This window comes from Cupriavidus basilensis OR16 (assembly GCF_000243095.1).
In the GTDB taxonomy this organism is placed as follows: Bacteria; Pseudomonadota; Gammaproteobacteria; order Burkholderiales; family Burkholderiaceae; genus Cupriavidus; species Cupriavidus basilensis_D.
This window is the reverse complement of the sequence record NZ_AHJE01000065.1, coordinates 1-57671: the sequence shown is the minus strand read 5'-3', so window position 1 is coordinate 57671 and position 57671 is coordinate 1. Positions and strand designations below refer to the sequence as shown.

The window sequence follows — 57671 nt, the reverse complement described above, 5'->3', positions numbered from 1 at the left end:
TGGGCGGGCAGCTTGGCGTGCGCAGCGCCCCGCTGACGCCGCTGCGCGCCACCGGTACCATCCGCGTGACCGACGGCACCTACGAGGCGTTCGGGCGCAAGCTCAACATCGAGCGCGGCATCGTGAATTTCAACGGGCCGGTGGACAATCCCAACCTCAATATCCGCGCCATGCGCCGCAACCAGGAAGTGGAGGCGGGCGTGGAGGTGACCGGCACGGTACGCCTGCCGCGCGTCAAGCTGGTGTCCGAGCCGAATGTGCCAGAGGAGGATAAGCTGTCATGGCTGATGTTCGGCTACGGCGCGGAAGGCGCCGCGGCCGGACAGCAGCAGCAACTGAGCGCCGGAGCCCTGGGTGGTGCCGCGCTGGGCATGCTGGGCGGGCGCGCCGGCAAGGGGATCGTGCAGCATCTGGGCATCGACGAGTTTTCGATCGGGCCCAGCACGGCCGGCCTCAACGACCAGCAGGTGGTCAGCGTGGGCAAGGCCGTGACCGATAAGATCTCGGTGGGCTACGAGCAGAGCCTGACCAGCGCCAGCAACGTGGTCAAGCTGACCTGGGCATTCTCGCGGCGCTGGTCGCTGATTGCCAAGGGCGGCTCGATCAACGGGCTTTCGGTGCTGTTTAACCGCCGCTTCGACAGTTGGGGTAATTTGTTCACGGGCGCGTCCAACCGCGCCGGAACCGCGAGGAGCCAGACCGATGCCAGCCAGGATGCCGACAGTCAAGCAACGGGCGGAGCGCCGGCCAGCAAGCCGGCTAGCGCCGCCTCGGCCGCGCCCGCGAAGCCCTGAGGCGCGTGCCATGATCTGCGTGCCACCCACCTCTGCCACTGCCGCGTCTTACCGACGCCTTGCCGCCATGGGACTGATTTCCTCCGTGCTTGCCCTGTTCGGGTGCGACCAGCAAAAGGTCGACGAAGCGATGAAGAAGGCGGGCGATGCCGCGCACGCTACCTGGAACTCGGTCAAGCCCGACAGCCAGTTGTTCAAGGGCATCGTGGTAGGCGAGTCCAGCGAGGACGACGTGCGCAAACAGGCTGGGCGCCCTGAGATCACCTGGGAGGAAGAGGATGGCGGGCGCCGCCTGGAATACCCGCGCGGCCCGGAAGGCGCCACCACCTGGATGGTGACGATCGGCGCCGATGGCAAGGTGCGCGCGATCGAGCAGGTGCTGACCGCGGAGAACTTCGCGCGCGTGCGCGCCGGCATGAGCCGCGACGATATCCGCCGCCTGATCGGCAAGCCGACCAAGGTCGAAGCTTTCGCGCTCAAGAAGGAAGAGGTGTGGGGCTACCGCTGGTGGGAAAGCTCGCAGGAGAAGGCGTTCTTCAACGTGCATTTCGACGCTGACGGCAAGGTGACGCACACCTCGCGCAGCGACGAGAGGCTGCAGGGCGGTTAGTCCGCCGCGGGCCGGCCGGCTCGCTCGGCAAGCAACGCGCCGGCCCTGGCACAGGCCGCGGCCAGCGTGTCGCAATAGTTTGCCGTGCCCATCTGTTCCAGGAAGCCCGCGCGCCGCATCAGCGACATCACCTGCGCTGGCGCGGCGCACAGCACCAGCGTGCCGCCACGCCGCGCCAGCGTCTTGCGCAAGGCGTCCAGCGTGTCCAGGCCAGTGGTGTCCAGCGCCACCAGCTTGCCCACGTCGAGGATCAGCACTGTCGGTACCGGCTGCGTGCGGTCGCGGGGGTCGATCAGCGCTTCCACCTTGTTGACGGCCCCGAAAAAAGCGCGCCGGTCATGTGATAGGCCGCCACCTCGCCGGCCGGCAGCAGCGTGCCGTCGGCCGCCGGGGGCAGCGCGGCTGGCGCGATCGCCTCGATCTGTGTGAGCGAGGCCATGCGGTAGATGAAGAACAGGCAGGCGAGCACCAGTCCCACCTGCACCGCCACGGTCAGGTCGAACACCACGGTCAGCACGAAGGTGCCAAGCAGGATGATGCGGTAGTTGTTGCTGTAGCGCTTCAGGTGCGCCAGCCCGAACACATGCCACTCGCCCATGTTCCACGCCACGTAGAGCAGGATCGCGGCCAGCGTGGCGAGCGGGATGGCGCTGGCCAGCGGCGCCGCCGCCAGCACGATCAGCAGCAGCGTGGCGGCGTGGATCATGCCCGCCACCGGCGTACGAGCGCCGCTGCGCAGGTTGGTCACGGTGCGGGCGATGGTGCCCGTGGCCGGCAGGCCGCCGAAGAACGGCGTGACGATATTGGCGATGCCCTGCGCCATCAGCTCCTGGTTGGGATCATGGCGGTCGTCGATCAGGCTGTCGGCCACGCGCGCGCACAGCAGCGATTCGATGGCGCCGAGCAGGGCGATGGTCAGGGTCGGCGCCACCAGTTGCTGGACCAGTTGCCAGCTCAGTTGCGGCAGCGCAAACGGCGGCAGGCCCTGCGGGATGCCGCCGAAGCGCGTGCCGATGGTCTCCACCGGCAAGTGCAGCAGCGCATTGACCGCGGTGGCGAGCACCAGCGCAATCACCGTGCCGGGCACCATTGCCAGCGCACGGCCAAGGCGGCCGTGCGCATCCGGCGGGTTTGCAGCGATTGCCGCGATCGTCGATGTCGTCGATGTCGTCGATGCGGGGCGCCAGCGCTTGCCGGCCAGCAGGGCCAGGCGCGACCAGCCCACCACCACCACCAGCGAGCCGACCGCCAGCGCTACCGTGGGCCAGGACACCGTGGGCAGGGAGCTTCCCAGCACACGCATCTGCGAAAGGAAGTTGCCAGGCATCTTGCCGGTTTGCAGGCCAAGGAAATCGCCGATCTGCGAGACCATGATCAGCACCGCGATGCCGTTGGTGAAGCCGATCACGATGGCCACCGGGATGAAGCGGATCAGGGTGCCTAGCCGGAACAGCCCCATGGCGAACAGCAGGCCGCCCGCCAGGATGGTAGCGATCAGCAGGTTGGCCACGCCGTAGCGCGCCACGATGCCGTAGACGATGACGATGAAGGCGCCGGCGGGGCCGCCGATCTGCACTGGCGAGCCGCCCAGCGCGGCGATCAGGAAGCCCGCGATGATGGCAGTGAACAAGCCAGCCTGCGGTGGCACCCCGGAGGCGATGGCAAAGGCCATCGCCAGCGGCAGCGCCACCACGCCCACGGTCAGGCCGGCGGCGAGGTCCTTGAAGAAGATGGCGCGGTTGTAGTCGCGCAGGCTGTCGAGCAGGCGCGGGTGGAAGGCAGCGAGGGGGAAGGGCTGGCGTAGGCGCGGGCCGCCACGCGGGGGGGCGCCGGTAGGCGGCGCTGGCGCGCCGGAGGGGGCGGGGCCGGGAACGCTGTCGGGCATGCCAGGAAATCCCATCAGCACCCTGTCGGGTATGGGTGCAGTATGAGCTTCCAGGCGGCGCGGCGTCAATCAGCGCCGGCGCCATGGCGGCTCAGCGCTGGTGCGCCTCGCCGCCGCGGCGCATCAGCGGATGCGCATGCCCGGCACCGCGCCTTCGTGCGGCTCCAGGATCCAGAGGCCCGGCGTGGCCTTCTCGTCCGCTGCCGATGCGGCCAGTACCATGCCCTCGGAAAGTCCGAACTTCATCTTGCGCGGTGCCAGGTTGGCCACCATCACGGTGAGCTTGCCTACCAGCTGCTCGGGCGTGTAGGCCGACTGGATGCCGGAGAAGACGTTGCGCGTCTTGCCTTCGCCCAGGTCCAGCGTGAGCTGCAGCAGCTTGCTCGATCCTTCCACCTTCTGGCAGTCCACGATCTTGGCCACGCGCAGGTCGATCTTGGCGAAGTCGTCGATGGTGATGGTCTCGGCGATCGGCTCGATCGCGGCGGCGGCAGCCTCCGCGGTGGCGGGGCCAGCGGCTTGCAGCGAATCGCGGTTGGCGGCCAGCAGGGCATCGACCTGCTTGGCATCCACGCGGGTCATCAGGTGCGAGTACGGCTGCACCGGACGCGAGGCCGAGAGTTGCTTGTCGATGCCGCGCCAGTCCAGCGGCTCGATATTGAGGAAGCGCTCAACGCCCGCGGCCATCTGCGGCACCACCGGCTTGAGATAGACGGTGAGCAGGCGGAAGGCTTCCAGCGAGACCGAGCAGGCGGCGTGCAGGGCGGCGCGCTTGGCTTCGTCCTTGGCCAGTTCCCACGGCTTCTCGGTATCGACGAAGGCGTTCACCGCGTCGGTGAGTTCCATCACCAGGCGCAGCGCCTTGCTGTACTCGCGGCCTTCATAGAAGTGCGCCACCTGCGGCGCGGCCGCGCGTAGTTGCTTGAGCAGCGGGTGGGCCAGCGCGGCCTCGTCCACCACGCCATCGAAACGCTTGACCAGGAAGCCGGCGGCGCGGCTGGCAATGTTGACGTACTTGCCGATCAGGTCGCTGTTCACGCGCGCGATGAAGTCATCGAGGTTCAGGTCGAGGTCTTCCATGCTGGCGTTGAGCTTGGCGGCGAAGTAGTAGCGCAGCCATTCCGGGTTCATGCCGGTGTCGATATAGCTCTGGGCGGTGATGAAGGTGCCGCGCGACTTGCTCATCTTGGCGCCGTCCACCGTCAGGAAGCCGTGGGCAAACACATTGGTGGGCGTGCGGTAGCCCGAGAAGCGCAGCATGGCCGGCCAGAACAGCGTGTGGAAATACAGGATGTCCTTGCCGATGAAGTGGTACTGCTCGGCGGTGGAGTGCGGGCCTACCCAGGCGTCGAAGTCGATGCCCTTCTTTTCGGCCAGGTTCTTGAAGCTGGCGTAGTAGCCGATCGGCGCATCCAGCCACACGTAGAAGTACTTGCCGGGCGCACCGGGAATCTCGAAGCCGAAGTAGGGCGCATCGCGCGAGATGTCCCAGTCCGACAGGGTCGAGGTCTCGCCTTCGGCGCCCAGCCATTCCTGCATCTTGTTGGCGGCTTCCGGCTGCGCCAGGTCGGCCACCCATTCGCGCAGGAAGGTCTCGCAGCGCGGGTCGGACAGCTTGAAGAAGTAGTGCGCGGAGGACTTGCGCACCGGCGTGGCGCCGGACACCACCGAGTACGGGTTCTTCAGGTCGGTCGGCACGTAGGTGGTGCCGCAGACCTCGCACGAGTCGCCGTACTGGTCCTTGGCGCCGCACTTCGGGCACTCGCCCTTGATGAAGCGGTCCGGCAGGAACATGTTCTTGATCGGGTCGTAGAACTGCTCGACCTCGCGCTCGGCGATCAGGTCCCCGGCCTTCAACGCCAGGTAGATCTTCTCGGAGAGCTGCTTGTTCTCGTCGGAATCGGTGCTGTAGTAATTGTCGAACGACACCATGAAGCTGTCGAAGTCGCGCTTGTGCTCGGTCCACACGCGATCGATCAGTTGCTTGGGCGTAATGCCCTCTTTCTCGGCCCGCAGCATCACCGGGGTGCCGTGCGTGTCGTCCGCGCCGACGTAGTAGACCTCGTTCGCCATCATGCGCTGGAAGCGCACCCAGATGTCGGTCTGGATGTACTCCACCAGGTGGCCGATATGGATCTGGCCGTTGGCATATGGCAGGGCAGAAGTGACGAGGATGCGACGTGCGGTCATGGAAAAATTGCCGGTCAGGAGGGGGTTGGACGGTAAGGCGGGGGCGTCGCCGCCAAAGTCGGGCGGGCACCGTGAGAGGGCTATTCTAACAAGCGGGGCGCGCAGCGCGTGCACTGCGGCGGGGCGCAGGCGCAAGAGAGGGCTTGGAGTGGCATTTAGTGGCGCAAAATGCACTCAAAAAGCTGGGGATAAAAAAAGCGCCGGTCAGAGCCGGCGCAGCTTTCCACAACGGAAAAGGAGGAGAAATCAGGTACCGCCCGGGAGGTCAGCCACCCATCGCGAGCCAGCAACGGTGACAAGCGGTACCTATTTCTATGACCGCATCATCTCTGAATTGGTTTCAAATAAATTTCGACCCGGCGATTTTGTGCACGTCCGGCCTCGCTGGCGTTGTCCGCGACGGGCTGGGTCTGGCCCCGTCCTTCGGCTGCCAGGCGGGTTCGGGCGACGCCCCTGTCACCCAGGTAGGTCGCGACGCTCTGGGCGCGGCGCTGCGACAGTTGCATGTTGTAGTTCGGGTTGCCGGTGCTATCGGTATGGCCCACCACAGTGGCGGAGACATCCTGTTGCTGGGCAAGGGTTTGCGAGACCTGGTCGAGCACCGAGCGGAACGACGGCTTGATGGTGGCACTATCCGTATCGAAGGTCACCTGGCTCGGGATATTGACCTTGAGCGAGCCGTCCGGCTGCTCGGTGATCTGCGTGCCCGTGCCCGCGGTGTCCTTGTTCAGCTTGCCGCGGATCGCATTCCAGTTGTAACCCGTGGCCCCGCCCAGGGCTCCGCCCACTGCCGCGCCGACCAGCGTGCCGGTGGTATTGCCGCCGATCAGGTTGCCCAGGCCGGCGCCAACGGCGGCGCCTACGCCAGTGCCGACCGCGGTCTGGGTGCCTTGTTCCGTGGCGCAGCCAGCGGCAAGGGTGGCGACAATGGCAAGGCTGACGAGCTTGAGTTTCATGCTTTCTCCTTCGGGACGAAGCTTTTTTGGCTGATTTTGAAGTGGTGCGCGCAACATTGCTAGAAATAGCGCGGAAGACACCCGAATACAAGAGCCCGGACCGTAATCACCGGGCTTGCGTTCCTCGCGCACTACAATAAGTAGATGATGCCGGGTGCACAAGCCTGTTGCTGTGACAGTTGTAAGTGCGTGTAATTCCACGTGTGGATCATGGGCTTGTCGCCCGTTCGCCACCCTTGCGCTGCACTTCGCTCATACTTTGATACAGTACGCGCCTTCCCCATATTCCGTAGCGGAGATTGTCTTGAGCCTCACCGTCGACCAGGTTACCGAAGTCCTGCGCACCGTGATCGACCCCAATACGGGCCGGGATCTGGTGTCCACCCGTTCGGCTCGCAATGTGCGGGTCCAAGGCGGCGATGTGTCGCTGGAAGTGGAGCTGGGCTATCCCGGCAAGAGCCAGCTGGAACCGATCCGCAAGCAGGTGGTGGATGCGCTGCGCCAGTTGCCCGGCGTGACCAATGCCAGCGTGGCCGTCAGCATGAAGATCGTGGCGCACGCGGTGCAGCGTGGCGTCAAGCTGCTGCCGGGCGTCAAGAACGTGATCGCCGTGGCGTCGGGCAAGGGCGGCGTGGGCAAGTCGACCACCGCCGTCAACCTGGCGCTGGCGCTGTCTGCCGAGGGTGCCCGCGTGGGCATGCTCGACGCCGACATTTACGGCCCCAGCCTGCCCATGATGCTGGGCATCGATGGCCGCCCGGAGTCGTCCGATGGCCAGACCATGGAGCCGCTCGAAGGCCACGGCCTGCAAGCCAACTCGATCGGCTTCCTGATCGAGCAGGACAACCCGATGGTGTGGCGCGGCCCGATGGTGACCTCGGCGCTGGAGCAGTTGCTGCGCCAGACCAACTGGCACGATCTCGATTACCTGATCGTCGATATGCCGCCGGGCACCGGCGATATCCAGCTGACGCTGTCGCAGAAAGTGCCGGTAACGGGTGCTGTTATCGTCACAACGCCGCAGGATATCGCCCTGCTGGACGCCAAGAAGGGCCTGAAGATGTTCGAGAAGGTGGGCATCCCCATCCTCGGCCTCGTCGAGAACATGGCCGTCTACTGCTGCCCGAACTGCGGCCACGTCGAGCATATCTTCGGCGAAGGCGGTGGCGAGAAGATGTGCGAGGACTACGGCGTGGACCTGCTGGGCAGCATGCCGCTGAACCGCTCGATCCGCGAGCAAGCCGATACCGGCCGCCCCACCGTGGTGTCCGACCCGGACAGCCCGATCGCCGAGCTGTACCGCGCCATGGCGCGCAAGGTGGCCATCAAGGTGGCCGACCGCGCCCGCGACATGACCAGCAAGTTCCCCAGCATCGTGGTGCAAAACACCTGAGCGCCATGGGCACGCCAGCCGACCCCGCCGCAGCTATCCTGGCCACCGAGGCCGTGCCCGCCGGCCGGCCCGGCGTGACCATGGCCGTGATGATGCGCCGCGTGCCGCTGGCGAGCCGCTGGCAGCGCTGGAAAAGGACGAACATGGCGCGCGCTGGCTGTACCCGGGCTACGCCGTCACGCTGTTCCGCGACGAGGCCGAGGGCTATTACCTCAACCTCACTGCTACCGCGCCCTGCTGGTTCGTGCTGTGGCGCATGGCGGAGGAGGGCGGCCAGGCTGCTGTTCCTGCCTCGGACGACGGCGAGCCGCTTCCCGTGCCGGTCACCGTGACGCTGTCCTACAACGAGGCCGGCCGCTGGCTCGATGCCGGCGAAACCGTCGAGAACGTGCCGCTGGCGCCCGAGCAGCTCGACTGGCTGCAAGCCTACGTGGCTCAGCATTACCGCCCCGAACCCAAGAAACGCCGGCGCCCGGAATCGTTCAAGGCGCCGGAGGACCGGGCGCGCTACTGATGCAGGCTGGTTCCGCATGAGCGATGCTTCCTTCCTGTCGCGCTGGTCCCGCCGCAAGGCCGCGGCGCGCCAAGGGCAGCCGCTGGCGCCCGAGCCGGCACCATCTGTGCCGGCAGTGCCGGCTGAACCGCCAGTGCCCGTTGCCCAGCGGCAGGCGGAAGCAGCCCCGCCGGCTGAGCCACTCCCCACGCTCGCCGACGCCGCCTTGCTGCAGCCGGGCGACAGCATTGCGCGTTTCGTGGCTCGCGGCGTAGACGAAACCGTCAAGCGCGCCGCGCTCAAGACCTTGTTCGCCGACCCGCATTTCAATGTGATGGACGGGCTCGACACCTATATCGACGACTACAGCAAGCCCGACCCGATCCCGCTCGACGTACTGCGGCGCATGCGCCAGTCGGAGACCCTGGGCCTGTTCGCGCCGACCGACGACGAACTGGCTGCGACGCGCGCGGCGCAGCACGCGGTGGATGCGCCCGCAGCGGCGGCGCCGCAGGCTGCGCGGGCCACCGCGGGCCAGCCCGAGGCGCCGGAGTCCCCGCAAGCGGTGCCGCCCGACATGCCGCCTCACGCGCCCGTGGCAGCCGCTCCCAGGTTGCCCGGCACAGCGCACCAGCCCGACGATGCCGCCCCAGGCAAACACGCGTAGCCGCTGCCGAAACGGCAGCCTACAATGGGCTTCCCCCACAATTCGCAGGCCGCAAGACTCCCTAAAAACGGGGGCAACCAGGCCGGCAAGCCGCATTCACCATGCCGACGCTGATCTGCAATTGCAACGACACCATGCCGCTTGACGGGGCGGCCCTGTCGGGTAACGGCCCCACTCCCGCAGGCGGTACCAGCCCACCGCTCAAGGTCCACCATCTGCTGTGCCGCCGCGAGATCGGTGATTTCACCGCCGCGCTCGACGGCGCGGACGATGTGATCGTGGCCTGCACGCAGGAGCGCCAGCTGTTCACCGAGATGGCCGAGGCGCGCCAGGCTGGCGGCACCATGACAGCGCCGGTGCGCTTCGTCAATATTCGCGAAACCGGCGGCTGGTCGCAGGGGGCGCGGCGCGATCCCAAGACCGCCAATGCCAAGATCGCCGCGCTGCTGGCTGCCGCCGCGCTGCCCGAGCCGGAACCGGTGCCGCTGGTGGACTATCGCGCGAACGGTGCCGTGCTGGTGCTCGGGCCCGCCGCGCGCGCCATCCCCTGGGCCGGCAAGCTGGCCGAAGCCGGCATGGAGGTGTCGGTGCTGCTGAGCGGCGCTGGCGCCGCCATGGCAGCGGCGGCCCTGCCTGCCTCGCGGGCCTTCCCGGTGCACAGCGGCAAGCTGGTCAAGCTCGGCGGCTGGCTGGGCGCCTTCGAGGCAAGCTGGGAGACCGGCGCGGGGCGCAGCAACCCGATCGACCTGGACCTGTGCACGCGCTGCAATGCCTGCATCGACGCCTGCCCCGAGGACGCGATCGATTTCAGCTACCAGATCGACCTGGACCGCTGCCGCGCCCACCGCGCCTGCGTGAAGGCTGGCGGCGCGGCCGCCGCGATCGACTTCGATCGCCCGATCGCGACGGCCACCGGGCGCTTCGACCTGGTGTTCGACCTGGCCGATGCGCCGTTCTTCACCATGCACTCGCCGCCGCAAGGCTACCTGTATGCCGGCGCGGATGCGCTGCGCCAGCACACGCAGGCGCTGGCCCTGGTCCAGATGAAGGGCGAGTTCGAGAAGCCGAAGTTCTTCCAGTACAAGGAAAAAATCTGCGCGCACGGCCGCAACCAGACCACCGGCTGCACGGCCTGCATCGACATTTGCTCCACCGAGGCGATCCGCTCCCAATGGCATGACGGGCGCGGCCGCATCGAGGTCACGCCCAACCTGTGCATGGGCTGCGGCGCCTGCACCACGGTGTGCCCGACTGGCGCCATCAGCTATGCCTATCCCAAGCCGGACTATCTCGGCGAGCGCCTGCGCACCCTGGTGTCGGCCTACCGCGCGGCCGGCGGGCGCGATGCGGTGCTGCTATTGCACGGCGAGGAATACGGCAATGCCCCCATCCTGGCGCTGGGCCGCGCCGCGCGGGCCGGACAGGCACGCGGCATCCCGCCCAATGTCATCCCGGTGGGACTGTTCCACCCGGCCGCGTGCGGGCTCGAGCTTTGGCTGTCGGCCATTTGCTGGGGCGCCGGCCACGTTGCCGTGATGCTGACTGGCGATGAGGCCCCGCAATACCGCACGGCCCTGGCCGGGCAGATAGCGGTGGGGCAGGCCATCCTGGCGGGCCTCGGCTATGACGGTGAATTCCTGTCGCTGGTCGATGCCCCGGACGGCGCCACGCTGGATGCGCAACTGGCGCAGCGTGCGCCATCGGATGCGGCCGGCGCCAAGGCCCCGGCGGTTTTCCACGCCGCCGCCGCCAAGCGCGAAACGCTGGACTTTGCGCTGGACTACCTGGTGCGCAACGCACCACGGCCGCAGGCCAGCGTACCGCTGCCAGCCGGCGCGCCACTGGGCGCCGTGGCGGTCGACACCGGGCGTTGCACGCTGTGCATGGCCTGCGTCGGCGTTTGTCCCTCGCAGGCCCTGCGCGACAACCCCGAACGCCCGGTGCTAGGCTTTCTGGAACGCAATTGCGTGCAGTGCGGCCTGTGTGAAAAAACCTGCCCGGAAGACGCCATCACCCTGGTGCCGCGTCTGCTGACCGGTGAAGACGCACGGCGCACCGTGACGCTTGCCGAGACCCAGCCCTTCCATTGCATCCGCTGCGGCAAGCCATTTGGCACGGCCCAGATGGTGCATGTCATGCTGGCCCGGCTGGCTAGCCACCCGGCGTTTGCCGGCGAGGCCGCCGAGCGCCTGAAGATGTGCGGCGATTGCCGCGTCGTCGATATGATGGAAAAGGACGCCGGCTCCGCCAGCGGCACCGCCGTACAGTAGGCCTGGCTCGCCGGACGAAAGCCGTCTTGCCGCGTGCGCGCGGCGGGACGCCCGACCCCGGCCCGCGCTATCCGGAAACCCCTAGAACAATCACGATATGACAGATTTCCAGCCTATCCAGCTGATCCCCCCTGCAAGCAAAGCCACCGCCGATGCCGAGGACACCGCCCGCGCGGACCTGTATGGCCTGCTGGCCACCCTGTTATATCGCGCGCCGGATGCCGCGCTGCTGCACCATATCGCCGCCAACCGCGCCCACGGCGAAGACGCCATGACGCCGCTGGGCGAAGCCTGGAATGGTTTGTGCGATGCAGCATCGGTCACTACGGCCGCGCAGGCCGCCGACGAGTACCAGCAATTGTTTATTGGCGTGGGCAAGCCGGAGGTCTTTCTGTACGGCTCCTACTACCAGACGGGCTTTCTCAATGAGCGGCCGGTGGTGGCGCTGCGCGATGATCTTGCGCGCTACGGCCTGGTGCGCCAGGACAACGTGACCGAGACCGAGGACCATATCGCCACGCTGTGCGAGGTGATGCGCTTCCTGGTGGCGGGCGAGGACGCCGGCATCGCCAATCTCGCCGAGCAGCAGCAGTTTTTCTCGCGGCATCTGCAGTCATGGGTGGAAACCATGTGCGATGCCGCGGCGGCGCATCCGCAAGCGCGCCTCTACGTGCATGTGGCCGGTCTGCTGAAGGCTTTCATGGCGGTCGAGGCGATTGCGCTCGACATGCACTGAGGCGGCAAGGCCGAAGGTCGCGAGAGGGTCGGAGGCGGGCGCGCAATGTGTCCCCGGCCTGGTTCCAGAACGGTCGAGACAAGGCCGTTTTCAAGCGCCGGCATCGGTAAAAACCCGTGCATTGCATGGTCTTTCGCCATATTCAATCTAAAATAAGCAAAAGAATACATAACTGGATTGGTAATCGGTGTTTGTCTGCCGAGGAGCCCCCCATGAGAGAGAAGCAGCCCAGGGTTGCACGACGTACTTTTCTTGCCGGCGCAGGTGTCGTTGCCGCTGCCGGCGCCGCCGCCGCGCTGACCGCGCGCGGTCCGGCCTTGCCCACGCCGGCAGCGGCCACACCGGATGTCACGCCCAGCGACAGCGAGGGCTACCGGGTTACCGAACACATTCTCAAGTACTACCGGACAACGCTGGTGTGAGTGGCATCGCGCCTGGTGCGCGTGCTCGGCCTCGTTTCCATCCAGGGGTGATACATGATCTTGACCCGCAAACGCGCGGCGCAGGGCGGCGCACCTTCGCACACGGCCGACGGCCTGGCCGAGCGCGCAACGGGCCGGCTCTCCGGGCGCCTGGCCGCCGGGCTGGCGGGCGCAATGCCCACCATGGACCGGCGCAGTTTTCTCAAGCGCTCCGGCATTGGCGTAGGCGTGGGGCTGGCGGCCTCGCAGCTGACGCTGTTGCGCCGGGCCGATGCTGCGGACGCGGCCGGTGGCGGCGAGGGCAAAAGCGATATCGTTGTGCGGCGCACCGTCTGCGGCCATTGCTCGGTGGGCTGCGCGGTCGATGCCGTGGTGCAGAACGGCGTGTGGATCCGCCAGGAGCCCGTCTTCGATTCGCCGATCAATATGGGCGCGCACTGCGCCAAGGGTGCCGCGCTGCGCGAACACGGCCACGGCGAGTACCGTCTGAAGTACCCGATGAAGCTGGTGGCCGGCAAATACCAACGCATCAGCTGGGACCAGGCGCTCGACGAGGTCACCGCCAAAATGAAGGAGATCCGCCAGCAGACCGGGCCGGATTCGATGTTCTTCGTCGGCTCTTCCAAGCACAGCAACGAGGGGGCCTACCTGCTGCGCAAGTGGGTATCGTTCTTCGGCACCAACAACACCGACCACCAGGCGCGTATCTGCCACTCCACCACGGTGGCGGGCGTGGCCAATACGTGGGGCTACGGTGCGATGACCAACTCGTACAACGATATGCAGAACGCCCGTGCGGCGCTGTATATCGGCTCCAACGCGGCCGAGGCGCACCCGGTTTCGATGCTGCACCTGCTGCATGCCAAGGAAAACGGCTGCAAGGTGATCGTGGTCGATCCGCGCTACACCCGCACGGCAGCCAAGTCCGACCATTACGTGCGGGTACGCTCGGGCACCGACATCGCCTTCCTGTTCGGCATGCTGTACCACATCTTCAAGAACGGCTGGGAAGACCAGAAGTTCCTGAGCGACCGTGTCTACGGCATGGACCGCGTCAAGGAGGAAGTCTTCGCCAAGTGGACGCCCGACAAGGTCGAGGAAGTCTGCGGCGTGCCCGAGGCCGAGGTCTACATGGTCGCCGAGATCATGGCCAAGAACCGCCCCAGCACGCTGGTGTGGTGCATGGGCCAGACCCAGCACACCATCGGCAACGCGATCGTGCGCGCCTCCTGCATCGTGCAGCTGGCGCTGGGCAATATCGGCGTGTCGGGCGGCGGCGCCAACATCTTCCGCGGCCACGACAACGTGCAGGGCGCCACCGACGTGGGCCCCAACCCCGACTCGCTGCCGGGCTACTACGGCCTGGCTACCGGTGCGTGGAAGCACTTCGCCGCGGTGTGGGGCGTGGACTACGAATGGATCAAGAAACAGTACGCCTCGCAGGCGATGATGGAGAAGTCCGGCACCACGGTGTCGCGCTGGATCGACATCGTCACCGAGAACCCTGAGCTGATCGACCAGGACAACAACGTCCGGGGCGTGTTCTTTTGGGGGCACGCGCCCAACTCGCAGACGCGCGGCCTGGAGATGAAGAAGGCCCTCGACAAGCTCGACCTGCTGGTGGTGATCGACCCCTATCCGTCGGCCACCGCGGCGATGGCCAACATGCCGCCGGCGGAGGGTGACAAGGTCAACCCGAACCGCGCGGTCTACCTGCTTCCGGCCTGCACGCAATTCGAGACCACGGGGACCTGCACGGCCTCCAACCGCTCGCTGCAATGGCGCGAGAAGGTGATCGAGCCGCTGTTCGAATCGATGCCCGACCACACCATCATGCAAGCCTTCGCGGAGCGCCTTGGCTTCGGCAAGGAGCTGTCCAAGAACTACAAGATGCTCGAGGTCAAGCGTGCGGGGCGCACCTGGATGGAGCCCGAGGTCGAGTCCATCCTGCGCGAGATCAACGCCAGCAACTGGACCATCGGCTATACCGGGCAATCGCCCGAGCGGCTCAAGTCGCATATGCGCAATATGCACCTGTTCGACGTCCGCACGCTGCGCTGCAAGGGCGGCAAGGATCCGCTGACCGGCTACGACCTGACCGGCGACTACTTTGGCCTGCCGTGGCCATGCTATGGCACGCCGGAGCTCAAGCACCCGGGCTCGCCCAACCTGTACGAAACCAGTAAGCATGTCATGGATGGCGGCGGCAACTTCCGCGCCAATTTCGGCGTGGAGCGCGATGGTGTCAACCTGCTGGCCGAGGACGGTTCGTATTCAAAGGGCGCGGATATCACCACGGGCTATCCCGAGTTCGACCACGTGCTGCTGAAGAAGCTGGGCTGGTGGGACGAGCTGACCGACGCCGAGAAGCAGAAGGCCGAGGGCAAGAACTGGAAGACCGATCTGTCCGGCGGCATCCAGCGCGTGGTGCTGAAGAACCATGGCTGCCATCCCTTTGGCAATGCCAAGGCGCGGGCGGTCGTTTGGAACTTCCCCGACCCGATTCCGCAGCACCGCGAGCCGCTGTACTCGACGCGGCCCGATATGGTCGCCAAGTACCCGACGCACGACGACAAGATGGCGTTCTGGCGGCTGCCCACGCTGTACAAATCGGTGCAGCAGCGCAATATCGAGAACAAGGTCTACGAGAAATTCCCGATCATCCTCACCTCGGGCCGCCTGGTCGAATTCGAGGGTGGGGGCGAGGAGACCCGTTCCAACCCGTGGCTGGCGGAACTGCAGCAGGAGAATTTCGTCGAGATCAATCCGCGCGCAGCCTCCGAGCGCGGCATCCGCAACGGCGACTTCTGCTGGGTGAAGACACCGACCGGCGCGCGCATCAAGGTGCGCGCCCTGGTGACCGAGCGCGTCGGGGTGGATACCGCCTTCATCCCGTTCCACTTCTCGGGCTGGTGGCAGGGCAAGGACCTCAAGGACTACTACCCCGATGGCGCGATGCCGATCGTGCGCGGCGAGGCGGTCAACACGGCCACCACCTACGGCTATGACGCGGTGACGATGATGCAGGAAACCAAGACCACGATCTGCCAGATCGAACGGTTCGCCTGATTGCGACAGAGACTGAGACTGAGATCAAGGGCAAGGAACGACCATGGCACGCATGAAATTCATCTGTGACGCCGAACGGTGCATCGAGTGCAATAGCTGCGTCACCGCCTGCAAGAACGAGCACGAGGTGCCGTGGGGCGTCAACCGCCGCCGCGTGGTGACGGTCAACGATGGCATCGTCGGCGCCGAGAAGTCAATCTCGGTCGCCTGCATGCACTGCTCGGATGCGCCCTGCATGGCGGTTTGCCCGGTCGACTGCTTCTACCGCACCGAAGACGGCGTGGTGCTGCACGACAAGGACGTCTGCATCGGCTGCGGCTACTGTTCCTATGCCTGCCCGTTCGGCGCACCCCAGTTCCCCAGCGCGGGGACCTTCGGCGTGCGCGGCAAGATGGACAAGTGCACCTTCTGCGCGGGCGGACCGGAGAAAAACGGCAGCGACGCAGAGTTCGAGAAGTACGGGCGCAACCGGCTGGCCGAAGGCAAGCTGCCGCTGTGCGCGGAAATGTGCTCGACCAAGGCGCTGCTGGGCGGCGACGGCGACGTGATCGCCGACATCCTGCGCAACCGGGTCATCAAGCGCGGCAAGGGCGGCGATGTCTTTGGCTGGGGCACGGCCTATGGCAACAAGGGGGCCGCGCAGGGCGCGCCTGCGGCCCCGGCTGCCGCACCGCCCGTATCGGGAGCGCAGCCATCATGACCCGCCTGCTCCTGATCCTGCTGGCTGCTGGCAGCGCCGCGCTGGCCGCATGCGGCGAACGCCCGCAGACTGCCACCGCGGCGCACAAGAAATCCGACGCGCCGGCCTACGAGGGCGCGCCGGGCGATCCGTTCGTGGTCAAGGGCTGGACGCCGGGCGACAAGACCAGCTGGCAAAACCAGATCCGCGAGCGCAACCAGAACCAGAACGAATACAAGCGCACGCCATGACCCGGGCGACGCGAACCCCGGCCGCGCCAATGGAGGGCATATGAAGCCGACGCTCAATCCTGGCTGGTTCCGCTATCTGGCGGGAGTGGCCTGCGCGCTGGCCCTGCTGGCGCCACCCGGTGCCGCGCGGGCCCAGGCATCGGCGCCACAGGCCGCGCCTGCCACGCCTGCCGCCGCCGTGCCTGCCGACGCCATTCCTGCCGACGCGAACAATCCGGCCACGCACCCGGTTCAGCCCTTCGCGGGCATCGCGTCCGAGAACATCTTCAATGTGCCCAAGCGCGATATCGCCGCCGAGGCGCAGGCCCAGCAGGCGCGCACGCAGTCGCAGCCCGGCAACAACGCGCCGGTGTGGCGCGAGGTGAATTCCGACCAGGCGCACTACAGCAGCCTGCCCGCCAAGGAGGCCGGCGTGCTGATCCAGCGCACCGGCCAGAAGTGGCGGCTGTTCCGCAATGGCGTGATCACGGTCTGGGGCGGCTGGCTGATCGTCACCGTGCCCGCCGCGATTCTGGCCTTCTTTTTCTGGCGCGGCGCCATCCCGCTCAAGACGCCGCGTACCGGCCGCATGATCCAGCGCTTCACGCCGCTGGAGCGCCTGGTGCACTGGACCATGGCGATCTCATTCGTCACGCTGGCGGTCTCGGGCATCGCGATGCTGTTCGGCAAGTATTTCCTGTTGCCGCTGATGGGCCACACTTTGTTCGGCTGGCTCACCTACCTGCTGAAGAACGTTCACAACGTCGTCGGCCCGGTCTTCACCTTGTCGATCATCGTCGGCTTCGTGATCTTCGTGCGCGACAACTTCCCCGCCCGGGAGGACTGGCAGTGGTTCATCAAGCTCGGCGGGCTCGTGTCCGGCCAGCACGTGCCAAGCGGGCGTTTCAACGCTGGCGAGAAGGCCTGGTTCTGGGGCGGGTTGGTGGTCTTCGGCCTGATCCTGTCGGCCTCCGGCTGGGTGCTCGACATGATCGTGCCCGGCATGGACTTCTACCGCGCCACCATGCAGATCGCCAACGTCATCCATGGCATCGCGGCGGTGCTGATGATGGCCATGGCCTGCGGCCATATCTACATGGGCACCATCGGCATGGAAGGTGCCTACCGCGCCATGCGCGACGGCTGGGTCGATGAAGCCTGGGCCAAGGAGCACCACGAGCTCTGGTACGACGATATCAAGGCCGGCAAGATCCCCGTGCAGCGCGCGGCCGAGCCGGAGCCGGGCGCGCGCGCCGGCGGCCGGGCCAGCCCGGGCAAAGTCTGAGCGCATCGCCGATCCCCAACGAGGAGCCCCATCCATGAACCGCATTCTGCTGGCGCTCGCCCTGGCCCTTGGCGGCACGGGCGCCCTGGCCAGGCTGCCGCCGCCCACGGAGGCGCAAAAAGCTCAAGGCCGACGAGGCCAAGGCGCGCGCCGGCTGGGCCGACAAGGTGGCCGCCTATCAGCTTTGCCTGGCACAGGACAAGGCGGCGGCGCGCTACTACAGCGACATGAAAGCCAAAGGCAAGGAAACACCGCCGGCCGCCACGACCGCGCCGTGCGCCGATCCGGGCCCGTTCGTGGCGTCAGCGCCGGCCGCGGACGGTGCCGCAAAAATCGCGGCAGGGCCTTCCACGGCACCCATCGCAGCGCCTTCCGATCACAAACCGGCCGCAGCGCCGGGCACGGGAGCGGTACAATCGCCCCGGACATCACCGTGAGAGGAGATTCGGCATGAAGTGTGCACGTGTACTTTTCGGTCTGGCGGTAGCGGGAACCCTGGCAGGCGGCCTGGCCGGCTGCGCCGACATGGGGATGGGAAGTTCCGAGACCGCTGTCGCCGCGCTGGCGTCCAAGAGCGGCACCGCGACGCAGGGCAGCATCACCTTCACCCAACGCGGCGCCACGGTGCTGGTCAAGGCCGACGTAACGGGCCTGCCGCCCAATAGCGAGCATGGCTTCCACGTGCACGAGAAGGGCGATTGCTCAGCCCCCGACGCCATGAGCGCGGGCGGCCACTTCAATCCGACTGGCAAGCCGCACGGCTCGATGTCGATGCCAGACCATCACGCCGGCGACATCAACAACCTCAAGGCCGATGCCACCGGCCGCGCCCAGGCCAGCTTCGAGCTGAGCGGCGTGACCGTGGCCCCCGGCCCCACCAGCGTGGTGGGCCGCGCGGTGGTCGTCCACAAGGACCCGGACGACTACAAGACCCAGCCCACCGGCAATTCCGGCGGCCGCATCGCTTGCGGCGTGATCGCCAAGTCCTGACAGATGGGGCGGGGCAGCGCGGGCCGGCCGCTCCCGGCGCGCGCCGCTCCTCCCGCATCCCCCACGCCCATGCCACTGCGCCCTGAAATGACCCACGCGTGCGTCCCCTTGATCGAGGAGGTCGAGGTGGTCGACGAGCAGGGGCGCGTGCGGCAGGCCTTCCTGCCCGGCGAGCGCCCGCTGACGGTCTACCTGGACAAACGCGAGCTGGTGACGCTGATGACGCTGGGCGGGGCGCCCGAGGCCCTGGTGCTGGGCTATCTGCGCAACCAGCGCCTGGTCGAATCGGTCGAGGATATCGCCGCGATCCAGGTCGACTGGGAAACCGAATCCGCCGCCGTCACGACCCGCACGGGCGTGGACCGCATCGAAGAGCGTACCTCCCACCGCGTGGTGACCACCGGCTGCGGCCAGGGCACGGTGTTCGGCTCGCTGCTGGACGAGGTCGACAACATCCGCCTGCCGGACGACGCCACCCTCGACCAGGAAACGCTTTACAGCATCGTCGATACCATCCGGCTGCAGCAGTCGGTCTACAAACAGGCTGGCTCCGTGCATGGCTGCGCGCTGTTCCGCGGGCGCGAGCTGCTGATGTTCATCGAGGATGTGGGCCGGCACAACGCCGTGGATGCCATCGCGGGACTGATGTGGCTCGAAGGCATGAGCGGCGCCGACAAGGTCTTCTACACCACCGGGCGGCTGACCTCGGAGATGGTGATCAAGGGTGCCCAGATGGGCATCCCCTTCCTGCTGTCGCGCTCGGGCGTCACGCAGATGGGCTACCAGATGGCCCGGCGCGTCAACCTGGCTCTCTTTGCCAGATGCACGGGGCGCCACTTCCTGCTCTATACCGGCCGCGAACGCTTCCGGCACCAGTTGCCGGAGCAAGCCACGGCCTGACGTCCGGGGCCGGGGCGGCATTTAAGGCGGTGATGCCGGATTTTGGTTGTACAATGCGGCCCATCGCAAGGCCCCGGCAGGTCCGGCGCGCCTGTGAGCAAATGCGAGCAGTGTTCCCGGTCAACATGGACCGCGCCTGAGCCTGCCCTCATTTGTTCATCCCGATACCCCTATGAGCATCAAATCCGATAAGTGGATCCGCCGCATGGCGGAACAGCACGGCATGATCGAGCCCTTCGAGCCCGGCCAGGTACGGGAAGAAGACGGCCGCAAGATCGTTTCGTACGGCACCTCGAGCTACGGCTACGATATCCGCTGTGCCAACGAATTCAAGATCTTCACCAATATCAACAGCACCATCGTCGATCCGAAGAACTTCGACGAGAAGTCCTTTGTCGACTTCCAGGGCGACGTCTGCATCATCCCGCCGAACTCCTTCGCGCTGGCCCGCACGATGGAGTACTTCCGCATTCCGCGCAGCGTGCTGACCATCTGCCTGGGCAAGAGCACCTATGCGCGCTGCGGCATCATCGTCAACGTGACGCCGTTCGAGCCGGAATGGGAAGGCTACGTGACGCTGGAGTTTTCCAACACGACGCCGCTGCCTGCCAAGATCTACGCCGGAGAAGGCTGCGCCCAGGTGCTGTTCTTCGAGAGCGACGAGATCTGCGAGACTTCCTACCGCGACCGCGGTGGCAAGTACCAGGGTCAGCAAGGTGTCACACTGCCGAAAACCTGATCGCATACAATGCGCGCGTTGCGCCATGACCGCTGGCCCCCTCGGGGCGCGTCGTGCCGCGCGCGAAGCCTGAACGTCGAGCCACATGCCGACCCAGGGGGACGAATCCCCGGGCCATGTGGCTCAAGTCCTTCTTGCCGTCCAAGGATGCCAAATGAAATTCCGCTTCCCCGTCATCATCATCGATGAAGACTTCCGCTCCGAGAACATTTCCGGCTCGGGCATCCGCGCGCTGGCGCAGGCCATCGAGCAAGAAGGCATGGAGGTGATGGGCCTGACCAGCTATGGCGACCTGACCTCGTTCGCACAGCAGTCCAGCCGTGCCTCCTCGTTCATCGTGTCGATCGACGACGATGAGTTCGTCAGCGAGGACGACCGGCCCGAAGCCGCGGCCATCGAGAAGCTGCGCGCCTTCGTCAATGAAGTGCGCCGCCGCAATACCGACCTGCCCATCTTCCTGTACGGCGAGACGCGTACCTCGCGGCATATCCCCAACGATATCCTGCGCGAGCTGCACGGCTTCATCCACATGTTCGAGGACACGCCCGAATTCGTCGCGCGCCACATCATCCGCGAAGCCAGGGTCTACCTGGATTCGCTGGCGCCGCCGTTCTTCAAGGCGCTGATCGCCTACGCGCAGGACAGCTCCTACTCGTGGCACTGCCCGGGGCACTCCGGCGGCGTGGCGTTCCTGAAGAGCCCGGTCGGCCAGGTGTTCCACCAGTTCTTCGGCGAGAACATGCTGCGCGCCGACGTCTGCAACGCCGTCGATGAACTCGGCCAGCTGCTTGACCACACCGGCCCGGTGGCGGCCTCGGAGCGCAATGCCGCGCGCATCTTCAACTCCGACCACATGTACTTCGTCACCAACGGCACATCCACCTCGAACAAGATGGTGTGGCATGCCAACGTGGCGCCGGGTGACATCGTGGTGGTGGACCGCAACTGCCACAAGTCGATCCTGCACGCGATCATGATGACGGGCGCGATTCCGGTGTTCCTGATGCCCACGCGCAATCACTACGGCATCATTGGCCCGATCCCGAAGAGCGAGTTCGATCCCGAGACCATCCGCCGCAAGATTGCCGCGCACCCGTTCGCCAGCCAGGCCAAGAACCAGAAGCCGCGCATCCTGACCATCACCCAGGGCACCTACGACGGCGTGCTGTACAACGCCGAGCAGATCAAGGAAATGCTGGCCACCGAGATCGACACGCTGCACTTTGATGAAGCCTGGCTGCCGCACGCGGCATTCCACGACTTCTAACGCGCAAGCTGGACCGCTACCGGTTCAACGAGGCGTACCTGATGCACACGTCCACCAGCCCGCAGTACTCGATCATTGCCTCGTGCGACGTGGCGGCGGCGATGATGGAAGCCCCGGGCGGCACCGCGCTGGTGGAAGAGAGCATCCAGGAAGCCATGGACTTCCGCCGCGCCATGCGCAAGGTGGAGGGCGACTACGATGCCGGCAACAACGGTGACTGGTGGTTCAAGGTATGGGGCCCCGAGGCGCTGGCCGAGGACGACATCGGCGACCGCGAAGAGTGGATGCTCAAGGCCAACGAACGCTGGCACGGCTTCGGCGACCTGGCCGACGGCTTCAACCTGCTCGACCCGATCAAGGCCACCATCATCACCCCGGGCCTGGACGTGGACGGCGAGTTCAGCGAGCGCGGCATCCCCGCGGCCATCGTCACCAAGTACCTCGCCGAGCACGGCATCATCATCGAGAAGACCGGGCTGTACTCGTTCTTCATCATGTTCACCATCGGCATCACCAAGGGCCGCTGGAACTCGCTGGTGACCGAGCTGCAGCAGTTCAAGGACGACTACGACCAGAACCAGCCGCTGTGGCGCGTGCTGCCGGAATTCGTCGGCAAGCATCCGCAGTACGAGAAGCTCGGCCTGCGCGACCTGTGCGACGCCATCCACAGCGTCTACAAGGCCAACGACGTGGCCCGCGTGACTACCGAGATGTACCTGTCGGACATGGAACCGGCGATGAAGCCGTCGGACGCGTGGGCCATGATGGCCCACCGCGAGATCGAGCGCGTGTCCGTCGACGAGCTGGAAGGGCGCGTCACCGCCATCTTGCTCACGCCGTACCCGCCGGGCATTCCGCTGCTGATCCCGGGTGAGCGCTTCAACCGCATCATCGTGCAGTACCTGAAGTTCGCGCGCGAGTTCAACAAGCTGTTCCCCGGCTTCGAGACCGATATCCACGGCCTGGTCGAGGAAGAGGTCGAGGGTGGTGGCAAGGCGTATTTCGTTGACTGCGTGAAGTAAGGCAGCTGGCGGCAGCAGGAGGCCTCGCTAACGCGAGGCTTTTTTTTCGCGCTCGCGCGGAGCCGAGGGCAAGGCCGACGCGCGGCGCGAGATTGCGATAGAGTTGCGTTCACAAATCTATGCGACCTCGACGGAGTGGAAATGGCTTCAGCACGTGCAGTGGAATTGACTGAGTTCGGCGGCCCCGAAGTGATGCGCCTGGTGGATGCCGAGCTGCCGGCGCCGGCGGCCGGCCAGGTGCAGTTGCGCCAGACCGCGATCGGCTTCAACTATATCGACGTCTACCAGCGCTCGGGCAAGTACCCGCTACCGTCGCCGACCGGGCTGGGCCATGAAGCCGCCGGCGTGATCGAGGTTGTGGGCCAGGGCGTGACCAGCCTGCGCGCAGGCGATCGCGTGGTCTACATGCATGCCGGCATCGGTGCCTATGCCAGCCGGCGCAACGTGCCGGCCGACAAGCTGGTCAAGCTGCCCGACAGCATTGACGACGCCACCGCCGCGGCTATCTTCTTCAAGGCCATGACCGCGCAGTACCTGGTCCGCAAGACACATCGCGTGCAAGCCGGCGACATCGTGCTGGTGCATGCCGCCGCGGGTGGCGTGGGCCAGATTCTCAGCAGCTGGGCCAAGGCGCTCGGCGCCACCGTGATCGGCACCGCCGGCTCGGCCGAGAAATGCGAAGTGGCCCGCGCGGCCGGGTGCGATGTCGCCATCAACTATTCACAGGCGGACTGGGTGGCGCAGGTGATTGCCGCCACCGACGGGCGCAAGGCGCGCGTGGTCTATGACTCGGTGGGCAAGCATACCTTCATGGGCTCGCTGGACTGCGCGGCGCCATTCGGGCTGGTAGCGCTCTATGGCGCGGCCTCGGGGCCGGTACCGGCGTTCGAGCCGGAACTGCTGAGTAAGAAGGGTTGCCTGTTCCTGACCCGGCCATCGGTGTTCCCGCACAACGCCGATGCGCAGACGTTCCGCGCCAACGCGGCGGATGTCTTCCAGGCGATCGAGCAGGGCGTGATCCGGGCGGCCATTGGCGCGCGCTTTCCGCTCGAGCAGGTGGCCGAAGCGCACCGGGCCGCGGAGGCGCGTGCGACCACGGGCGCTATCTTGCTGCTGCCATGATCTGATCTGACCTGACCAGGTACGGGGGCAACCCCGGAGAATGGAAAAAGGCCTCGGATACCGAGGCCTTTTTCCATGCCGGCGACGGAGGCCGCCGGCTGTCGCATCTGCTACTTCTTCTTGTCGAACTCGAACTGCGGCGTGGCAGGCTCGCTGTCGGCAGGCGCCGACGGCAGCTCCAGCGTGCCAGGCTCGCTACGGCCGCCAGGCACCGGCGCCGGCACCGAGGCCGCACCGCCCGGACTCTCACCGCCTAGCGGGATCGAGACTTCCGCCGCATTGCTATGGTGCAGCGAGCCCTTGTCCAGGAACATCGTCACCAGGCCCGGCCAGAACATCACCAGCACGACCATGATCAGCTGCAGGCCGACCCAGGGCAGCGCGCCCCAGTAGATGTCGGAGCTTTTCACTTCCTTGGGCGCAATGCCGCGCAGGTAGAACAGCGCGAAGCCGAAGGGCGGGTGCATGAAGGAGGTCTGCATGTTCACGCACAGCATCACGCCGAACCACACCAGCGCCGCGGTGGCTGCCGCTTCCGGATTGCCGCCCATCGAATCGGCGACCACCGGTGCCAGGACCTTGACCGCCACGGGTGCGAGCATCGGGACCACGATGAACGCGATCTCGAAGAAGTCCAGGAAGAAAGCGAGGAAGAAGATGAACAGGTTGACCACCAGCAGGAAGCCGATCCAGCCGCCCGGCAGCGAAGTGAACATGTGCTCCACCCAGGCACCGCCATCCACGCCCTGGAACACCACCGAGAAGCAGGTGGAGCCGATCAGGATGAACACCACCATGGCGGTGATGCGTGCCGTGGACTGGTAAGCCTCGATGATCAGCCCGCGCAGTGCCGTCAATTGCCCGGCGCGCAGCAGCAGCCATGCGATCACGAGGTAGACCACCGCCAGCGGAATGCGGAAGGCATGCGAGCCGAACGCGACGGTGCCGGCGATGATGGCCACACCCGTGGCGGCAAGGCCGATACGATAGATATTGCGGTCGAGCTTGCCGAAGCCAGGGTCGCGCAGCACCGCCAGCACCAAGGCGCCGACCGCGCCCATGGCGCCGGATTCGGTCGGCGTGGCGATGCCCAGCATGATCGTGCCCAGCACCAGGAAGATCAGCACCGCGCAGGGAATGATGCCGCGCAGGCATTTGCGCCACAGCGGCCAGCCGCGCAGCGTGCGTTCCTCCGGTGGCACCGGCGGCAGCCAGTCAGGCTTGATGCGGGCCAGCACGAAGGTGTAGAGCGCGAACAGCGCGATCTGGATCACCGACGGGCCCCAGGCGCCCAGGTACATGCTGCCCACGTCGGCGCTGCCCATCGGCGTCTTGAGCTGGTCGGCCAGCACCACCAGCACCAGCGACGGCGGCACCAGCTGCGTGATGGTGCCCGACGCCGCCAGCACGCCGGTGGCGTATTTCATGTTGTAGCGGTAGCGCATCATCACCGGCAGCGAGATCATCGCCATGGCGATCACCTGCGCCGCCACGGTGCCGGTAATGGCCCCGAGGATGAAGCCCACGATGATGACCGAGTAGCCCAGGCCGCCGCGCACCGGGCCGAACAACTGGCCCATGGAGTCCAGCATGTCCTCGGCCAGCCCGCACTTCTCCAGTATCGCCCCCATGAAGGTGAAGAACGGGATCGCCAGCAGCAGCTCGTTGGCCAGCACGCTGCCGAACACGCGGCTGGGCACCGCCTGCAGGAAGCTGACCGGGAAATAGCCAAACTGAATGGCCAGGATGCCGAAGGCAAGGCCCACCGCCGACAGCGAAAATGCGACCGGGAAACCGATCAGCATGAATACCACCAAGCCGCCGAACATCAGCGGCGGCATATATTCCAATGGAATCATTGCACCGGCCTCTCGTATTTCGATTCGATGCGCACGAGGCCCTTGAGGGCGGCGATGCGCTTGATCAGCTCGGACACGCCCTGCAAGGCAAGCAGGCCGAAGCCGAGGGGCACCACCAGCTTGATCGGGTAACGCGGCAGGCCGCCGGAGTTACCGGATTGCTCGAGGATGTGCCACGAGGGCAGGAACAGCGATTCCCACGACAGCCACGCAAACAGCACGCAGGATGGCAGCAGGAAAAAGACAATGCCGAAGATGTCGATCCAGTGTTGCGCACGCTCCGATACGTTGCCGTAGATCAGGTCGACGCGCACGTGCTCGTTGCGCTGGAAGGTGTAGGAGGCGCCGAACATCACCGCGATGGCGAACATATACCATTGCAGCTCGAGCGGCCAGTTGTCGCTAAGGTTGAAGCCGTAACGCAGCAGGGCGTTGCCTGCGCTGATCAGGCACGACAGCAGGATCATGATGTTTGCAAGCCTGCCCGTGTGCTGATTCAACCTGTCGATCTGTCGTGACAGACCAAGCAAGTAATACATGGGTTGTCTCCCCTGTTTTTGCGGCGATTAGTTTATCTGTAACAATATGCTTCGGCGCTTGGGGCTAATACCTACCGCATTGCGCAAGAATGAAAAAGCAGGAAGACAATAAAAAAAGCCGCCCGGCACAGGCCCGGGCGGCTTCTTCCCAAAACAAAACTTACGTGAAACTTACGCCGGCATGCTGCGCTGCAAATTAGCCGCGGCGTGCGCTTAAAGCGTGGCGCGCGCCGCGGCGATTGCCGCGCGCACCTGCGCCGGCGCGGTGCCGCCGATATGGTTGCGTGCCGCGACCGAGCCTTCCAGGGTCAGCACCGCGTGCACGTCGTCGCCGATCAGCGCGGCCTTGTCGCCCAGGCCGGTGACTTCGCGCAGCTCGGCCACGGTAAGGTCGGCCAGGTCGCAACGGCGGTCGTCGCAGGCGCGCACCGCGTGGGCCACGGCCTCGTGGGCATCGCGGAAGGGCAGGCCGTGCTTGACCAGGTAGTCGGCCAGGTCGGTGGCGGTGGCGTAGCCCTGCAGCGCGGCGGCGCGCATGGCGTCCGGCTTGACGGAGATGCCCGGCACCATGTCGGCGAAGATGCGCAGCGTGTCGGCCACGGTGTCCACCGTGTCGAACAGCGGCTCCTTGTCTTCCTGGTTGTCCTTGTTGTAGGCCAGGGGCTGGCCTTTCATCAGGGTCAAGAGGCCGATCAGGTGGCCGTTGACGCGGCCGGTCTTGCCGCGCGCCAGTTCGGGCACGTCCGGGTTCTTCTTCTGCGGCATGATCGAGCTGCCCGTGCAGAAGCGGTCGGCGATGTCGATAAAGCCCACGCGCGGGCTCATCCAGATCACCAGTTCCTCCGAGAAGCGCGAGATGTGGGTCATCACCAGCGCGGCGGCGGCGCAGAACTCGATGGCGAAGTCGCGGTCGGAGACGGCGTCCAGCGAGTTGCGGCACACGCCGTCGAAGCCCAGTTGCTGCGCCACGAACTCACGGTCGATCGGGTAGCTGGTGCCGGCCAGCGCGGCGGCGCCCAGCGGCAGGCGGTTGACGCGGCGGCGGCAGTCGGCCATGCGCTCGGCGTCGCGCGTGAACATTTCCACGTAGGCCAGCAGGTGGTGGCCGAAGGTGACCGGCTGGGCCACCTGCAGGTGGGTGAAGCCCGGCAGGATGGTGTCGGCGTTCTTCTCGGCCAGGTCCAGCAGCGCGCCACGCAGCGCCCCCAGCAGGCCGATGATGGTGTCGATCTCGCTGCGCAGCCACAGGCGGATGTCGGTGGCGACCTGGTCGTTACGCGAGCGCCCGGTGTGCAGGCGCTTGCCGGCGTCGCCGACCAGCGCAGTCAGGCGTGCTTCGATATTCAGGTGGACGTCTTCCAGGTCTAGCTTCCACTCGAAGCCGCCGGCCTCGATCTCGCCACGGATCTGCGTCATGCCGCGCTCGATTTCGGCGCGATCGGCCTCGGCGATGATTCCCTGCTTGGCCAGCATGGCGGCGTGCGCCAGCGAACCCTGGATGTCGAAGAGAGCCAGGCGCTTGTCGAAGAACACCGAAGCGGTGTAGCGCTTCACCAGGTCGGACATCGGTTCGGAGAAGCGGGCGGACCAGGCTTCGCCTTTCTTGGCAAGTTGGGAGGTCATGGGCGGTAAGGCTGGGTTAGCTCGCAAGCCGGCGGCAGGCCGCGGGGCGAACGAGAGAATTCGGGGAAACCGCGATTTCGGGGAAACCGCGATTATATCGCTGCCGGACCCCTCGCAGACGGTGGCGGGTCCTGAAGGGCCTGCCGGCCATCCCTATAAGGTGTTGTCGATGACCTGGCCCTTGAACACCACCGGCCCGGTGGGGCCGTCGGGGTCGGGCGAGCCGCCGCGCGGCTCCACGCTGATGGCCAGCGCCGGCACCTTGCCCAGCGCCTGGGCGAGGGCCAGGCGCAACTGGCGCTGGTGCCCGATCACGCCGAGCGACTGCGGCTTGCCACCGGCCGGGAGGGCCCAAAGCTGCAGGGCCTGGGCATCGGTCAGTGGCAGGTGATCCAGGCGGCGCAAGGTAAGCGCCTGCGAACGTGCGTCCCAAGTCACAAGCACGGCGGCCTGGGCGCGATCGTCGTTGAGCACGGCCACGGCATTGACCAGCGGGGCAGTGTCCAACTGGCGGACCATCCGCACGTTGAGGCCGATTGCCACGGCCGCCAGCGCGGCGGTCACCATGGTGGCACCGCGCCAGAAGCCGGGGGCGGCCCACAGCCGCTGCCACCATGCTGCGGGTGCGGCGCGGGCCGGGGTGGCCGCGTCGGGCGCCTTCATGGCTTGCCAGCCCAGCCGTTGTTCGATCCCGCACCACACTTTCTCCACCGGCGCCGAGGCGGGCTGGAGTTCGGCAAGGCCTGACAGCCTGGACTGCCAGTGGCTGATGGCGGCGCGGATCGCCGGTTCCTCGCGGGCAAGCGTCTCCAGCCTCCGGCGCGCGCCCCCGCGCAACACGCCCAGCGCGTACTGCGCGGCGAGGCGGTCGATCAGGTCGGGATGGCGGCTGAGGTTCATGACAGGCTTTCCAGGCATGTGCGCAGGCGCTCCAGGCCGCGCCGTATCCATGACTTGATGGTGCCAAGCGGCACCTGCAATTGTTCGGACAGTTCGCTATGGCTCATGTCCTTCAGGTAGGCCAGCGAGATAGCCTGCCGCTGCGGCTGCTCGAGCCGCTGCAGGCACTGGTTCAACGCCCGCGCTTCCTGGCTGGCGAGCGCGAGTTCCGCCGGGCCGGCTGCTTCGTCTAGCCAGGTGCGGCCGGTAGTCGCCGGCGTGATGCCAGATGCTGACGAAACTCTCTTGCACCACATCCTCCGCCCAATCGTGTCTGTTGGTTATACGCAGCGCGAGGCCAAACAGTTTCGTCGCGGTCTGGTCGTAGAGCTGCCGCAAGGCGTGCCGGTCTCCCATGGCCGCGGCTTGCAGCCACGCGGCAAGCCGGTCGGCGTCTGCCGGCCTGGGGGCAAAAGAGGAGTCGGCGGGGGAAGAGGGCACTGGGGCGGATATTCGCAAGTGACGTTTCCGGATTATAGGCATGGCTTGCGTCCGGCATGCGAGGGATTGCTGCATCCGATTGCCAATTGCGCGCGTAGAAGAGACAGGCGCCACCGTTGCCGCCGCGATGCAAGCCGCATCTGAGCGCATCCGAGTGCATGCGACCCGCATGTGACCCATCAAGGCGCCGTCTACCCCAAAACAGGAGAACACCATGGAACGCATGCAGTCGAGGACCGCGCAGCACGAGCGCCAGGTCAGTGAGGACACGGACAGCCGCATCCTTGTGGCGCCGGATGCGCGCCGGCGCGGCTTGCTGAAAGTCCCCGGCCTGTTCGCACTGGGCTCGCTGGCGGTGATGAGCCTGGGCGAGTCGATGCCGGCATGGGCGCAGGCCCAGTCCGGCAGCACCAAGGACGATATCGCCATTCTCAATGTTGCCCTCGGGCTGGAATACCAGGCCATCGCGGCCTATCAGGTTGGCGCGGAGAGTGGTTTGCTGCAAAAACCCGTGCTGGAAACCGCGGTCAAGTTCCAGACGCACCACAAGGCACACAGGGGATAGGACGGCTTCCCGACCGACCAGTTGAAGACCCAGGCCGACGTATTGCGCTTTGCCGCCGGCCTGGAGAAGGGTGCCACTGCGGCCTACCTGGGCGTATTGCCGAACTTCCACAATCGCGAGCTGACCAAGGCCGCCGGCAGCATCCTGGGTGACGAAGCGATGCATTGGGCCATCCTGCTCTCGGTGCTCGGCGAAGACCCGGTGCCGGGCGCGTTCGTCGGCTGAAACCCGGCCGCCAATATCGGATGGCGAGCCGCGTGCCTGGTCTACCGTTTCTGCCCGGATAGCCGAAATCCACCGTAGACGGGCCACGCTCTGCGCCGTCCGGCCCACCGGCCGGGCGGGTTCTCCCGCCATGGTGCCAGCCACCATGGCGGGGTTTTTTGCGTTGCCAGCGTCAGCCGCTGTTGCGCAGGCCTGCGGCCACCCCGTTGATGGTCAGGTGAATGCCACGCCGCACGCGGATATCGTCACCGTCCTTGCCTGAGCGGTAGCGCTTGAGCAATTCCACCTGCAAGTGGTTGAGCGGGTCCAGGTAGGCGAAGCGGTTCTTGATGGAGCGCGCCAGCAACGGGTTGTCGGCGAGGCGTTCCTGGCGGCCGGTGATCAGCGCCAGCATCTCGCACGTCAGGTGCCACTCGGCGCTGATGCGCGCGAACACGGCCTTGCGCAGCGCGGCATCTTCGCAAAGCTGCGCGTAGCGCGAGGCCACCGCCAGGTCGGTCTTGGCCAGCACCATGTCCATATTGGACAGCAGCGTGGAGAAGAACGGCCAGGTCTTGACCATGCGGCGCAGCGTGGCAACGGCGGCTTTGTGCGCCTTTTCGTCCGGCGCCTCGTCCAGCAGCGCCTTGACCGCGCTGCCAAAGCCGTACCAGCCCGGCAGCAGCAAACGGCACTGGCCCCAGGAAAAGCCCCAGGGAATCGCGCGCAGGTCCTCGATGCGGCGCTGCTTCTTGTCCATCAGCTTGCGCGAGGCCGGACGCGAGCCCAGGTTCAGGTCGGCGATCTCGGTGATCGGCGTGGTGGCGAAGAAGTAGTCCTTGAAGCCAGGCGTGTCGTACACCAGGTGGCGATACGACGTGAACGCGCGATCCGAGAGCTGCTGCATCACGGCCTCGAACGTCGCCAGGTCCTTCGGTGCGTTCTGCGTCGGCAGCAACGAGGCTTCCAGCGTGGCGGCGATCACCGTTTCCAGGTTGCGCCGGCCGATCTCCGCGTTGGCGAACTTGCTGTTGATGATCTCGCCCTGCTCGGTCAGCCGGATCTGGCCATTGACCGTACCCGGCGGCTGCGACAGGATGGCCTGGTAGGTCGGGCCACCGCCACGGCCAACCGTGCCGCCGCGGCCATGGAACAGGCGCAGCTTCACGCGGCGGGCTTCGAACACCTGCACCAGCGCCAGCTCGGCCTTGTACAGCTCCCAGTTCGAGGTGAGGAAGCCGCCGTCCTTGTTGGAGTCGGAGTAGCCCAGCATCACTTCCTGCTCGCCGCCGTGATGGGCGATCACCGAGGCGAAGCCTGGCAGCTCCAGCAGCGACTGCATGATGCCGGCGGCGTTGCGCAAGTCCTCGATGGTCTCGAACAGCGGGATCACCATCAGTTCCGGGCGCGCCGGGTCCGACTTGCTGCCCAGCGTGCCGCGCAGCATGCCGGCTTCTTTCTGCAGCAGCATCACCTCGACCAGGTCCGAGAGCGTCTCGGTGTGCGAGATGATGTAGTTGCGCGCCACGCGCGCGCCGTAGCGGGCGCGCAGCTCGCGCGCCATGTTCAGGATGGCCAGCTCGCTGCGGGTTTGATCGGAGTAGGTATGCCAGGGCAGGGTCAGCAGGCGCGGCTGGCGCAGCTCGGCCAGCAGCAGTTCCAGCTTGCGTGCTTCCGGCAGTGCCGCGTAGCTGGCCTCCACGCCGGCGGCGGCGAAGAGCTCGGCGATCACCGCTTCGTGCACGTCGGAGACCTGGCGCATGTCGATCGACGCCAGGTGGAAGCCGAACACGGCGATGGCCTTGGCCAGCGCGTCGATGCGGGTGCGCGCGAGCGCCTCGCCGTGGTGGGCGCGCAGCGAGTCGATCACGACCTGTACGTCGGCGCCGAAGGATTGCGCGTCGGCGTACGGCGCGGCGTCGGCCACCGGGTGGCGCGGCGCGGCCTGGCCGGTCACAGCCAGGCAGGTTGCCGCCAGGCGCGCGTAGATGCCGATCAGCGCGCGGCGGTAGGGCTCGTCGGCGCGGTGCTCGGAATGGTCGGGCGAGGCTTCGGCCAGCGCCAGCAGCTCGGGGCTGGCTTCCACCATCAGGCTCGACATCGACAGCTCGGCGCCCAGCGCGTGGACTTCGTCCAGATACCACTCCAGGATCAGCGACGACTGCTTGCTCGCGGCCTGTTCCAGCGTGTCGGCGGTGACGTTGGGATTACCGTCGCGGTCGCCGCCGATCCACGAGCCCATCTGGAAGAAGGGGGCGAGCTGGGCCGGCGCGGCCTTGCTCTTGCGTGTGGCGGGGAACACCGCGGCGATGTCCTCTTCCAGCTCGCTCATCAGCTGCGGGATGCCGCGCAGGAAGCAGGTGCGGTAGTAGGACAGTGCATTCTCGATCTCGTCGACCACCATCAGCCGCGTGTTGCGCAGCATGCGGGTCTGCCACAGCGTGGTGACACGGGCGCGCAGCAGCGCAGTGTTGTGATCGCGTTCGCGCGCCGTCATCGGCAGGTCGCGCTCGGCCAGCAGGCGGGCGATCTCGCGCTCGGCGTCGAGAATGCTCTTGCGCTGGACTTCGGTCGGGTGGGCGGTCAGCACCGGCACGATCAGCGCTTCGTCAAAGAACTTGCGCAGGGTCTTGCCGGTCACGCCGGCCGCGTCGATGGCCTGCAGCGCGTGCGCCAGGCTGCCCGGCTGCGGCGGCGATCCGGCCAGCGCGTGCACACGCCGGCGGCGGTTGTGATGCTGGTCCTCGGCGATATTGGCCAGGTGCGAGAAATAGCTGAAGGCGCGCACCACCGAGTTGGTCTGGTCGCGCGACAGGCGCTTGAGCAGGCGGTCCAGCTCCGCGCCGGCGGCGCGATCGTTCTCGCGGCGAAAACGCACGGCGGTCTGGCGGATGGTCTCGACCACCTCGAAGGCGGATTAAGGCGGATTCGCCTTCCTGCTCACGCACGCAATCGCCCAGCAGCCGGCCCAGGAAGCGGATGTCTTCGCGCAGGGGCACGTCCTTGTCGCTGGCGCGGCGGGCCGGCGCGCTGACCTTGGCCACGGCCAGCGCCGCTCCAGGCTTCGCGGCGGCTGCGCGCTTGGTGCGGGTGGTCTTGGCGGGTGGGGCGGTCGCGGGAATCGAGGCGGATGCCATTGCGGTGTCGGGGGCGTCTGCCCGGCTGGCGGTTGGCTTGCGCCGGCCGGCGGGGCGCGCAGCTTGCTGCGTCATGCAATCTCCTGTCGTTTCTTATCTATTGTGTGTGGTCTATCGGCCCGGAGCGGCTTGGGGTGCGTGCTAACATTGGCGGATGCAAGCATCCGTCTCCCTGCCTTCCTCCAGCGCCGCGCCGCGCAAGCTAGTCATCGCCTCCCGTGAAAGCCGTTTGGCTATGTGGCAGGCCGAGCATGTGCGTGCTGCATTGCAACAATACTATCCCGCGTGCGATGTGTCCATTCTCGGAATGACTACGCGCGGAGATCAGATTCTAGACCGTACTTTGTCCAAGGTTGGCGGCAAGGGCCTGTTCGTCAAGGAACTCGAGATCGCGATGGCCGAAGGCCGCGCCGACCTCGCCGTGCACTCCCTCAAGGATGTGCCGATGGAGTTACCCGAGGGATTTGCCCTGACCGCCATCATGGAGCGCGAGGACCCGCGCGACGCGCTGGTCTCAGGCCGCTTCGCGTCGCTGGACGAGATGCCCGCCGGCACCGTGGTAGGCACCTCCAGCCTGCGCCGCGAGGCCGCGTTGCGTACCCGCTATCCCCACCTGGTGATCTAACTACGGCGCCATCATCCTGGCCGCCGCCGGTCTCAAGCGCCTGGGCCTGGCCGATCGTATCCGTGCCGTGCTGGATCCCGTCAGCTCGCTGCCGGCAGCCGGGCAGGGCGCGCTGGGCATCGAGATCCCGGCCAACCGCCCCGAACTGGCCGCGTGGCTGGCGCCGCTCAACCATGCGCCCAGCGCGCTGGCCGTGACCGCGGAGCGCGCCGTGTCGCGCATGCTGGGTGGTTCGTGCCAGGTGCCGCTTGCCGCGCATGCACGCTGGGATGGCAGCCAGTTGCACATCGACGCGTTCGTGGCGCTGCCCGACGGCAGCCGCTGCGTGCGGGCCCAGTCCGCCGCCGTGGTGGCGGGCGCCGAGGCGTCCAGCCAGGCCGAAGCGCTGGGCAAGGCCGTCGCCCAGGACCTGCTGGGGCAGGGCGCGGCCGACATTCTCGCGGCGCTGGTGGATCCGGCGTCCCCTCAAGCCCCTGCCTGAGACCGGCCCATGCCCCGCCCGACCGTCGTTGTAACACGACCCGCCGGGCAGTCCCGGCAACTTACCGAGGCCTTGTCGGCCGCCGGCCTGGACGTGCTTGGCTTTCCCCTGCTGGCGATCGGCCCCGTGGCCGACGATGCCCCTTTGCGCGCGGCGCTGGCGCAACTGCCGGACTTTGCGCTGGTGGTCTTCGTCAGTCCCAATGCCGTGGCCTTTGCGCTCGACGCGCTGGCCCAGATGCAGGACAAGCCCGCGCCGCAATGGCCTTCATCCGTGGCGGTAGCCGTGGTTGGCCCCGCCAGCGTGGCTGCGCTGGCCGAGCGCGGCATTGCCGCGCCCAGCCACCGCGTGATCGCCCCGGCTGGCTGTACGACTGGCCATGAGGCAGACAACGGCGATGCCGCCAACGGTGGCGACGGTGCCGCGGCGCGTTTCGATTCCGAGGCCCTGTGGCAGCAGCTCGAAGCCCAGCTTGGCGCTGGGGCGCTTGCCGGGCGCCAGGTCCTGATCATCCGTGGCAACGGCGGACGCGACTGGCTGGCCGAGCGCCTGCGCGCCACCGGCGCCGAGGTGCAGGCGGTCGAGGCCTACCAGCGCTCGGTCCCCACGCCCGGCAGCATGCAATGGCAAGCCGTGCGCGACGCTCTCAAGCCGGGTGCGGCACCGCAGGCCTGGCTGCTGACCAGTTCCGAAGCTGTGCGCAATCTCGATGAGATGGCGCGCCAGGCCCTGAGCCCGCAAGAGCTTGCATGCCTGCGCCAGGTGCAGTGCATCGCGCCCCATGCGAGAATCGCCGAACAGGCCTTGGCCCTCGGGTTCTCGCACCTGCTGCGCGCGGCACCCGGAGACGAAGGCCTGCTGGCGGCTTGCCGCCAGTGGGCGCAGGCGCATGCCGGCCCGCCGGCGCCGATGCCTGTCGCGGCGCCGCCGGCTGTCGCCGCGCCCGTCCCGCTCGCCATGGTGCCGCCACCGCTCCCGGCAGCACCACCATTCAACCCACCGCCCGCAACGTCAACGAAGGTCGATCGCGTGACGCAAGACAATACCGCTCCTCCCGTCTCCAGCCCGCCTCCGGCGGCTGGCGTTCCGCTGCCCGCGCGCGGCGCGCCCCGCGTCAATCCATGGTGGTTGCTGCTGTTCCTGCTGATCCTCGCCATCGGCGGCGGCTTCTGGTGGCTGCAGCGCAGCGCGTGGACCGCCTGACCCAGGAGCTGGCGCGGCGCCAGCAGAGCAACGATGCGCTGGTGCAGGAAACCCGGGTGCTCTCGCGCAACGCGCAAGACACCGTCAAGGAACTGCAGGCCAAGGTCGGCGCGCTGGACGGCCAGGTAGGCGAGGCGCGCGACAAGCAATCCGCGCTGGAGCAGGTCTACCAGGACCTGATGCGCAACCGCGACGACTGGGAGATCGCGGAGATCCAGCAACTGCTCACCAACGCCGGCCAGCAACTCCAGCTCACGGGCAACGTGCAGGTCGCGCTGGCCGCGCTGCAAAGCGCCGACACGCGCCTTGCACGGACCGACAAGCCGCAATACAACCTGCTGCGCCGGGCCATCGCCCGCGATGTGGCGCGCATGAAGGCGGTGCCGGATACGGACCTGACCGGTGCCGCCATCAAGCTCGACGAAGCCATCAACCAGATCGACACGCTGCCGCTGCTGTCGAGCGAGCGCATGCTCGAGCGTAGCGAAGCCGATGCGCGCAAGTCGGACGCCAAAGCCGAGGCCGTCGACAAGCCCGCCAAGCCAGCCGGCGCCAAGGCCGGCAAGAATGCCGCCAAGGACGAGGCGGTGCCGGCCGGCAACGCGCTCGGCAACTGGTTCGGCCGCCTGTGGGGCACTGTGCGCGACGAACTGATGCAGGTCATCCGCATCCGCCGCGTGGACGATGCCCAGGCATTGTTGCTGACCGGCGACCAGGGCTGGTTCCTGCGCGAAAACGTCAAGCTGCGCCTGCTCAACGCGCGCCTGGCGCTGCTGTCGCGCAACGAGCCGGTGTTCCGCAATGACCTGGGGGCCGCGCAAGCCATGATCGGGCGCTATTGCGACACCAAGTCGCGCCGCGTGCAGGCCGTGCTGACCCTGCTCAAGCAGGCCCAGGCAGGCGCCGTGACGGTGCAGTTGCCTACCATGGCGGAAAGCCTCGGCGCGCTGCAGGCGCTCAAGAAGGAGTAGCGCATGCGGCTTCTTTTCTGGGTAGCTATCCTGTTTGGTGGCGCGGTCGGGCTCGCGCTGTTCACGCAATTCAACCAGAGCAACCTGGTCCTGTTCTACCCGCCTTACCGGGTCGAGCTGTCGCTGAACCTGGCGCTGGCGCTGCTGTTGCTGGCGTTCTTCGTGGTCTGGACCATCCTCGGCACCGTGCGCCACCTGTCCGAGATGCCGGCGCGCGCCGCGGCCTACCGCGAGCGCAGCCGCATGAATCGCGCGCAGTTGGCGTTGCGCGAGTCCATCGAGAACCTGTTTGCCGGCCGCTTCGCCCGTGCCGAGCGCACCGCGCGCGAGGCCCAGGCCTGGCCCGAGCAAGCCCAGACCGCGGCGCTGATCGGTGCCCGCGCGGCGCACCGCATGCAGGAGACCGAGCGGCGCGACGCCTGGATGGCGCAGGTGACCGATCCCGAGCGCGAGCAGGCGCGGCTGGTCTCGATGGCCGAGTTGCTGGTCGACGCCCGCGATGCCGACGGCGCGCTGGAAACCATCGCGCAGCTGCAGGCCCAGGGCGCGCGCCAGATCCATGTGCAGCGCATTGCGCTGCGTGCCCACCAGCACCTCAAGAACTGGACCGAAGTCCTGCGCCTGGCGCGCTCGCTGGAAAAGCGCAACGCCCTGCATCCGGTGCTGGCGCTGCGGCTCAAGCAGCTGGCCTGCGAGGCCTTGCTGGAGGAGCGCCGCCACGACGTGGAAGGCCTGCAGGACTTCTGGCGTTCACTGTCCACCGACGAACGCCGGGCGGCCCGCATCGCCGAGCCCGCGGCGCGCTATTTCGCGGCGCTGGGCCGGCAGGACGAGGCCCGCAAGATCGTGGAAGACGCGCTCAAGGTCAACTGGGACAGCCGGCTGGTGTTGCGCTATGCCGAATGCGCTGAGCCAGGTCGTGCGCTGCCGCAGATCCAGCAGGCCGAGAAATGGCTGACGCAGCATCCGGTCGATGCGGATCTGTACTTTGCGCTGGGCGTGCTTTGCCTTGGCGAGAAGCTCTGGGGCAAGGCGCAATCCAGCTTCGAGCGGGCGCTGCGGTATGCGGATGTGGATTCGCAGCGCAGGCTGCGGGTTCGGGCGCACCTGGCGTTGGCCAAGATGTTTGAGGAGACCGAGAGGCCCGAGGAGGCTCAGCGGCATTATCGGGAGAGTGCGATTCTGGCGGCTTGAGGAGTTGGGTCGGGATTGATGTCGACTGCAACTGCAACTGCAACTGCAACTGCAAAATCAGCTTCTGCTTCAAGGGCTTAACTGCAACTTCAACTGCGGTTTCACCACCCCTGCGGGGCGGCCGAGGCGCCCCATACGGCCTTGGCACACCTCGACGGCTCGCTTCGCATCGCGCACGGGTGTCTCCCGCCCTCCGGGCGGGAGACACGGCCACAATGAATCGTCGCTTACGGCTCTTCGGTTCTCAGTCACCATCGGACTGTGCAGAGTCGGTTCCTCGCCTCGCCTCTCCTTTACTACCTCACTACCGCATACCGCGCCAGGGTCTCCTTGCGTGCCACGTCGTGTTGCACGATCGGCCGCGGATAGTTTTCCCCTAGCTTGACCCCAGCCGCCAGCAACACGTCCTCTGATGCCGTCCATGGCGCGTGTATGTACTTGTCCGGCAGGCGCGCCAGTTGCGGCAGGTACTTGCGGATGAAGCGTCCCTGCGGGTCGAATTTCTCCGACTGCGTGGTCGGGTTGAAGATGCGGAAGTAGGGCTGGGCGTCGCAGCCGGTGGAGGCGGCCCATTGCCAGCCACCGTTGTTGGCGGAGAAGTCGAAGTCGTTGAGCTGGTCGGCGAAGTACTGTTCGCCGCGCCGCCAGTCCACGCCCAGGTCCTTGACCAGGAAGCTTGCCGCCACCATGCGCAGCCGATTGTGCATGTAGCCGCTTTGCCGGATCTGCAGCATGGCGGCGTCCACCAGCGGGTAGCCGGTCCTGGCGTCGCACCAGGCCTGGAAGTAGCGCTCGCCGGTGTCGCCGTCGATCCACCGGATGGCATCGCAGGCGGGGTGGAAGGCATGCCCCGCGGCGACCCGGGGGTGGTGGTGCAAGATCATGAAGTAGAAATCGCGCCAGATCAGCTCCGACAGCCAGGTAGCGGCGCCGGCGCTCGCGGCGTCGCCGCGCAGCGTGGCGGCGTGGGCGGTGCGGGCGAGCGTGCGGATCGACAGGGTGCCAAAACGCAGGTGTACCGACAGGTAGCTCGGGCCGCGCAGGCGGGGAAGTCGCGCCGGCGCGTGTAGTCGCCCATGCGCTCGCAGAACTCGTCGAACAGCGCGTGGGCGCCGGTGCTGCCGGCGGGCATGGCGATCTCGGCCAGGTTGGAGGGGGCGAAGCCCAGTGCCTCCAGCGTGGGCAGCGGCCGCACGCAAGCCTTCGGCGGGGTGGCCAGTGACTTCAGGTAGGGCTCGACCGGGTAAGGCTTGAGGTCGAACGGGAGCAGGGCCTTGAGCCAGGCGTTCTTGTAGGGCGTGAAGACCGAGAAGGGCTTGCCCTGGCCGGTCAGGATCTCGCCGCGCTCGAAGATCACCTGGTCCTTGAAGCTGAAGAAGGCGCAGGACTGGTCCGCCAGCGCTTGCCTGACCTCGGCATCGCGGGCCAGCGCGGCGGGCTCGTAGTCGCGGTTGGCGAACACGGCGCTGACGCCAAGCTCGGCGGCCAGCTCGGGAATGGACGCGCGGGCATGGCCGTTGAGCACCATCAGGCCACCGCCGGCCGCGCGCAGGGCATCGCCAAGCGGCGCCAGGCAGGCCAGGATGAACGCTACCCGGCGGTCGGCCGTCAGCCCGCGCGCCAGCAGCGGATCCAGGATCTCGCGGTCGAATACGAACACGCACCATACCTGGCGGCAGTGCTTGAGGGCATAATGCAGCGCCGCGTGATCGTCGGCGCGCAGGTCACGGCGGAACCACACCAGGCCGCGCTCAAACTGCCGGTCGATCCGGTAGGGCTGGCGCGCATCGGAGGGGAAGGTGGGCAAGATCGGGCGCTCCGCGAATTGGGCTGGCGAAGCCTGTTACCCTACCATAGCGTCAGGCGCGCAGCGCCGGACGAGCCGACCCGCAATCCAGCAATCCAGCAATCCAGATATCAAGAAGCAAGCCATGGCCATGACACTCGACCGCATCCTCCAATCCCAGGGCTTTGGCACCCGCCGCTATTGCGGTGACCTGATCGGCGCCGGCCTGGTCGAGGTCGATGGCACCCTGTGCGAGGACCCGGGCGCCAAGTTCGAGGTCGACGGTCTGCGCCTGACCGTGGACGGCGAGGAATGGATCGGCCACGCCAAGGCCTACATCCTGTTGAACAAGCCGGTGGGCTACGAGTGCTCGCAGCGCCCGCGCCACCATCCCAGTGTGTACAACCTGCTGCCGGTGCCGTTGCGCCAGCGCGAGGTGCAGGCGGTCGGCCGGCTTGACCAGGACACCACCGGCCTGCTGCTGCTCTCGGACGACGGCCAGTTCATCCACGCCCAGACCTCGCCCAAGAAGAAGGTGCCCAAGGTCTATGAAGTGACGACCGCCGAGCCGGTCACCCAAGAGCAGGTCGATGCCCTGGTGGCCGGCGTGCAGCTGGAGGACGAGCCGGCTCCGATCGCGGCGGCCGCCTGCGAGGCTACCGGCGAGCGCAGCCTGCGCCTCAGCCTGACCGAGGGCAAGTACCACCAGGTCAAGCGCATGGTGGCCGCGGCTGGCAACCATGTGGAAGCCCTGCACCGCAGCGCCATCGGCGGGCTGGTGCTGGAACCGACCCTGGCGCTGGGGGACTGGCGCTGGCTCACGCCGGAAGACCTGATCGCCCTGACGCGCAAGGAATAAGCCGGCGGCGGCAAGCGAGCAAAGATGCAGGCAAATAAGTGCGCCGGGCAAGCGCCGGGATGCTGCAATGCGGCATCCACGAATCTTTTCCGGACGGATGGCAACGATTTGATAAAATGCAGGAATGGCGACGCTGGAAGCCCCAATCAATCTCACCAATCAGTTCCTGATTGCCATGCCCGGCATGGCAGACCCGACTTTTTCGGGTTCCGTTGTCTACTTGTGCGAGCACAATGACCGCGGCGCGCTGGGCCTGGTGATCAATCGGCCTATCGACATCGATATGGCCACCTTGTTCGACAAGATCGACCTCAAGCTGGAGATCCAGCCGGTGGCGCAGCAGCCTGTCTATTTTGGCGGGCCGGTGCAGACCGAGCGCGGTTTCGTGCTGCATGATCCGGTTGGCATCTATGTCTCGTCGCTGGCCGTGCCCGGCGGACTCGAGATGACCACCTCCAAGGACGTGCTGGAGGCCGTGGCCAACGGCAGCGGCCCGCAACGCTTCCTGCTCACGCTCGGCTATGCCGGCTGGGGTGGGAACGTTTCGCCGCCGCCATACGCCTGTTGGGCATCGACTTCACCATGCTCTCGGGCGAGGCTGGGCATGCCTGAGGACGGCGCGACGCCAGCGCCGCGCCAGTTGCCCGCCGACGGCACCGTCCTGGCCTTCGATTACGGCGAAAAGAAGATCGGCGTCGCTCTCGGCAACTTCGTCACGCGCGATGCCCGTGCGCTTGTCATCATCCCCAATATCACCGTGGAAGGCCGCTTCGAGGCGGTGACTGCGCTCATCGAAGAATGGGCGCCGGTGCAACTGGTAGTGGGCATGCCCACCAACCCGGACGGCACGCAGCAGCCTTCGATGCGGCTCGCACGCCGCTTTGGCAACCAGTTGAACGGCCGCTTCGGCCTGCCGGTGGCGTGGGTGGACGAAAGCTACACGTCGATCGCCGCCGAGATGGCCGGTGCCCGCAAGGGCGCGCTCGATGCCGAGGCCGCCAGCATCATCCTGCAACAGTATTTCGACCAGCATCCGCTATGACCCTGACTTCCTCTCTCGACGCCGAGGCGCTCTACCGTACGCTGCGTGACCAGGTGCAGGCCGCGCTGCCCGAAGCCGAGCGCGCGCAATGGTCGGTCGCCGGCATCTATTCAGGCGGTGCCTGGATTGCTGAACGGCTGGCCGCCGACCTGCAACTGGCGGCCCACGGGGTCATCAACGTCGCCTTCCACCGCGACGACTATGCCAAGAAGGGCCTGCACAGCCAGGCCCAGCCGACCACGCTGCCCTTTGACGTGCAAGACGGCAAGATCCTGCTGATCGACGACGTGCTCGCCACCGGGCGCACCATCCGCGCCGCCGTCAACGAACTGTTCGACTATGGGCGCCCGGCCCGCGTGGCGCTGGCCGTGCTGGTCGACCGCGGCGGCCGCGAACTGCCGGCGGCCGCGGATTTTGCCGCCGCGCACGTCGCGTTGCCGCCCGGGACCACGCTGGTGCTGTCGTTCGAGGGCACCGGCTCCGACATGCGCTTCGCCTTTGCCGACGAGGCCACCGGCAACTAAGCCTGCCCAGCCCACCGGCCGGCGCGCCCGCAACGGCGCGCCGGCAAGCCAGACCCAGACCTGCCCAGACCAGTCAACGCCACCGCCCGGCCCTTTCTACCTGCCATGATCAAGACGTTCCGCAACCCGCAACTGACCAAGAACGGCGAGCTCAAGCATCTGCTTTCGATCGAGGGCTTGTCGCGCGAGATGGTCGCGCACATCCTCGACACTGCCAGCCAGTTCGTCTCGCTGTCCGACTCGGACCGCGAAGTGAAGAAGGTGCCGCTGTTGCGCGGCAAAAGCGTGTTCAACCTGTTCTTCGAGAACTCCACGCGCACCCGCACCACCTTCGAGATCGCCGCCAAGCGGCTCTCCGCGGACGTGCTCAACCTGAACATCAACGCCTCGTCCACCAGCAAGGGCGAGTCGCTGCTCGACACCATCAACAACTTGTCGGCGATGTCGGCCGACATGTTCGTGGTGCGCCACGCCAGTTCCGGCGCGCCGTACCTGATCGCCGAGCATGTCGCGCCCCATGTCCATGTCATCAACGCCGGCGACGGCCGCCATGCGCACCCCACGCAGGGGCTGCTCGACATGTACACGATCCGCCATTACAAGAAGGATTTCACCAACCTCACGGTCGCCATCGTGGGTGACATCCTGCACTCCCGCGTGGCGCGCTCCGACATCCACGCGCTGACCACGCTGGGCGTGCCCGAAGTGCGCGCCATCGGCCCGCGCACGCTGCTGCCGTCGGGGCTGGAGCAGATGGGCGTGCGCGTCTTCCACAATATGGAGGAGGGGATGAAGGGCGTGGACGTGGTGATCATGCTGCGCCTGCAGAACGAGCGCATGAGCGGTGCGCTGCTGCCCTCGGCGCAGGAATACTTCAAGGCCTATGGCCTCACGCCCGACCGCCTGGCGCTGGCCAAGCCCGATGCCATCGTGATGCACCCGGGCCCGATGAACCGCGGCGTGGAGATCGACTCCGCCGTGGCCGACGGCCCGCAGTCCGTGATCCTCAACCAGGTGACCTTCGGCATTGCGGTACGCATGGCCGTGATGGGCATCGTGGCCGGAAACCACGACTGATAGCGTGACAGCGGACGACCGCGTCAAAGCCAGAACAACCGAATACAAGCCAAGCGACACGATATGAAGATCCACATCAAGGGCGGCCGCCTGATCGACCCGGCCGCGAACGTCGATGCGCAGCAAGACCTCTACATTGCCGCCGGCAAGATCGTCGGCGTGGGCAGCGCGCCGGCCGACTTCCACGCCAACAAGACCATCGACGCCAGCGGACTGATCGTTTGCCCAGGCCTGGTCGACCTTTCCGCGCGGCTGCGCGAGCCAGGCTATGAATACAAGGCTACGCTCGAATCCGAAGTGGCGGCAGCCACCGCCGGCGGCGTGACCAGCCTGGTCTGCCCGCCCGATACCGACCCCGTGCTCGACGAGCCCGGCCTGGTCGAGATGCTCAAGTACCGCGCCCGTACGCTCAACCAGACCCACGTGTATCCGCTGGGCGCGCTGACGCTGGGCCTGAAGGGCGAGACGCTGACCGAGATGTCGCAGTTGACCGAGGCAGGGTGCATCGGCTTCTCGCAGGCCGAAGCGCCGATCCGCAACACCCAGGTGCTGCTGCGCGCCCTGCAGTACGCGCAGACCTTCGGCTTCACGGTCTGGCTGCGACCGGAAGACCCTTACCTCGGCGGCGGCGTGGCCGCCAGCGGCGCCGTGGCTTCGCGCCTGGGCCTGTCCGGGATGTCCGTCATCGCCGAAACCGTGCGCCTGCACACCATCTTCGAGCTGATGCGCGCCTCCGGCGCGCGCGTGCACCTGTGCCGCCTGTCGTCGGCCGCCGGCATCGAGCTGGTGCGCCAGGCCAAGCGCGAAGGCCTCAAGGTGAGCTGCGATGTCAACATCCACCACGTGTCGCTGACCGACATGGACATCGGCTACTTCAACTCGCAGATGCGCTTCTCGCCGCCGCTACGCAGCGCGCGCGATCGCGACGCCATCGTGGCCGGCCTGGCCGACGGCACCATCGACGCACTGTGCTCGGACCACACACCCGTGGACGATGACGAAAAACTGCTGCCTTTCGCCGAGGCCTCGCCTGGTGCCACCGGGCTGGAACTGCTGCTGCCGCTGACGCTGCGCTGGGCCGAGGAGCACAAGGTGCCGCTGGGCAAGGCGCTCGCCCGCATCACCGCCGAGCCGGCCCGCGTGCTCGGCCTGGCTGCCGGCACGCTGGTGACAGGCAGCGCGGCCGATATCTGCATCTTCCATCCCGACCAGGAGTGGAAGGTGGAGCGGCGCGCGCTCAAGAGCCAGGGCAAGAACTCGCCATGGCTCGGCTACGACATGCGCGGCCGCGTGCGCACCACGCTGGTCGGCGGCCACGTCGTCTACGAACTGCACTGAGCGCCATGTCGGGCCGAGGGAAGTCGGACAAGATGGTCCAGGTGCGTTCGCCAGCGAGGCAGGCATGATCTGGCTGCGCAAATCCGCCCTGATCCTCCATCTGCTGCGCGGCCTCGTGACCTGCGCGGTGCTGTTCCCCTGGCTCGGCGTCGAGTCACGGCAATGGCATATCCGGCGTTGGTCGCGTCGGCTGCTGCGGATCTGCGGGGTGACGCTCGAGGTGCAGGGACTGCAGCCGGGGCAGGCCATGCCGCATGGCGCGATGGTGGTATCAAACCATATTTCATGGCTGGATATCTACGTCATCAATAGCTGGCAGCCCGTGCGCTTCGTCGCCAAATCAGAGATCCGCGACTGGCCGGTAATCGGCTGGCTGTGCGGGCAGACGGGCACCATCTTCATCGAACGCGCGCGCAAGCGCGACGCGCATCGCGTGCTGCATGCCATTACCGATGTGATGCTGCAGGGCGATCTGGTCTGCGTGTTCCCGGAAGGCACAACCACGGATGGCAGCAGCGTGCTGCCGTTCCATGCCAACCTGATGCAAGCGCCGATATCGGGCGGGCTGCCGGTGCAGCCGGTCGGGCTGGCTTACCTGGATGCCGCGACGGGTCAGCCGACGCTGGCGCCAGCCTATATCGGCGACCTGAGCCTGCTGGAAACGCTCGATGCGATCCTGCGGGCGCCGCCGATCACCGCCAGGCTATGCTTTGCGCCAGCCCTCACCGCCACCAGCGCCAGCCGGCGCGACCTGGCCGAGGCGGCTCGCGCGGTAGTGAGCTATCTGAGCCAGGGCGCGCAACAGCACGCAGTGGAACTCGCGGTGCGGGTGAACGACGGGCGCGAGAGCGAGCGATCCTTCAGCGAAGGCGATGTGAGCGCGGATTCTCCCGCGCCGGCTGCCTGATCGGCTCAAGCCAGCGGATCGCAATACTGCGGGCACTCCACCTGGATCAGCGTGCGTTCAGCCGGATCCGCCGCCAGGCGCGCGGCGGTGAGCTTGCCACCCCAGACACATCCAGTATCCAGCGCCATCAGGTTGGGGCGCATCACCAGTCCGAGCGTGGACCAATGCCCGCACACCACCGTGGTGTCTTCGGTGCGCCGTCCAGGCACATCGAACCAGGGCATGAAGCCAGCCGGCGTGCTGCCGGGACCTTCCTTGGCCTTGAGGTCCATCACGCCGTCGGCATTGCAAAAGCGCAGGCGGGTCAGGGCGTTGATCACGACACGGTGACGCTCGATGCCCCGCAAGGCCGGGTCCCACCGGTCCGCCGCATTGCCGAAGATGTCGGCCAGGAACGCCTTCCAGCCCGGGCCACGCAGTTCACGCTCCACTTCTGCTGCCAGGGCCATGGTCTGCTCTGCGGTCCACTTCGGAAGCACGCCCGCGTGCACGAGCAGGAAGCCGTCTTCGTGGATGGCCAGGGGGCGATGCCTTAGCCAAGTGAGCAATTCATCGCAATCCGGCGCTTCGAGGATATCGGCCAAAGTGTCGCTGCGGCCGCTTTTACGCACGCCGGCGGCCACGGCCAGCAGGTGGATGTCGTGGTTGCCGAGCACGGACTCGGCGCACTTGCCGAGCTGGCGGACGCGCCGAAGGGTCTCTGCAGAAGCTGGTCCGCGGTTGACGAGGTCTCCAACAAAGCGCAGTTCCGCTGCCGGGGGAAGTCGCTCGAGCAACTCGAGGAACGATGCTGAGCAGCCTTGCAGGTCCCCAATGGCGAATTTCTGTCTGGTCATTTCGGATCCTATCGGCTATCGAGGGCGGGCAAATACAGTGTTGGTGATTTCGTGTTCATGCGATCCCGCGACGAGCGCGGCCAGCTGTCCTGTTGCTGGCGAACGGCGGTATCGGTTCGGACCGCGAATCGCTTCGGATAGAATACGGCCACTCGGGGCAGACTCTAGACTCTGCCATTCTCTCGACGGTTCAAGGCATATGCCGTCGAAATACGGATCAGATCTTAAGCGGGGCACGGGTTGTCGCATATTTTTGTTACGGGTGGGGCTGGCTTTATTGGTGCTAACTTTGTCCTGGATTGGCTGCACGCCGACAAGGCTGATGCCATCGCTAACTTGGATAAGTTGACCTACGCAGGCAATCTGATGAGCTTGGCGTCACTTTACGATGACGCGCGCCACATCTTCTCGCGCTCGGACATATGTGATCAGGCACGGCTGGATCAGTTGTTTGCGGAGTTCCGCCCTCACGCAGTGGTTCACTTTGCTGCCGAAAGGCATGTTGACCGCTCCATACACGCGCCGGATGATTTCATCCAGACCAATATCGGGGGGGCGTTCAGCCTGCTGGAAGCAACGCGTACCTATTGGACCACAATGCCGGTCGCAGAGCGCGATCGATTCCGCTTTCTCCATATTTCAACCGATGAGGTATTCGGGTCACTTGAGCCGATAGGTACGCCGTTCTCGGAAAACACGCCATATGCCCCGAACAGCCCGTATTCCGCATCGAAGGCTGCATCGGACCATCTGGTGCGCGCTTACCATCACGCACACAGCCTGCCGGTCTTGACTACCCATTGTTCCGATAATTACGAACCCTATCAGTTTCCGGAAAAATTGATTTCGCTATTGATTGCCAACGCGCTAACCAACGTAGCCACCGCTGCGTGCACAGTCCGAGGGACGCCGAAATAATGAAAAAAGTCGCCATCGTTCAGTCTAACTACATCCCGTGGAAAGGGTACTTCGACATGATCTCCGCCGTGGACGAATTCATACTCTACGATGACATGCAATACACGCGGCGAGATTGGCGCAATCGCAACCAGATTAAGACAGCACAGGGGGTGCAGTGGCTCACGGTCCCAGTGCACGTAAAGGGAAAATATCATCAGAAGATCAGGGAAACGGAGATTGACGGTTCCCAATGGGCCTCGGATCACTGGAGAGCATTCACTCAGAATTATCGCCGCGCCCCCTATTTCCACGAAATTGCAACGTGGCTCGAACCTCTATATATCGGGGAATCCTATGCGCAGCTCTCCCAGTTGAATCGCCGGTTTATCGAGGCCATCTGCCGGTACCTGAACATCGAAACCGTCATCTCGAATTCTTGGGACTACACGCTAGAAGAGGGAAAAACTGAACGTCTCGCGAATCTCTGTGCTGAGGCCGGCGGCAGCGAGTACATCTCCGGGCCGTCTGCCAAGGACTACATTGAAGAAAGTGTGTTCGCCCAGCGGGACATAAAACTCACCTGGTTTGATTATAGGCATGTTCGCACATGAGGCTTTCTATCGTTGCGATGCCCTGTCAGTCGGCGGCCTATATATCAGAATTTCGTCGGCGCACGAGTACGTTCGCCCAGCAGGTAGCGGGTGAGAGCCATTCTTTCCAATCCTTGTAATGTATTCGCGTCTGCGGTGGAGATTTGAAGTGAGCAATGAGAAAATCCAGTTCAATCGGCCTTACATGACTGGTAAGGAGCTTTATTACATCGCCGAGGCTAAGTTCGGCAACATGTTAGCTGGCGATGGCCCGTTCACGAAACTTTGCCATACTTGGCTCGAAGAGAATGTCGGCTGCTCAAAAGCTCTGCTTACTCATTCCTGCACAGCGGCGTTGGAAATGACTGCGTTGTTGCTGGACATCCAGCCGGGAGATGAAGTGATCATGCCCTCCTACACCTTCGTTTCCACGGCTAACGCGTTCGTGTTGCGCGGCGGTGTGCCGGTGTTTGTAGATATTCGAAAAGATACGTTGAATTTGGACGAGCGGCTAATCGAAGCGGCGATTACGCCCCGCACCAAAGCGATTGTGCCGGTGCACTACGCGGGCGTGGCCTGCGCAATGGACGACATAATGGATATCGCCGGGCTTCATGGGCTGAAGGTGGTCGAAGATGCCGCACAAGGCGTCATGGCTGGATACAAAGGGCGAGCGCTAGGGAGTATTGGGGACCTAGGGGCGTTTAGCTTTCACGAGACCAAGAATGTAATTTCTGGTGAAGGCGGCGCGTTGCTTGTCAACGACCCGGAACTCGCTCGACGTGCTGAGATCGTTCGAGAAAAAGGCACTGACCGGAGCCGCTTCTTTCGCGGCGAAGTCGACAAATATACATGGCAGGAAGTGGGTTCGTCCTTCCTGCCCGGCGAACTCATTGCAGCGTTCCTTTGGGCTCAGCTCGAGGATGCGCAGGCAATCACGGATCAACGCATGTCCAGTTGGGAGTACTACCACGCGGCACTTGCTGAACTTGAATCGAAGGGTGCGCTACGTCGTCCGATCATACCCGAGGACTGCCAGCACAACGCGCATATGTATTACGTGCTGCTATCCCCCGAGATCGATCGACAGGCAGTGTTAAGCGAGTTAAAGCGCAATCAAATTTCCTCAGTTTTTCACTACGTTCCGCTGCACTCTTCGCCAGCGGGGCAACGCTACGGCCGTACATGTGGGTCGCTTGATATAACTGACCGGCAATCCGAGCGCCTGATTCGTCTACCGCTCTGGGTCGGGTTGACGAGGGCGCAGCAGGATCGGGTCGTGGACGTACTAGCCAACGCAACGCGAGCAACAAAAGGGGAGTGATCGTCGAATGAGCTTCTTCCTAAAATAGCCGGTGACGCTCGAGCAGATGGCGTTATCGCGGCTGTGAGCCAAAGGCAGCTCATTTCAAGCTGCCGTCAGCGCATTGGTATTCAAGTAGACACGGATCCTGTACCGCTGCTGGCCGAAAGGAACACCGTACGACGAGAACATCTATTTGAACACGTTGAGGAAGCGGGGCTTGGCTCTTCTCCGATGCCTCGCGCTTCCCGATAGAATCGCTTGACGGGCTGGCTCAGGGGGTGCAGCGGGCATTCCCGACGGCTGGTCTATGCTCTAGCAGGCTGCTGAAATACTGCTTTTCGAACCTCGGCGTAGAGTTGACAACCTTGTAGAAAGCTGCGCGGTCGATTTTCTCTGCCCGGTCGAGGGGTAGGGCACTCCCTTGGCAGGCTTCAATCGGGGGGGGCGAAATGGTATTTCAGCAGCCTGCTAGTGTCGTGTTGCATTCTTTTGGTACTTAAACGGTCGTTGGCGTGAATGACTTTCTACAGGATGTTGCCAGCACACCTGGATTGAAGCAGGCGGCGAACAGCTTGCCATGCACGACGACATGTAATAGACTGTCCGAGGCCGCCAGCACCGCGATCGGATAAAAACCCGCAAGGATTGCGGTGGATGAGGATGCCGGTTCCGGTGAAGGGTAGATATCATCAGAAAATCAGGGAAAGTGAGATCGACGGCGCAGGCTGGGTGATGGCGTATTGGAAAGCATTGGTGCAGAACTACCGTCGTGCTCCACACTTGGATGCAATTGCTGAGTGGCCTGAGCTACTCTAGGGTTTTGGGAGCTATACACACCTGTCGCCATTGAATTGATGCTTCGTCGAAGCCGCGTGCAGTCACCTCCGCATCGGAACCAAGCTAAGTAATTCTTCGGATCCCCCGTGCACGATGGCAAGACGGAGCGTCTCGCCATCCTTTGTGCGCAGGCCGGCGGCGCGGAATATTTGTCGGATCCTTCAGCCAGCGAGTACATCTACGAGAGCGTATTTGCGGCGCGCGGTATCAACCTAACATGGCTTGATTCCCCTCGATATCCGGAATGCCCGTCGCTGGGTTGAGCTCGCGCACACTGTTACTATCCTCGACTTGCTTTCAACTGCGGGAAAGAGGCTCCCCACTACATGAGGTATGTGCGCGCATGAAGCTTTCGATCGTTGCCACTCTCTATCAATCGACGCCCCACATCCCTGAGTTCCACCGACGTGCCAGCGCTGCCGCCAAACAACTTGTCGGCGACGATTATGAAATCGTTTACGTGAACGACGGGTCTCCTGACAATAGTCTTGACCTCGCCATAGAGTTGGCGCGAAGCGATAGTCATGTCGTTGTGGTCGATCTTTCCCGAAACTTTGGTCATCACAAGGCAATGATGGCGGGGCTAGAGCATACTCTGGGAGAGAGGGTTTTTCTTATCGACAGCGACTTGGAGGAGGAGCCAGAATGGTTGCTTGAGTTCTCCGCGAAGATGTTAGCCGAAAGCGCGGACGTGGTCTACGGTAGGCAGCAGGAGAGAAAAGGCAACTGGTTTGAAAAATGGAGTGGAGAAATATATTACTCGATCTTTAATTGGTTGTGTGCTATTGACCACCCCAGAAATATCGTCACGGCGAGATTGATGAGTCGCCGCTATGTAGACGCTTTGCTGCGATACAGGGAGCGCGAGCTAGTCATTTCGTGTTTGTGGGTGAGTGCCGGCTTCAAGCAATGCGAAAAGATCGTCAAAAAACACGCATCCAGTAGCTCAACTTATAACCTGTCGAAAAAAATCGGGCATGCAACGAATGCCATAACCTCGTTTAGCGAGGTGCCGCTGAGACTGATTTTCTACGTGGGAATAATTATATTTGTTTGTGCAATGGCGTATGCCGGCCACCTTGTCTTCTACAGACTGCTGCTGTCTCAGGCCGTGGACGGATGGACGTCGGTTATGGTCTCCATCTGGGTCCTTGGCGGCATGACCATTTCTTTCGTTGGTGTTATCGGAATCTATCTTTCAAAGATCTTTTCTGAAACGAAACAACGGCCTCACACCATTGTCAGGGATGTCTATGGGCGATCAAACTCACAACATTAATACCAGCTACGAACATTTTTACGCACAAAAAAAGGGTGTCAAAGTTTATCCCACCGAATTCGTTGTGCGCACGTTTCTGGCCAATTACCCGGGGCTTAAATTTAGGCGCCCCGCCGCTGGCGATCACGTACTTGATATTGCCTTCGGCGACGGCAGAAACACGGCTTTCCTCTGTGATCAGGGATTTGCTGTCAGCGGCATCGAGATTACCCAGGGTATTGTGGATCAGACCTGTGAGCGGCTGGAGACGCTAGGGCACGCTGCGGACTTGCGAGTGGGAAGGAATAGCGACATTCCGTTCGACAATGAGTATTTTGATTACATACTTGCCTGCCATTGTTGCTATTATTGTGATGAAGGTGAATCTTTTGCCGACAACCTTGCCGAATATGCTCGTGTATTAAAAAGAGGTGGCTATCTCGTGGCATCGGTTGCATGTAAGTCCTCTTATATTTTCAAGGACGCGGTGGAACTGGCAGATGGGTCACTTATGATCAATGCCGACCCGTATGGCAACCGGAACGGTTACCGTCTGCATGCTTTTTCTGAGAAATCGGAAATCGAAAAATATTTTTCACCTCATTTTTCGAATTTCTCGTTTGGATTTGCCGATAACAACTACTACGATGTCTCCGAACGCGTGTTCTGGGTTGTTTGCCAAAAGAGTTGAGTTATGACTGATCAGTCAATGTATTGCTGTACCGAAGCCCGATGCAATCGGGCGCGTTTAATTCATGGTCCTGCAGGATTGTCCTGTGCCAACGGACATTTCTTTGCGTTTGCACCAGGGACGAATGTACCCGTTTTCGCAAAAGAACCTGAGGATGCCAACGAGTACGCGCGACAGAACGCCGCGGTAGTGCACGATAACGCGCTACGATGGGTATTTGCCACTTTTGAAACAGATGAAGCCAGCCTTAGAGAGAGTCTGGTGGCACGGCTGCAACTTGATAAGGGAAACAAAGTGCTGGTTACCGGCGCCGGTGCCGGTAACGATCTCCCTTATCTGGCCAGAAGCCTGGGGGGGCAGGGTGAAATCTTCGCTCAGGACATTGCTCAGCAGATGCTTTTGGCCGGAGTGGAGCGCCATCAGGCTGATTTGGCCCATTCCGATTTGGAGTTGCACTTTTCCGTCAGCGATGCAACGAACCTGCCTTTTCAGGACGGCTACTTCGACGCGGCCTATCATTTTGGCGGCATCAACCTCTTTCCGGATATCCGCAAAGGTATCGCTGAAATGAATCGAGTCGTCAGACCCGGTGGCAAGGTAGTGATAGGCGACGAGGGTTTGGCGCCATGGCTCAGTGACACCGAGTTTGGGAAGATGCTCATTCGGAACAATCCATTGTACGCTTGCAAGGTTCCCCTTGGACTGCTGCCTGAGTCTGCCAAGTCGGTCAGATTGAGCTGGGAACTAAGCAACTGTTTCTACGTCATTGAGTTTTCCGTCGCCGACCAGCCGCTTCACATCAATATCGACGTCCCTCATCTCGGAATGCGAGGCGGTAGCATCCGTACTCGCTACTTCGGGCAGCTCGAAGGAGTGGATCCTACCCTGCGAGATCATATTTACGCAGAGGCGGAACGTCTGGGCCTGAGTCGCGTTGAGTGCATCGAATCGTTGCTCCGTCGTGGCTTGCCCGCTGTCGATGCGGAGAAGAATGCCAAATGAAACACTTCGTGACTGAAAGCAGGCCCTTCCCTTGGATGAAAATGGGTCAGATTTTTGAGCCTGCTGGCACGGATTTCAGCCATGGCTCACATCCATGTGCTGTGCACTACAAGGACGACCTTTTCGTCATCGCATTCACTCGGCGCGATTCGAATCAGCGTTCACATATATTTCTCTCGTACGCGACGGTGGCCGAGGGAAACATGAAATTATTGGGCGAGCCTAAACTGGCTTTGCGCTACGGTGAACCGGGGTATTTTGATTGCGATGGTGTGATCAGCGTTTGTTTTGTTGAGCACAATGGAAAAGTATATCTGTATTACGTCGGTTGGCAAAATCTACCGGACACTCTTTGGATTTGCGATACGGGACGCGTAATTCTGGACCCCGACAACCTGACGCTGACACGGGAGTTCAAAAGACATTGAGACCTACCGCATCGGTTTTGCATCGTCAACGGACGGCCGCCATTGGCTGCGCAATGATGCGATCTCCGGCATCGATGTCTCCGCCGAAGGTTGGGATAGCGAAATGATTTGTTATCCTTATATCTTTGAGCACCGGGGGTTGATGTATATGCTTTACAACGGAAACGGTTATGGAAAAACTGGTTTCGGGCTGGCAGTTATGGAGATACCGACATGATGAAAATAGTCCTTGTGGGCAACGCGATCACGGCGAGCATCCTGAACTCCTACCTACGAGGCGATAGCCGATATGAGGTGGTTGGGTTCACCGTCGATGACGAGTTCGTTGCACAGGGTGGCTTTGAGGGGCTGACAACCATCGGATTGTCCCAGCTACAGGAGACCTTCGCGCCGGAGAGTTGCCGGGTCTTGATGGCGATCGGTTACAACGATCTCAACCGAGTACGCGAGTCGTTGTTCCTACGCTTAAAAGGCATGGGCTACACCGTGGAAACATACGTCCATCCAGATGCTTGCGTGTACACCGAGCACCCTTTGGGCGAAGGCTGTGTAGTACTTCCCTCCGCCGTCATCGAACCGGGTGTTCGTCTCGGCGCCAACACCATGGTCTGGTGTAACGTTACCTTGGCGCACCACAGTCTCGTGGCAGAGAACTGCTGGATTGCATCCGGGACGGTTATTTCCGGCCAGGCTAAGGTACTACGCAACAGCTTTGTGGGCGTGAACGCGACGGTGGTCAACGAGGTGACGGTGGGCGAATACAATGTCGTTGGTGCGAGCGCGCTGATTTCCAAAGACACCAAGTCGCATGCAGTTCATCTAGCGCGGTCTGCCGAACCAATCCGCTATTCGTCGGAAGATTATATAAAATATTTTGGAGTTTGATATGAATAGGCGTCTGACGGGCATTCTAGCCAGCGTCTTCCAACTGCGGCAGTCCGAGATTCGGCCCGAACTGACAAAAGCCGACGTCGGCACTTGGGACTCCCTAAAACAAATGGATTTGGTGTTGTCCCTGGAAAGCGAATACGACATATCACTCGTCATTCCTGACATCATCAGGATGGTTTCCGTCGCGAATATCATCGAAGTGTTGAAGGAAAAGGGAGTAGATCTTGCAGATTAAAGGCGCGATTGCACTAGTCACCGGTGGGGTCAGGGGGCTAGGGCTGGCCATCGCGATGCATTTGCACGAGCGGGGCGCCACCGTAATCGTGGCGGATCGGGATGCCAAGGCTCTGAACAGCCTGCCCGAGTATCTGGCGCAACAGGTTTTGGATGTGACAAGCCCAGACGAGGCCAAAGCCGTAATGGCCGCTATCGTCGCGCAACATGGCAGGATAGATATCCTGGTCAATAACGCCGGCGTGATTTTCAGTGAACCCTTTGTCAACGTCATGAATCCGGCTGGGATCATGCATGACTACGGCCGCTTTCGCGATTCATTGACCGTCAATCTCGATTCGGTTTTCATCATGACCTCGGCCGCAGTTGAACAAATGGTCCTGCGGCGGACCAAGGGCGCGATTATCAATATCAGCTCCATTAGTGCCTGCGGCAACGAAGGCCAGACCGCGTATTCCGCGGCAAAAGCGGGCGTTAACGCAATGACAGTCACCTGGTCCAAGGAATTGGGGCGTTGGGGGATACGCTGCAATGCGATAGCGCCCGGTTTTATTGGCACTGAATCGACGCGCCAGGCGCTGAGCGAGGCGGCCTTGCAACATATCCAGAGCAATACGCCTCTGCGGAGGTTGGGTGAAGTCGACGAAGTGGCCAAAGCAGTGGCAGCTGTAATCGAAAATGATTTTATGACCGGCGTAGTGTTGAATGTTAACGGCGGACTGACGATCTGACATGGTGAAGCTTCAAAAGGCGAGCGGTGGTGCAGCCTTCGCGCTTTATCGAACCAACGAGGCATTTTTTCCGTTGATTGGTTCAGTATTGAACGACGAGCAAGACGGTGTGGTTTACGCCGATCACGCGGTTGCACCAAGGCAGGTCTATGTCGAGCATGCTTTTGGGTTCGCTCAGATCTTCGGTACGCCCACGCCCGAATTCGAAAACGCATTGCGGCAATATCTGCTAGTGGACAAGCAATTTGCCGCCGCAAAGGTTCGCCTGTACACACCGTATCTGCCGGCCTTTCTTCGCTCTGGCGATTCCGATGCCTTGCGCTCTTACCGTCAGCGCTTCGTCTTCGATTCCGAGAGGGGCTCGCTCCAAAGTCTTCACGGTCAGGTGTTAAATACGGAGACGAGAGCCGGTTACGTGGATCAATCCAATGTGGCGGAGATTGAGCGCCGATTCGGTGTTGTCAGTCGATTTTGGCGATCGCCAGATGATTTCATTGCCAAGGCCCACGCCGCCGTGGCGCTTGTCAAAGGCGAGATGGCGGCTATTTGCTATGCTGCGGCTGTTGCGGACGGTCGTGCTGAAATCGACGTGCTTACCTTGCCGGAATATCGGCATCTGGGCCTCGGTAAATTCGTCGTAATGCTCTTCAACCAAAACTGCCGAGATGCAGGCCTACAACCGCTGTGGGACTGTTTTGCCAATAATTCAGGCTCCATGGCACTATGTCGATCGATCGGGTTTGTCCCGGCCATGGCGGCCTATCCTTTTTTTACCATCAACAAATAATTCTTTAAACGGACTTTTTGCCGTGCCTACCCACCATTACAATCTGGGGCTGTTATTTGATGAACTCCTGGCTACCCATGCGCAGCGGCCAGCGTTGCGCTATCCCGAACGTGAATATGAGTATCGGGAGGTGGCGCAATGGGTTGATCAATTAACGGCGGTACTCTTGTCCAAGGGGCTTCGCCGCGGTGACGTCATTGCCATTGGTCACAATAAGCGGCCTTTGTCCTATGCACTGATGCTCGCTGCGCTGCGACTGGGAATTGCTTACGTGAACATTGACGTCGCTTCACCCATGGCACGCACTTCCAGCATGCTTCAAGTTAGTGGCGCGTCGCTGCTGTTTTTCGATGCCCCGGACTACCAAACGACCATGGAGGAATTGGCGAGTATCCAGGGTTGCCAACTGTTAGTGTTGGCTGACGACCAATTGCCGCAAGTCACGGATGCCGAACGTCAGGAGCAACTGCGTCTGTCGCGCATGGTTGATGGTGCGTGCATTGCCTACATCATGTTCACGTCAGGATCCACGGGCGTGCCTAAAGGTGTGGCAGTAACGCATCAGAATGTCTTGCATTTCATTTCTTGGGGTCAGAACCGTTTCAGTATCACCGATCAGGATAATTTTGCGAACCTGAGCCCCATGTATTTCGATAATTCCGCTTTTGATTTTTTCGTCGGAATGTTTTCGGGGGCTTCGCTTAGTCCTGTTCCTAGAGAAATTCTCGCTAGTCCTTATGACTTGGTGGCCTATGTCGGGAAAATGGCTTGCACCATCTGGTTTTCGGTGCCCTCCCTGCTGATTTATCTCATGGCTATGAAGGCGCTTACTGCCGACGCTCTGCCATTGTTACGCACCATTGTCTTCGGCGGCGAGGGATATCCCAAAGTCGAATTGAAGAGACTTTACGACATCTTTTCTCGACAGGCCGAACTCGTCAATGTTTACGGCCCGACCGAATGTACTTGTATTTGCAGCGCTTACACGCTTGCCGACGAAGATTTTCATGAAATGGAAGGTCTACCGTCACTGGGCCATTTGAATTCGAATTTTGATTATCGTATCCTGAACGATGAAGATCTCGATGCCGTCAGTGGGGAACTATGCTTGATTGGTCCCAATGTGGCCGCGGGCTACTTTAACGACCTGCAACGGACTACTGACGCTTTTCATACCCTCTCCGAATCCACGCGTTATATGAAGCGCATGTACCGTACCGGCGACCTAGTGCGAGAGACAGATGGAAAGCTTTATTTTATCGGGCGTAAAGACAACCAGATCAAGCACATGGGCTATCGCATCGAATTGGAGGAAATCGAGCATGCCTTGGTCAAATTGTCCGACGTAAGCCAGGCCGCCGTGATTTACCATCGCGCCAACGCCGCTTACGGAAAGCTTGTTGGATTTGTCGCCTGTTCTGATCGAGTGGATTACATGATGCCGAACAAACTTGTCCTGATGCCGAAGTTGCCGAAGAACTCGAATGGAAAGATTGATCGACAGCAACTACGTGCCTTGGTTGGTAATTAAGATGCTCGCGAGGAGTGGCGTATATCCGCAATTGGCCCAAATAGTTCGCTATGGCATTGTTGGCGTCCTGAACAATCTTCTGGGCTATGTGATCTATCTCGCGGTGACATGGCTTTGGCTCGATCCTAAACTTGCAGTGACGATGCTGTATCCCATTGGCGTCTTGACCGCCTACTTCGGGCACGCGCGGTATTCGTTCTCATATAAGGGCGGAAAGTTATACGTCTTGCTACGTTACGTAATCGCGCAATTTATCGGATATGGCGCGAATATACTTATGTTGTATGTCTTTTCGGACAAGCTCAGATTTCCGCATCAAGTGGTGCAGGCGGTGGCGATTGTCGTGGTGGGAGGTATTTTGTTCCTATTGTTCAAGTATTTTGTTTTTCCAAAGCAGTTGCGGGAGATCTGAGAAATATGATTATTTTCCCCTCTTGCGACGCCACTGATTTCAACCCGAAGGTTACTTGCCAAGCATGCGGTTTCTCGATGGAGTTAGTTGATAGATTTCAGGGCTGGGTACCAAATCTGGTAAAGCTAGGTGGTGGAGTTCAACCAGATTTTTCCATTTGGCGAACGTAGAGTCGGGAGGTTTTGGGTTTTCGCGGTAGGAGCG

The 57671-nt window shown here is 63.9% G+C and carries 43 protein-coding genes and 11 pseudogenes (1 of these 54 running past the window's edge); 43 read left to right on the top strand and 11 right to left on the bottom strand.

Features of this window, described 5'->3' with window-relative positions; translation table 11 throughout:
- Together OR16_RS23635 and bamE are read left to right on the top strand one after the other, a co-directional pair.
- A protein-coding gene (locus tag OR16_RS23635; protein ID WP_043420821.1) for a translocation/assembly module TamB domain-containing protein crosses the window boundary here: on the top strand, positions 1–794 show its 3' end. The gene continues 3385 nt to the left of window position 1, outside the view; the window shows 794 of its 4179 coding nt (coding positions 3386–4179); the start codon falls outside the window, past its left edge; its stop codon occupies positions 792–794.
- Between the two features lie 67 nt (positions 795–861).
- Positions 862–1404: an outer membrane protein assembly factor BamE domain-containing protein gene (bamE, locus tag OR16_RS23630; protein WP_006160561.1), complete on the top strand. Its 543-nt coding sequence runs from the start codon at positions 862–864 to the stop codon at positions 1402–1404.
- Here bamE and OR16_RS23625 read toward each other — a convergent pair.
- From OR16_RS23625 to OR16_RS23615, 3 genes and pseudogenes are all read right to left on the bottom strand, one after another.
- A pseudogene (locus OR16_RS23625) lies at positions 1401–3289 on the bottom strand (SulP family inorganic anion transporter). The gene bamE and the pseudogene OR16_RS23625 sit on opposite strands and share 4 nt — an antisense overlap.
- A gap of 123 nt (positions 3290–3412) precedes the next feature.
- On the bottom strand, positions 3413–5479 hold the full coding sequence (gene metG / locus OR16_RS23620; protein WP_006160559.1) for a methionine--tRNA ligase: 2067 nt from the start codon (positions 5477–5479) through the stop codon (positions 3413–3415).
- Between the two features lie 323 nt (positions 5480–5802).
- Positions 5803–6435 (bottom strand): OmpA family protein, encoded by a 633-nt coding sequence (locus OR16_RS23615; RefSeq protein ID WP_006160558.1) that lies wholly within the window; start codon positions 6433–6435, stop codon positions 5803–5805.
- 304 nt (positions 6436–6739) lie between these two features.
- Between OR16_RS23615 and apbC the strand changes: the two genes are divergently transcribed.
- The 15 genes and pseudogenes from apbC to OR16_RS23535 all read left to right on the top strand — a co-directional run bounded on the left by apbC (position 6740) and on the right by OR16_RS23535 (position 23719).
- Positions 6740–7828, top strand: a complete 1089-nt coding sequence (apbC, locus tag OR16_RS23610; RefSeq protein ID WP_006160556.1) for an iron-sulfur cluster carrier protein ApbC — start codon at positions 6740–6742, stop codon at positions 7826–7828.
- 5 nt (positions 7829–7833) lie between these two features.
- Positions 7834–8342 (top strand): annotated as a pseudogene (locus tag OR16_RS23605) (DUF3305 domain-containing protein).
- 16 nt (positions 8343–8358) lie between these two features.
- Entirely contained in the window at positions 8359–8988 is a 630-nt protein-coding gene (locus OR16_RS23600) for a DUF3306 domain-containing protein (protein ID WP_006160554.1), read from the top strand.
- Between the two features lie 101 nt (positions 8989–9089).
- The gene (locus tag OR16_RS23595; RefSeq protein WP_006160552.1) at positions 9090–11258 is read left to right on the top strand and encodes a 4Fe-4S binding protein; all 2169 of its coding nucleotides are present in this window, start codon (positions 9090–9092) and stop codon (positions 11256–11258) included.
- Positions 11259–11355: 97 nt separating this feature from the next.
- Entirely contained in the window at positions 11356–11994 is a 639-nt protein-coding gene (locus tag OR16_RS23590) for a TorD/DmsD family molecular chaperone (protein ID WP_006160550.1), read from the top strand.
- A gap of 212 nt (positions 11995–12206) precedes the next feature.
- A complete protein-coding gene (locus OR16_RS23585) occupies positions 12207–12416 on the top strand; it encodes a hypothetical protein (RefSeq protein WP_006160549.1) in 210 nt (69 codons plus the stop codon).
- 54 nt (positions 12417–12470) lie between these two features.
- Positions 12471–15485, top strand: a complete 3015-nt coding sequence (locus OR16_RS23580) for a molybdopterin-dependent oxidoreductase (protein WP_006160548.1) — start codon at positions 12471–12473, stop codon at positions 15483–15485.
- 43 nt (positions 15486–15528) lie between these two features.
- A complete protein-coding gene (gene fdh3B / locus OR16_RS23575; RefSeq protein WP_006160547.1) occupies positions 15529–16185 on the top strand; it encodes a formate dehydrogenase FDH3 subunit beta in 657 nt (218 codons plus the stop codon).
- Positions 16182–16415 (top strand): hypothetical protein, encoded by a 234-nt coding sequence (locus tag OR16_RS23570; RefSeq protein WP_006160546.1) that lies wholly within the window; start codon positions 16182–16184, stop codon positions 16413–16415. Before fdh3B ends, OR16_RS23570 begins: the two co-directional genes overlap by 4 nt.
- A gap of 40 nt (positions 16416–16455) precedes the next feature.
- A complete protein-coding gene (locus tag OR16_RS23565) occupies positions 16456–17679 on the top strand; it encodes a formate dehydrogenase subunit gamma (RefSeq protein WP_006160545.1) in 1224 nt (407 codons plus the stop codon).
- A 450-nt stretch (positions 17680–18129) separates the two neighbouring features.
- On the top strand, positions 18130–18669 hold the full coding sequence (locus tag OR16_RS23555; RefSeq protein ID WP_006160543.1) for a superoxide dismutase family protein: 540 nt from the start codon (positions 18130–18132) through the stop codon (positions 18667–18669).
- Positions 18670–18738: 69 nt separating this feature from the next.
- Positions 18739–19569, top strand: coding sequence for a formate dehydrogenase accessory sulfurtransferase FdhD (locus OR16_RS23550; RefSeq protein ID WP_043420817.1), 831 nt, complete (start codon positions 18739–18741; stop codon positions 19567–19569).
- 172 nt (positions 19570–19741) lie between these two features.
- Positions 19742–20308 carry a dCTP deaminase gene (gene dcd, locus OR16_RS23545; RefSeq protein WP_006160540.1) on the top strand — a complete coding sequence of 189 codons (567 nt, stop codon included), beginning with the start codon at positions 19742–19744 and terminating at the stop codon, positions 20306–20308.
- A 154-nt stretch (positions 20309–20462) separates the two neighbouring features.
- A pseudogene (locus OR16_RS23540) lies at positions 20463–22597 on the top strand (Orn/Lys/Arg decarboxylase N-terminal domain-containing protein).
- 141 nt (positions 22598–22738) lie between these two features.
- On the top strand, positions 22739–23719 hold the full coding sequence (locus OR16_RS23535) for a quinone oxidoreductase family protein (protein ID WP_043420814.1): 981 nt from the start codon (positions 22739–22741) through the stop codon (positions 23717–23719).
- 110 nt (positions 23720–23829) lie between these two features.
- Here the strand turns inward: OR16_RS23535 and OR16_RS23530 are convergent, their stop codons facing one another.
- The 5 genes and pseudogenes from OR16_RS23530 to OR16_RS23510 all read right to left on the bottom strand — a co-directional run bounded on the left by OR16_RS23530 (position 23830) and on the right by OR16_RS23510 (position 29162).
- Positions 23830–25578, bottom strand: coding sequence for a TRAP transporter large permease (locus OR16_RS23530; RefSeq protein ID WP_006160537.1), 1749 nt, complete (start codon positions 25576–25578; stop codon positions 23830–23832).
- Positions 25575–26117 (bottom strand): TRAP transporter small permease subunit, encoded by a 543-nt coding sequence (locus OR16_RS23525; protein WP_006160536.1) that lies wholly within the window; start codon positions 26115–26117, stop codon positions 25575–25577. Before OR16_RS23525 ends, OR16_RS23530 begins: the two co-directional genes overlap by 4 nt.
- A 213-nt stretch (positions 26118–26330) precedes the next feature.
- Positions 26331–27740: an argininosuccinate lyase gene (gene argH / locus OR16_RS23520; RefSeq protein WP_006160535.1), complete on the bottom strand. Its 1410-nt coding sequence runs from the start codon at positions 27738–27740 to the stop codon at positions 26331–26333.
- A 153-nt stretch (positions 27741–27893) separates the two neighbouring features.
- Complete coding sequence (locus tag OR16_RS23515; protein ID WP_006160533.1) at positions 27894–28640, bottom strand: anti-sigma factor; 747 nt, start codon at positions 28638–28640, stop codon at positions 27894–27896.
- A pseudogene (locus OR16_RS23510) lies at positions 28637–29162 on the bottom strand (RNA polymerase sigma factor). Before OR16_RS23510 ends, OR16_RS23515 begins: the two are co-directional and overlap by 4 nt.
- Before the next feature lie 172 nt (positions 29163–29334).
- Here OR16_RS23510 and OR16_RS23505 point away from each other — a divergent pair.
- Positions 29335–29910: pseudogene (locus tag OR16_RS23505) on the top strand (ferritin-like domain-containing protein).
- A gap of 172 nt (positions 29911–30082) precedes the next feature.
- Here OR16_RS23505 and ppc read toward each other — a convergent pair.
- A pseudogene (ppc, locus tag OR16_RS23500) lies at positions 30083–33101 on the bottom strand (phosphoenolpyruvate carboxylase).
- A 79-nt stretch (positions 33102–33180) separates the two neighbouring features.
- On the opposite strand from ppc, the pseudogene hemC reads away from it, so the two are divergent.
- The 3 genes and pseudogenes from hemC to OR16_RS23485 all read left to right on the top strand — a co-directional run bounded on the left by hemC (position 33181) and on the right by OR16_RS23485 (position 37500).
- Positions 33181–34132, top strand: a pseudogene (hemC, locus tag OR16_RS23495) (hydroxymethylbilane synthase).
- Positions 34133–34141: 9 nt separating this feature from the next.
- Positions 34142–36306 (top strand): annotated as a pseudogene (gene hemDX, locus OR16_RS23490) (fused uroporphyrinogen-III synthase HemD/membrane protein HemX).
- A gap of 3 nt (positions 36307–36309) precedes the next feature.
- Positions 36310–37500: a heme biosynthesis protein HemY gene (locus OR16_RS23485; RefSeq protein ID WP_006160528.1), complete on the top strand. Its 1191-nt coding sequence runs from the start codon at positions 36310–36312 to the stop codon at positions 37498–37500.
- Between the two features lie 296 nt (positions 37501–37796).
- Here OR16_RS23485 and OR16_RS23480 read toward each other — a convergent pair.
- A pseudogene (locus OR16_RS23480) lies at positions 37797–39307 on the bottom strand (cryptochrome/photolyase family protein).
- 130 nt (positions 39308–39437) lie between these two features.
- Between OR16_RS23480 and OR16_RS23475 the strand changes: the two are divergent.
- The 7 genes and pseudogenes from OR16_RS23475 (at position 39438) to OR16_RS23445 (ending at position 45033) form a co-directional block, all read left to right on the top strand.
- Positions 39438–40145 (top strand): pseudouridine synthase, encoded by a 708-nt coding sequence (locus tag OR16_RS23475; protein ID WP_192816454.1) that lies wholly within the window; start codon positions 39438–39440, stop codon positions 40143–40145.
- 124 nt (positions 40146–40269) lie between these two features.
- Positions 40270–40757 (top strand): annotated as a pseudogene (locus OR16_RS23470) (YqgE/AlgH family protein).
- Entirely contained in the window at positions 40750–41187 is a 438-nt protein-coding gene (ruvX, locus tag OR16_RS23465) for a Holliday junction resolvase RuvX (RefSeq protein WP_043420812.1), read from the top strand. Before OR16_RS23470 ends, ruvX begins: the two are co-directional and overlap by 8 nt.
- Positions 41184–41711, top strand: coding sequence for a bifunctional pyr operon transcriptional regulator/uracil phosphoribosyltransferase PyrR (gene pyrR / locus OR16_RS23460; RefSeq protein WP_006160523.1), 528 nt, complete (start codon positions 41184–41186; stop codon positions 41709–41711). Before ruvX ends, pyrR begins: the two co-directional genes overlap by 4 nt.
- 105 nt (positions 41712–41816) lie before the next feature.
- Positions 41817–42788: an aspartate carbamoyltransferase catalytic subunit gene (locus OR16_RS23455; RefSeq protein WP_006160521.1), complete on the top strand. Its 972-nt coding sequence runs from the start codon at positions 41817–41819 to the stop codon at positions 42786–42788.
- Between the two features lie 63 nt (positions 42789–42851).
- A complete protein-coding gene (locus tag OR16_RS23450; protein ID WP_006160519.1) occupies positions 42852–44126 on the top strand; it encodes a dihydroorotase in 1275 nt (424 codons plus the stop codon).
- Positions 44127–44190: 64 nt separating this feature from the next.
- Complete coding sequence (locus OR16_RS23445; RefSeq protein ID WP_006160518.1) at positions 44191–45033, top strand: lysophospholipid acyltransferase family protein; 843 nt, start codon at positions 44191–44193, stop codon at positions 45031–45033.
- A gap of 5 nt (positions 45034–45038) precedes the next feature.
- On the opposite strand, the gene OR16_RS23440 is transcribed toward OR16_RS23445, so the two are convergent.
- Entirely contained in the window at positions 45039–45869 is an 831-nt protein-coding gene (locus OR16_RS23440) for a symmetrical bis(5'-nucleosyl)-tetraphosphatase (protein ID WP_006160516.1), read from the bottom strand.
- Between the two features lie 240 nt (positions 45870–46109).
- Between OR16_RS23440 and OR16_RS23435 the strand changes: the two are divergent.
- From OR16_RS23435 to OR16_RS23385, 15 genes and pseudogenes are all read left to right on the top strand, one after another.
- Positions 46110–46742, top strand: a pseudogene (locus tag OR16_RS23435) (dTDP-glucose 4,6-dehydratase); the annotation flags it as partial.
- A gap of 44 nt (positions 46743–46786) precedes the next feature.
- On the top strand, positions 46787–47380 hold the full coding sequence (locus tag OR16_RS23430) for a WbqC family protein (RefSeq protein ID WP_006160514.1): 594 nt from the start codon (positions 46787–46789) through the stop codon (positions 47378–47380).
- A 148-nt stretch (positions 47381–47528) separates the two neighbouring features.
- The gene (gene rffA / locus OR16_RS23425; RefSeq protein WP_006160513.1) at positions 47529–48683 is read left to right on the top strand and encodes a dTDP-4-amino-4,6-dideoxygalactose transaminase; all 1155 of its coding nucleotides are present in this window, start codon (positions 47529–47531) and stop codon (positions 48681–48683) included.
- Positions 48684–49259: 576 nt separating this feature from the next.
- Entirely contained in the window at positions 49260–49481 is a 222-nt protein-coding gene (locus OR16_RS48375; protein ID WP_423739678.1) for a WbqC family protein, read from the top strand.
- Between the two features lie 107 nt (positions 49482–49588).
- A complete protein-coding gene (locus tag OR16_RS48370) occupies positions 49589–49765 on the top strand; it encodes a WbqC family protein (RefSeq protein WP_081488874.1) in 177 nt (58 codons plus the stop codon).
- A gap of 80 nt (positions 49766–49845) precedes the next feature.
- Complete coding sequence (locus tag OR16_RS23420; protein WP_043420808.1) at positions 49846–50781, top strand: glycosyltransferase family 2 protein; 936 nt, start codon at positions 49846–49848, stop codon at positions 50779–50781.
- Positions 50756–51451: a class I SAM-dependent methyltransferase gene (locus OR16_RS41725; RefSeq protein ID WP_158001384.1), complete on the top strand. Its 696-nt coding sequence runs from the start codon at positions 50756–50758 to the stop codon at positions 51449–51451. Before OR16_RS23420 ends, OR16_RS41725 begins: the two co-directional genes overlap by 26 nt.
- A 3-nt stretch (positions 51452–51454) precedes the next feature.
- Entirely contained in the window at positions 51455–52453 is a 999-nt protein-coding gene (locus tag OR16_RS39990; RefSeq protein ID WP_063709609.1) for a class I SAM-dependent methyltransferase, read from the top strand.
- A complete protein-coding gene (locus tag OR16_RS43650; RefSeq protein ID WP_006160505.1) occupies positions 52450–52881 on the top strand; it encodes a hypothetical protein in 432 nt (143 codons plus the stop codon). The genes OR16_RS39990 and OR16_RS43650 overlap by 4 nt, the downstream gene beginning before the upstream one ends.
- A 213-nt stretch (positions 52882–53094) precedes the next feature.
- Positions 53095–53766: an acetyltransferase gene (locus tag OR16_RS23410; protein ID WP_006160503.1), complete on the top strand. Its 672-nt coding sequence runs from the start codon at positions 53095–53097 to the stop codon at positions 53764–53766.
- Position 53767: 1 nt separating this feature from the next.
- The gene (locus OR16_RS23405; protein WP_006160502.1) at positions 53768–54007 is read left to right on the top strand and encodes an acyl carrier protein; all 240 of its coding nucleotides are present in this window, start codon (positions 53768–53770) and stop codon (positions 54005–54007) included.
- Positions 53997–54737, top strand: a complete 741-nt coding sequence (locus OR16_RS23400) for an SDR family NAD(P)-dependent oxidoreductase (RefSeq protein WP_006160500.1) — start codon at positions 53997–53999, stop codon at positions 54735–54737. Before OR16_RS23405 ends, OR16_RS23400 begins: the two co-directional genes overlap by 11 nt.
- Position 54738: 1 nt before the next feature.
- Complete coding sequence (locus OR16_RS23395) at positions 54739–55524, top strand: GNAT family N-acetyltransferase (RefSeq protein WP_006160498.1); 786 nt, start codon at positions 54739–54741, stop codon at positions 55522–55524.
- A gap of 22 nt (positions 55525–55546) precedes the next feature.
- Positions 55547–57055, top strand: a complete 1509-nt coding sequence (locus OR16_RS23390; protein ID WP_006160496.1) for an AMP-binding protein — start codon at positions 55547–55549, stop codon at positions 57053–57055.
- Complete coding sequence (locus OR16_RS23385) at positions 57009–57467, top strand: GtrA family protein (RefSeq protein ID WP_100227962.1); 459 nt, start codon at positions 57009–57011, stop codon at positions 57465–57467. The genes OR16_RS23390 and OR16_RS23385 overlap by 47 nt, the downstream gene beginning before the upstream one ends.
- The last annotated feature ends 204 nt before the right edge of the window (positions 57468–57671 follow it).

Bases quoted from the DNA above. Each gene is read 5' to 3' on its own strand.
- bamE (WP_006160561.1), top strand. From the start codon at position 862: ATGGGACTGATTTCCTCCGTGCTTGCCCTGTTCGGGTGCGACCAGCAA.
- metG (WP_006160559.1), bottom strand. From the start codon at position 5,479: ATGACCGCACGTCGCATCCTCGTCACTTCTGCCCTGCCATATGCCAAC.
- OR16_RS23615 (WP_006160558.1), bottom strand. From the start codon at position 6,435: ATGAAACTCAAGCTCGTCAGCCTTGCCATTGTCGCCACCCTTGCCGCT.
- OR16_RS23600 (WP_006160554.1), top strand. From the start codon at position 8,359: ATGAGCGATGCTTCCTTCCTGTCGCGCTGGTCCCGCCGCAAGGCCGCG.
- OR16_RS23595 (WP_006160552.1), top strand. From the start codon at position 9,090: ATGCCGACGCTGATCTGCAATTGCAACGACACCATGCCGCTTGACGGG.
- OR16_RS23590 (WP_006160550.1), top strand. From the start codon at position 11,356: ATGACAGATTTCCAGCCTATCCAGCTGATCCCCCCTGCAAGCAAAGCC.
- OR16_RS23585 (WP_006160549.1), top strand. From the start codon at position 12,207: ATGAGAGAGAAGCAGCCCAGGGTTGCACGACGTACTTTTCTTGCCGGC.
- OR16_RS23580 (WP_006160548.1), top strand. From the start codon at position 12,471: ATGATCTTGACCCGCAAACGCGCGGCGCAGGGCGGCGCACCTTCGCAC.
- fdh3B (WP_006160547.1), top strand. From the start codon at position 15,529: ATGGCACGCATGAAATTCATCTGTGACGCCGAACGGTGCATCGAGTGC.
- OR16_RS23570 (WP_006160546.1), top strand. From the start codon at position 16,182: ATGACCCGCCTGCTCCTGATCCTGCTGGCTGCTGGCAGCGCCGCGCTG.
- OR16_RS23565 (WP_006160545.1), top strand. From the start codon at position 16,456: ATGAAGCCGACGCTCAATCCTGGCTGGTTCCGCTATCTGGCGGGAGTG.
- OR16_RS23555 (WP_006160543.1), top strand. From the start codon at position 18,130: ATGAAGTGTGCACGTGTACTTTTCGGTCTGGCGGTAGCGGGAACCCTG.
- OR16_RS23550 (WP_043420817.1), top strand. From the start codon at position 18,739: ATGCCACTGCGCCCTGAAATGACCCACGCGTGCGTCCCCTTGATCGAG.
- dcd (WP_006160540.1), top strand. From the start codon at position 19,742: ATGAGCATCAAATCCGATAAGTGGATCCGCCGCATGGCGGAACAGCAC.
- OR16_RS23535 (WP_043420814.1), top strand. From the start codon at position 22,739: ATGGCTTCAGCACGTGCAGTGGAATTGACTGAGTTCGGCGGCCCCGAA.
- OR16_RS23530 (WP_006160537.1), bottom strand. From the start codon at position 25,578: ATGATTCCATTGGAATATATGCCGCCGCTGATGTTCGGCGGCTTGGTG.
- OR16_RS23525 (WP_006160536.1), bottom strand. From the start codon at position 26,117: ATGTATTACTTGCTTGGTCTGTCACGACAGATCGACAGGTTGAATCAG.
- argH (WP_006160535.1), bottom strand. From the start codon at position 27,740: ATGACCTCCCAACTTGCCAAGAAAGGCGAAGCCTGGTCCGCCCGCTTC.
- OR16_RS23515 (WP_006160533.1), bottom strand. From the start codon at position 28,640: ATGAACCTCAGCCGCCATCCCGACCTGATCGACCGCCTCGCCGCGCAG.
- OR16_RS23485 (WP_006160528.1), top strand. From the start codon at position 36,310: ATGCGGCTTCTTTTCTGGGTAGCTATCCTGTTTGGTGGCGCGGTCGGG.
- OR16_RS23475 (WP_192816454.1), top strand. From the start codon at position 39,438: ATGACACTCGACCGCATCCTCCAATCCCAGGGCTTTGGCACCCGCCGC.
- ruvX (WP_043420812.1), top strand. From the start codon at position 40,750: ATGCCTGAGGACGGCGCGACGCCAGCGCCGCGCCAGTTGCCCGCCGAC.
- pyrR (WP_006160523.1), top strand. From the start codon at position 41,184: ATGACCCTGACTTCCTCTCTCGACGCCGAGGCGCTCTACCGTACGCTG.
- OR16_RS23455 (WP_006160521.1), top strand. From the start codon at position 41,817: ATGATCAAGACGTTCCGCAACCCGCAACTGACCAAGAACGGCGAGCTC.
- OR16_RS23450 (WP_006160519.1), top strand. From the start codon at position 42,852: ATGAAGATCCACATCAAGGGCGGCCGCCTGATCGACCCGGCCGCGAAC.
- OR16_RS23445 (WP_006160518.1), top strand. From the start codon at position 44,191: ATGATCTGGCTGCGCAAATCCGCCCTGATCCTCCATCTGCTGCGCGGC.
- OR16_RS23440 (WP_006160516.1), bottom strand. From the start codon at position 45,869: ATGACCAGACAGAAATTCGCCATTGGGGACCTGCAAGGCTGCTCAGCA.
- OR16_RS23430 (WP_006160514.1), top strand. From the start codon at position 46,787: ATGAAAAAAGTCGCCATCGTTCAGTCTAACTACATCCCGTGGAAAGGG.
- OR16_RS23420 (WP_043420808.1), top strand. From the start codon at position 49,846: ATGAAGCTTTCGATCGTTGCCACTCTCTATCAATCGACGCCCCACATC.
- OR16_RS41725 (WP_158001384.1), top strand. From the start codon at position 50,756: ATGGGCGATCAAACTCACAACATTAATACCAGCTACGAACATTTTTAC.
- OR16_RS39990 (WP_063709609.1), top strand. From the start codon at position 51,455: ATGACTGATCAGTCAATGTATTGCTGTACCGAAGCCCGATGCAATCGG.
- OR16_RS43650 (WP_006160505.1), top strand. From the start codon at position 52,450: ATGAAACACTTCGTGACTGAAAGCAGGCCCTTCCCTTGGATGAAAATG.
- OR16_RS23410 (WP_006160503.1), top strand. From the start codon at position 53,095: ATGATGAAAATAGTCCTTGTGGGCAACGCGATCACGGCGAGCATCCTG.
- OR16_RS23405 (WP_006160502.1), top strand. From the start codon at position 53,768: ATGAATAGGCGTCTGACGGGCATTCTAGCCAGCGTCTTCCAACTGCGG.
- OR16_RS23395 (WP_006160498.1), top strand. From the start codon at position 54,739: ATGGTGAAGCTTCAAAAGGCGAGCGGTGGTGCAGCCTTCGCGCTTTAT.
- OR16_RS23385 (WP_100227962.1), top strand. From the start codon at position 57,009: ATGGAAAGATTGATCGACAGCAACTACGTGCCTTGGTTGGTAATTAAG.